Origin of the sequence: Micromonospora sp. A200 (assembly GCF_029893845.1) — a bacterium.
Lineage (GTDB): Bacteria > Actinomycetota > Actinomycetes > Mycobacteriales > Micromonosporaceae > Micromonospora > Micromonospora purpureochromogenes.
Window position 1 is genome coordinate 1 of sequence record NZ_JARXXY010000040.1, and the last position, 55,049, is coordinate 55,049.

The following is a 55,049-nucleotide window of genomic DNA, read 5'->3' on the forward strand; positions in this document are numbered from 1 at the left end:
ACGTCCTGTTCGCCATGCTCCGCGACAAGAACCCCTACCAACCCCGCCCCACAGCACCGATCGCCGCTTGACGAAACCCATAGGGACACCCCCCCGCCCCGCATCACCCCGGATGTCCGCGCACTCACCTGGAAAGAGTGGCTGTTCCGCCTCGGACAGCCACGCCTTCTCCGAAAGTGCGCCCAGGGGGTGGCGGAGGGTGGGATTGGCGGGGGTGGGGTTGGTAGGCGGGCCGGTTGACGGGTAACCGTCGCGGACCACGTCAGGGGCACGCCCAGAGGCCACCGCACGGGGGAGTGCAGCGCACATGGGCATTGGTAGCGGAATCTTTCTCATCGCGCTGGGCGCGATCATGACCTTCGCCATCCGGGCCAACGTCTGGTGGATCGACCTGCGCGCGGTCGGCTGGGTGTTCATCCTGGCCGGGCTGGCCGTACTGCTCACCACGCTCTGGTTCTGGCAGGACCGGCGCAAGCGGGCACGCACACTGATCGTGGAGGAGAACCGCCTGTCCCATCCGACCGCGATGATGCCGCCGCCGCCCGACCCGCCGCCGCCCACCGCGCCACCGTCCTGACCCGCCGCCCGCGCTGCCGTCCACGCGCTGCCTGCCCCGGAGGTGCGGTCCGGGGAAGACGTACCGGCTCAGCCGCGGGCGGTGTGGCGGTTCACGATCGCCGCGCCGCCCGGTGCCAGGTCCGCCCAGGGCGTCGCGGCCCGGTGCACCACCAAGTCGGTGGTCCGCAGCCCCTCGGGATCCGCTCGTTCCGGGTCGAGCAGCGCCGAGAGCAGCGAGATGCCGGGATTGTGGGCGATGAGCAGGACCGTCCGGGCCGTCGGCTCGGCCGCCCGGACCAGGGCGAGCAGATCCTGCGGCTGCGCCTCGTACGCGGTCGGCTCGTAACGCACCACGGGTGACGACCCCGCCGGTCCCCCTTCCGGCGGGGACCCCGTCATGCCCATCGCCACGTCGTGCCAGGTCTGTCGGGTACGCCGGGACGACGAACAGAGCACCACCTCGGGCAGCAGGCCGTGCCGGGCCAGCCAGGCTCCGGCGGCGGCCGAGTCGGCGTGCCCGCGCGCGGTCAGGCGGCGTTCGGCGTCCGGGGCGCCCCCGGCGGGTAGTTCGGCCTTGGCGTGCCGGAGCAGCACCAGGGTCCGTTCCTCGGCGTGGGCGTCCGTCATGCGCCCAGCTTGCCTGATTGGCGATCGGAGCGCCTGGGTAAGTCGATGTGTGCCGCACGCTCACCGATGGCCGCGGCGGTCGGATACGCCAGTGAACATGCCAAGGAGGCGACATCATGGGCATCGGTGCCAGCATTTTCCTCATCGCGCTGGGCGCGATCTTCGCGTTCGCCATCGACGCGAACCTGGGATGGCTCAACCTGAACGTCGTCGGCTGGGTGCTGATGCTCGCCGGCGTCGTCGGGCTCATCACCACCCTCTACTTCTGGAACTCCCGCCGCCGCACCGTGGTGGCCACCCCGGTGCGCGAGGACCGGGTGGTGGCCGACCGGGTCGTGCCGGTGCAGGACGACCGGGTGGTGCGGGAGGAGTACCGCGAGGTGCGCCGCCCCGGTTACCCGACCTGATCCCCGCGCGCAGACGTCGGGGCCCCGCAATGCTGTGGGGCCCCGCACCATGTCCGCCCGCCGGCGGGCGGGCTCTGGGCTCAGGCGAAGAGCGCGAAGTAGATGGCGATGTGGTGGCAGAGCGCGGCGAGCAGGGTGCAGGCGTGGAAGAACTCGTGGTGGCCGAAGACGGTGGGCCACGGGTTGGGCCGGCGCAGGGCGTAGCAGACCGCGCCGACGCTGTAGATCGCACCGCCGATGGCCAGCAGGACCAGCGCGGTCACCCCGCCCTCGTGCAGGATCTGCGGCAGCATCGCCACCGAGACCCAGCCGAGCGCCAGGTAGAGCGGCGCCGACACCCACCGGGGCGCGTGCGGCCAGACCAGCTTCAGCGTCACGCCGGCCAGCGCCCCGCCCCAGACCACGCTGAGCATGATGGTGGCCATCCGGCGGTCGAGCAGCAGCGCGCAGAACGGCGTGTAGGTGCCGGCGATGAACACGAAGATCATCGAATGGTCCAGCCGGCGCATGATCTGGTAGCCCCGCTCCGACCACACCCGCCGGTGGTAGAGGGCGCTGGTGCCGAAGAGCCCGCAGACGGTCAGGCTGTAGATCAGGCAGCTCACCAGGGGTGCCCAGCCCGGGCGGGTGGCCGCGATCGCGCACAGGACGATGCCGCAGGCGAGCGCGACGAAGAAGGCGTAGGTGTGCAGCCAGCCGCGCATCCGGGGCTTCCCGATGTCGACCGGCTTGAGCCGGAGCGGTGCGGAGGTGGTCACGGATACAGGTTACGGCACCGTAGGTTACCTGCGGGTAGTGCGTCTGGTCACCGCCGCGTCGCGCGGGCGCGGGCCCGTGGTCGTCGGATCGATCGGGGAGGATGGCGGGATGCGGATCCGACCCGTCGGCCGACACGCCCTCCTGCTCGACTGCGACGACCCCGGCCAGGTGGAGGCGTGGCGCGCCGAGCTGTGGCGTCGCCGCGACGGCGGTGAACTGACCGCCGTCGAGATCGTCCCGGCCGCCGCGACCGTCCTGCTCGACGGCGTACCGGACCCGGCGGCGGTCGCCGCGCGGATCGCCGGGTGGGCCCCCCGGCCGGTCGCCGCCCCGGCCGCCGTCGAGCAGGTCGAGGTCCCCACCGGGTACGACGGGGAGGACCTGCCCGTCGTCGCCGGGCACTGGGGCGTGACCGTGCCCGAGGTGGTGCGACGACTGCGGGAGACCCCGTTCCGGGTGGCGTTCTGCGGCTTCGCGCCCGGGTTCGCGTACCTGACCGGGCTACCGCCGGAGTGGGCGGTGCCCCGGCTGCCCAGCCCGCGTACCCGGGTGCCGGCCGGGTCGGTGGCACTCGCCGGGCCGTACGCGGGGATCTACCCGACCGCCTCGCCGGGCGGGTGGCTGCTGGTCGGGCGCACCGAGCTGACCCTGTTCGACGTGCACGCCGACCCGCCGGCCCGGCTCACCCCGGGCACCCGGGTCCGACTGGTGGCCGCGTGATCGAGGTACGCCGCGCCGGACCGCTCACCACCGTCCAGGACCTCGGCCGGCTTGGGTACGCGCATCTCGGCGTACCCCGGTCGGGGGCGCTGGACCCGGCGGCGCTGGCGCTGGCCAACCGCCTGGTCGGGAACCCGGTCTCCGCCGCCGGCCTGGAGATCACCCTGACCGGCTGTGAGCTGCGGCCGACCCGCGCCGTCACGGTCGCGGTGACCGGGGCAGACGCCGACGTCCGGGTGGGCCGGCGACCGGGTGACGTGGGCCGGCCGCTCGCGGTGCCGGCCGGCGCGGTGCTGCGGATCGGGCCGGCCCGCGACGGGCTGCGCAACTGGCTGGCGGTCAGCGGCGGGATCGCGGTCGAACCGGTGCTCGGCAGCCGCGCCACCGACACCCTCTCCGGCCTCGGCCCACCCCCGGTACGCGACGGCGACCGCCTCCCGCTCGGCCCGTGGCCCGGGCCGCCGCCACCGGTGGACGTGACCGTCGGCCGGCCCCCGACCGGCGAGCTGCGGCTGACGCTGCGCCCCGGGCCACGGGCCGACTGGTTCACCCCGGAAGCGCTCGACCGGCTCCTCTGCACGCCGTACACGGTCAGTCCGGTGGGCGACCGGGTCGGCGCGCGACTGACCGGCGCGCCGCTGCCCCGCGCGGTCGCCGGTGAACTGCCCAGCGAGGGGATCGTGCTCGGCGCGGTGCAGGTGCCGGCCGACGGCCAGCCGCTGGTCTTCCTGGCCGACCACCCCACCACCGGCGGGTACCCCGTCATCGGGGTGGTGGACGACGTGACCGCGCTCGCGCAGGCCCGGCCAGGGACTACGGTGAGGTTCCATGGACCTCAACGCTGACCTCGGCGAGGGATTCGGCATCTGGCGGCTCGGCGACGACGACGCGCTGCTGGACCTGGTCACCTCCGCCAACGTCGCCTGCGGCTTCCACGGCGGTGACCCGTCGACCATGCGGCGGGTCTGCGCTGCGGCGGCCGATCGCGGAGTGGCCATCGGCGCCCAGGTCGGCTACCGCGACCTCGCCGGCTTCGGTCGCCGGCGCATCGAGTACGCCTTCACCGAGCTCCGCGACGAGGCCACCTACCAGCTCGGCGCCCTGGAGGCGTTCTGCCGGCTGTTCCGCACCCGGGTCCGCTACCTCAAGCCGCACGGCGCGCTCTACCACGCGGCGGCCGTCGACGAGTCGCAGGCCGCCGCCCTGGTCGCCGCCGTCAGCGGGTACGACGACCAGCTGCCGATCCTCTGCGCGCCCGGCTCGAAGCTCGCCCAGCTCGCCGTCGGGGCGGGCCTGCGGGTGGTCGCCGAGGGCTTCGCCGACCGGGGCTACCTGCCCAACGGCTCGCTGGTGCCCCGCACCGCGCTCGGTGCGCTGGTCACCGACCCGGAGGAGGTGGCCGCCCGGGCCGTCCGGATGGCCACCGAGCGCACCGTCGTCGCCGTCGACGGCACCGTCATCCCGTGCGCGGTCGGCTCGATCTGCCTGCACGGTGACACCCCGGGCGCGGTCGCCTCGGCGGCCCTGGTGCGGGCCGCGCTGCTCGACGCGGGCGTCACCCCGAAGCCGTTCGTCTGACGTCCCGGCCCCGTGGTGACCGGATCCCGCCGCCGAGGCCACGGCCCGGGGCGGGCGAGCTGAGAACGCCGACGCTCAGGCGTCCAGGCCGCGCAGCACCAGCGGCAGCCGGGTCGCGCCGCCGTCGACCACCCGCACCGGTACGCCCCAGTCCTGCCGGGTCAGGTGGCAGGCGGCGTGCTCGACGTCCTTGTCGCAGGTCGCCGCCTGGGCGGTCACCTGCAGCACCCCGCCGGCCACCGCTGCGTCGATCACCAGCCGACGGGACAGGTCGGTGGTGGTGCCGGCCCCCTCGACCAGCAGCTCCGGCGGGGAGGCGGAGACCACCAGCCGGGTCGACGGGCCGTACGTCTCGTCCAGCTTCTGCCCCGGCGCGGGCGAGAAGATCACGTCGAGGGTCAGCTCGCCGGCCGCCACGTCCGTCGGCTTGCGCTCCACCTGGTGCCGGGGGCCGTCCACCGTGCTCGCCCCGGCCGCCGTGAGCGTGCCCGGCGCCAGTCGGGTCAGCCGGTGCGCGGACGACTCGACCACCAGCACGTCACCGTCGGCGGTGAGCACCACGTCGCTCGGCTCGGCCAGGCCGTCGGCCACCGTGGCGACCTGGTCGGTCGCCGGGTCGAAGCGGCGCACCGCGCCGTTGTAGGTGTCGGCGATCAGCACCGAGCCGTCCGGCAGCGCGCACACCCCGAGCGGGTGCTGGAGCAGCGCCCGGTCGGCCGGGCCGTCCACGTGGCCGAAGTCGAAGAGTCCCTGCCCCACGGCGGTGGCCAGCACGCCGTTCTCGACGTAGCGGAGCGCGCTGGTCTCGCTGTCGGCCACCCAGAGCCGGGTGCCGTCGGCCGAGACGGAGAGCCCGGAGGGCTGCGCCATCCACACGTCCGGCAACGGACCGTCCCGCAGTGCCTCCACGGTGGTGCCGGCGTACATGCCGGCGGTGCGGCGGATCGGGTCGAACCACCAGAGCTGGTGGATGCCGGCCATCGCGATGACGACCTTGTCGTCGTACCAGGCCAGGTCCCAGGGGGAGGAGAGGTCGACCGAGAGCGCGTCGTGCGCGTGGTCGTCGACCGAGGAACGCCACTGCCGGCCGGTGCCGGCGACCGTCACCACCTCGCCGGTCGCCAGCCGTACACCGCGCAGCAGGTGGTTGACGGTGTCCGCGACCACCAGGTCGTAACCGGCCACCTCGGCGACGTGCGCGGGGAGCAGGCAGAGCCCCTGCGGCTCGGCGAAGCTGGCCGCGCCGACCGGCCCGTCGGCCCGGCCCCGCTCGCCGGAACCGATCCGCCGGACCAGGCTCTCACCGTCGGGGGCCAGCTCGGCCAGGGAGTGCCGGGCCGAGTCCGAGACCAGCAGGTTGCCACCGTCGAGCACCACGGCCTTGCCGGGGAAGCGCAGGGTGGTCTCCGGCTCCGCCGGCGGGACGTACGGGCCGTCGCCCCGGTGCAGGGTGCCCTTCGCCGTGTGGGTGGCGACCAGGTCGTCGACCAGGCGGGTCAGCCCCTCGGCGTGGCCCTCGCCGGCCATGGTGGCCACCACGTACCCCTCAGGGTCGACGACGGCCAGGGTCGGCCAGGCCTTCGCCGCGTACTGGTCCCACATGTCCAGCTCGGGGTCGTCCAGCACCGGGTGGTGCACCCCGTACCGCTCGACGGCGGCGGCCAGCGCGTCCGGGTCCTTCTCGTGCTCGAACTTCGGCGAGTGCACGCCGATCACGACGAGCACGTCGGCGTACTTCTCCTCCAGCGGGCGCAGCTCGTCGAGCACGTGCAGGCAGTTGATGCAGCAGAAGGTCCAAAAGTCCAGGACGGTAATACGACCTCGAAGGTCGGCCAAACGGAGGACCTTGCCGCCCGTGTTAAGCCATGCTCGGCCTCGCAGCTCAGGGGCGCGTACGCGTGCACTCATGACGTCATCGTGCCTTACGAAGGGCCGCCATCCTGCACGACGGGGCGGCGCGAGAGGCGTACGCGACACGGCCTCGCCGAGGGCGAGCACGGCCGACGCAGTGCGATACCGCCCTCCCTCGCGGCGGTAGACCTCCGGCGGTCCGACCGGGGACGAGAGGTCGCCGACGCCGACGAGGGCCGAGTGCTCTCGGTTGCGGCGCTCGCCGACAGCCTCGACGCGCCGCACGGTCACGGCGAGGGCCGAGGCCCGGACAACGACGGCCGGATAGGCGTCGTCGCCGACGATGATCGTCGCGGGCGTGCCGACGATCGGCGGGGCGGCGAGCGGCGCGGGGCCCGGAGCGGTGAAACGGCGGCCGACGGGGGCGCCGGTGACGGCAAGGGACATAAACCGCACCGTAGTCAAGGAGGTGGGACACCCGCGGCCCCCGATGAGCGGGGCAAAGGGCCTAGAAACGGTCGAGGACCTGCAACCTGGGCGATACCCGGGCGTGGGGCGAACGGGCGCGAAAGGTGCTCTGGTGAGGGGTAGAACGACGCGTGTCGACGCAACGTAGGCCCGCGGCGGGGCCTCGCTGGTCGACGAGTCAGGTGCGCCGACGGCGGCGGCTGGTCGGCGCGGGCCGGCAGGCCGGGCGCGTCGCGGGCGGGGCCTCGCCGAACTGCTCGGCGACCCAGGCGGCGAGGGCGTTCACGAGGTCGGACGGAATGCGGGGCGGCGTGCGCATGGCGTGCTCCACTGTGGGGACAGAGAGGTCGTCAGCGTACGCCAGAGGCCCGCCCCACGTAGGGAACGGGCCTCGCGTCGCGCAGTGGCTAGTCGGCCGGTCGAAAGATGGCGCAGGGCTCGGGGCCCTCGTCGAGTGCGAGCAGGCGCGCGGCGTGCTCGATCAGGCGCAGCAGGTCGGCCCGGCCGAGCGTCACCTCGGTCGCTTCGCGGCCCTCGACGCTGAGCAGGAATTGACCCCCATCGTCCGGCGAGGCGGTGAGGTGAACCGTGCCCCCATCCTGCGTCTGCACCTCGAGCCAATTGCGAGGCGGCGGGGACACGGCACCGGCCCGCTCGGCGGCGATCTCACTGTCGTGGATGGCGACCACCTCGCGAATCTTCGCCCTGAGCCGATCATCAATGGGCGCGGTCATCTCCGCTTCCTCGACGCGGATCAAGGAGTCGCCATCGGCGGCTGTGCGGGGCGCGTGGAAGAAACCTCGCTCGCGGTCGTAGCAGACCACGGAGTCCTCTTCGCGCAAGCGGCGCAGCCAGTTGTTGACCATCCCGCGTTTGCGCGGTTCGGCGGCGTCGGGGCCGTCGGCGGCCTCGCGGGAGAGCAGCCTAAGTACCTGGGCGTCAAGGGCGAAGGTGTGCTCGCGCTTCACCGTCCAGGGCAGAAGATCGCGATGCCTCGGCTGAGGCTTAGTCGCGCGGGCCTGCCTCAAACGGTTATAAACGGCCTGCTCGGAAACGCCGTAGGTTTTGGCGATTTCGGCGTAGGTGGCACCTTGGCGGCGCAGTTGCACGAGCACGTCGTTATCAGGGAGCAAGCGAGGGGCGGGCAATTTGTTTAAACGCTCCTTCACGCTTTCATCAGCAGCAGGGGATGAAGCGTAAGCGACGCGCCGAGGCCACCTGCAACGTCCCGCGCGCGGCCCGCTTGGTTACAGGCCGTTACTGTTGAACTTCGCCGAGAGTCTCTGAACCTGACAGACCTCCGACGCCTTCCCAGCGGTCCCTGACCTGAGGCGGTAGGGAGTGATCCGCCGGGGGTATCGGCCGCGGCAGTCACTCGACGTGAGTGGCCGGGAGCCGCCTTATTCCGTTGGGCGTGAGGCGTGAGGCTCAGTGCGCGACGATCGCGCGGGCGGCGTCGAGATACCTGCGTGCGGTGCGAGGCGAGCGGCCGATTTCGGCGGCGACCTCGTCGAGGGTGGCCGAGGGGTTCGCGGCGAGTAGGGCGAAGACCTTCTCGGTCGTCTTGTCGAGTACGGCGGCGGGGCGCGAGGTCGTGCCGTCGGCCCAGGTGATGAGCAGCCGCTCGGCAGGCTTGAATCGCACGCCCCGTGTGGCGGCTCGGGACGCGGTGACCTGAGCGACGGCGAGGCCGAGCAGGCCGCGCCGCTCGCGCTCGGGCAGCCCGAAGAACGCGGGCACGCTCTGCGCGAGGTCGAGCAGCGGCGAGATATCGGCGTCGGGCATAGGGACACGGGCGAGGGCCTGCTCGGTGGCGGCGACCTGCTCGCGCAGGCGTGGCAATTCCTCGGCGGCCTCCTGCTCGGTGATCGTGCCCGCGATAGCGAGGCGGCGCACGCGGGCGAGTTCGGCGCGGGCGAGGTCGAGGGCATCCTGCGCGGCGTCGCGGGCGGCGATGTCGTCGGGGGCGACGCGGGCGACCCAGGCATCGGCGACGGCCTCAAGCAGCGGGTCACCGGGCTCGAGGGTCGCGACGCGCGAGAGGAACGCGACCGATATGGCGTCGTCGGTCTCGACGGTCGGTGCGGTGAATCCGGCGCAGTCGCGGCCGTTGCCGTACCGACCGCAGCGGTAGACCTTCTTGCCGGCGGCCCCGCTCTGCGCGGTCCGGCCGTCGCACTCGGCGCAGCGCAGCAGGTCGGCGAGCAGCGCGCCCGAGCGGCGGTCGCCGCGTCGGAGGAATCGCCCGCTCTCGGTGATGGTCGCCGAGCGGTCGTCGAGGGCGCGCAGAATGCGGGCACGCTCGCCCGGCGTGATGACGCCCTCGCCGACGCTGACGGTCTGCCCGTGCTCGTCGCGGTAAGGCACGGCGATGTGTTGCCATCGGCCCTCCGGGGTGCGCTCGCGCGTCGACTGCAGGCCCGACCAGCCGGGCGACCGCACGAGGGTGGAGATGGTGCCAACGCCCCATGATTTGCCGCGGGGCGACGGCACGCCGTCGTCGTTGAGGCGCTTCGTAACGGCCCAGATCGTCTCGCCCGCGAGCAACTCATCGGCGATGCGTCGGGCGGTCGCGATGGTCTCGGGATCGTGCGCGAGGTGCCCGTCGACGACGCGCAGCCCGAACGGCGGCGGCCCGCCCAGCCATCGGCCCTCGGCCCGGCGAAAGCGCTTCGCGCGACTTACGCGGCGAGAGAGGTTCTCGACCTCTTCGCGGGCGAGTTCGGCTCTGATGATGTGCTCGAGGCGGCGGCGAGAGTCGCCAGTGTCGGTGCCGTCGCAGCCGACCACACGGCGAGATCCGTCGGCGTGCTCGTCGAGAATGCGGCCGATCTCGACGGCCCCGCGACGGTCGGCGCGGTCGAGCGCCCAGACGAGCAGGGTACGGAAGCGGTCGCCCGCGCGCAGGTCGGTGAGGCCCCGCATCCATTCCGGGCGGGCCTTCGTCGAGTAGCGGGACGCGCCCGTGCCTTCACGCTCCACGTAGACCTCGACGACGTGCAGACCGAGGCGGGCCGCGAGGTGGCGCACTTCGGCCTCCTGCTCGGCGAGCGAGCGGCCGTTGCGGGCGTCGCCGTCGGCGTTCTTGTGCGACCGGCGCAGGTAGAGGGCGCAGCAGCGCGAGGGGTCTAGCGGTTCGTGGGGGTGGGTCATTCGGGGGAGCGTACCCCGAGGTCGTTAGACCGTGTGGAACGTTCCGAAGTCCAGCAGGACGTGTCGATCTCGCCACAGCGGATACGACGGCGGGGCCACGGATCACCGTGGCCCCGCCGTCGAAACGTGCTACTTGGTGGCCGGCTTGAGGCAGAGCACCCGGTCGGCGCCGGTGCCCGGCAGCACCACGTGCGGCTGCGCCGGGTCGGCGCACTTCTCCTTCGCGTCGACCTTGGAGACCACGGTGAACGCGTTCGGCTCCCCGCATTCCGCCGGGGACGCGCCGTTGCCGGACTGCTTGACGCAGGAGCCGACGGCCGGATTGAACGGGGCGGGCTCCTCCTCGCCGCCGATCTTGCCCAGCAGGCTGAGCAGGCCGAGCGGGACGGCCAGGATCAGCACCGCCGTGATCAGCACCATGGCCAGCACCCGGCCATTGCGGACCTTCGGCGCTGGCTGCTCGACTTTCGGCGCCGCGTCCGGCTTGAACGAGTCGAAGCGTCCCTGCTCGGGCTCCGGGTCCTGGTGCCAGGCGCCCGGACCGGGCTGGTTGGCCGGCGGGAAGGGCTGGCCGGCGGGCGGGAACTGCTGACCCGCGGGCGGGAACTGCGGCCCGGCCGGCGGGAACTGCGGCCCCGCCTGCGGGAACGGCGCCGTGCCGCCGCCGTGGGCCGGGTCGTGGGCCGGGTGGCCGTAACCGGGGACCGCACCGGCGGCCGGACCGCCGGCCGGGCCGGCGCCGAACGGCTCGGCCGGGTGGTCGCCGGGACCGTGCGGGCGCGTCCCGTTCATCGGCCGGTTGTTGCTGGCCGGGTCCGCGAAGGCCGGGATGGCGCCCGGGAACGCCGGCGGCGCGGCGGGCGAGGTGGGCGGCGCGGACGAGGGAGCCTCGGGGCCGAAGCCGGGCTGGCCGGACGGCCGCTCCGGCTCGTCGAAGCGCCGCCGGTCCTGGTCCTCGTACCGCTGCTGGCCGTCGTACCGCTGGCCGTCGAAGGACTGCTGGTCGGCGAAGGACTGCTGGTCGGCGAAGGACTGCTGGTCGGCGAAGCGGGGCGGGGAGTCGTGCTCGGCCTGCTGGCCGTCGTACTCCCCGACCGGCTCGTCCACCGGCTCCGGGCGGGCGGGCCGGCCGTACACCCGGGGCTGCGGGGCACCCGTGGCACCCGGCCGCAGGGCCTGGTCGGTCGGGGGCATCACTCGGCTGGCCAGCGGTACCGACGCGCTGGCCGACGCCCGCCCGGCGGCGGACTCGTCGGCAACCGGCACGGCGGCGCGCCCAGCCCCGTCGGCCTCCGGCGAGGTACGCGGCCCGGGCACCACCGGCCCGGCCGGCGACTGCGGCTCCTCGCCGGGACCCCAGCCCGACCGTTCCGGCTCGTACGCCGATGGCGCGTCCGCGCGCCCGGCCGGTTCGAAGGAGGACTGGTCGGCGGCTCCACCGAACTGGGCCGGCGGGGCGTAGTCGGTCGGCGGCACGGCGGCCAGGCTGGCGCCCGGCACCCGCTGCTCCTGCGGCGGCAGGGGCACCGCGTTGGCCGGCGAGATGCCGGGTGCCGGCGCCGGCTGGTAGATCGGGGCCTCGTCGGCGCGCTGGGGCTCCCAGGCGTCCTCGGCCGGTCGCTGCGCGGGCGGGGCCTCGGCGCGGCCCCAGGCCTCCTCGGCCGCCCACGGCTCGGCGTCCGGCACCGCCGGACGGTCGGCACCGGCCCGCTGCGGCGGATTGTCGGCGTCCGCCCCCCAGGCCGGCGGGCTGCCCGGGACCGTGACGGACGCGGTCGCCCGGGCCGGCTGCTCCGGGGGCGTCCAGCCGCCCGACTCGGGTCGGTCGTCCTGTCCGGGCACGGCCGCCGCGCCCCAGGAACCGGCATTATGGGTCGACTCCTCCGCGGCGGGCCAGTCGGCGCCCGGCCGCTGCTCCTCGCGGGCCGGTGCGGCACCGCCCCAACCGTCGGCGGCCTGCTGCTCCGCGCGGGCCTCCCAGTGGGCTGGTGCCGGTGCGCCGGCGGCGTCCCACGACTGCGGCGACCGCTCGTCCGCCTGCGGGGCGTTGTTCCACCCGCCGGAGCCGGCGGCGTTGTCCGGGGTGGCGGTGTTCCAGCCACCGGAGCGGGCGGCGTCGTCCTGGCCGCCGGTGTTCCACCCGCCCGAGTGGGCCGGGTCGTCCTGCGGCGTGCGGGCGGCGTTCCAGCCGCCGGAGCGCGCCGGGTCGTCCTCGGTGGACCATGCGTCGGCCGCCGGGGTGTCGTGCTGCGGCACCTGCGCGGCGCCGCGCGCGCCGGTGTCGGGCTGCGCCCACCCGGGCACGGCCTGTTCCGGCTGCTGCTGCGGCGGCACGGGCACGGAGGCGCGGCCGGCGGATCGGGGTGCCTCGTCCTGGGTGGACGCTGCGTTCCACCCGCCGGAGCGGACGGCGTCGTCCTGTGGCGGCTGGGTCTCGCCACCCCAGCCGTCGGCCTGCTCCTGGGGCGCGGCTGCGCCGTTCCAGCCGGTGGACTGCTCGTGCTGCTCGGCGCCGACGTGTCGACCGCCCGAAGTGGACGCCTCGTGGGACGCGGCCCCGCCGGCGTTCCAGCCGCCGTTGCCCGCGGCGTCCTGGTCCTGGCCGGGCGTGCCGGCGTTCCAGCCGCCGGAGCGGGCCGGGTCGTCCTGGGCCGGGGTGTTCCAGCCGCCGGAGTGGGCCGGCTCGTCGTGCTGCGGCGCGGCGGCCCAGCCGTTGGCGGCCTGGTCCTGCTGCCCGGCGTTCCAGCCGCCGGAGGCGGCCGGGTCGGCGGAGGCGGGCCAGGCGTCGTTCGGCTGGGGCACCCGGGCGGCGCCACGGGCGCCGGAGTCGGGCTGCGCCCACGCCGGGGCGGCCTGCTCGGGCTGCGCCCAGGCGGGCTGTGCCGGCTCGCCCGGCCCGGCGGGCTGGCCGGGTACGGAGGCCGCGGCCCAGGCGGCGGCGGGCTGGTCGGACTGGGCGGCCCAGGCGGGCTGCGGCGCGGCCCACTGGCCGGGCTGCGCCGGCTCGCCCTGCTGCGGCACCTGCGCGGCGCCCCACGCCGGGGGCTGGTCCTGCGCGGCGGCCCAGGCCGGGGCGGCCTGATCCGGTCGGCCGGCCGGTGGTGGCGGCGCCCAGCCCAGGTCCGGGGCGGCGGGGTTGCCGTACCCGGTGTCCTGCTGCGTCTGCCGGTCGCCGTACGGCGCCGGTCCACCGGCGCCCGGCGGCACCTGGTCCGGCTCCTGGCCGGGGCGGTGCTGGCCCTCGGACGTCATGGGTGCGCCTCCTCCATCACATGTCGGCCGCCGATGCCGTCCGGGACCGGGCGGCGGGCCGCCGGTGTCGCCGGCGGATCGGCCGTGCGGGCTCCCCGCACCGTATCCGGTGACCGCGCGGGGCGTCCGGGGAGCACCGGGCCGTCACTCCGCGTCGCCGGGCGGTGGCGATCGGCTCTCATCCGGCTCGATCGGCGTCCCGGGTCGGCGGGTGGCGACCGTGCCCCACCGTACCGGGCGTCCGGTCGAGGTGGAATCCCGGTCTCAGCGGCCCGGAAACGCCGATGACCCCGGAAACGCCGATGACCCGCCCGGGTGCCCCGGGCGGGTCATCGATCTGGAGGAGGTGAGGAAAGTCGGTGCCGCGTCAGCTCATGTGGCGCTGGGCGATCGCGAGGATCTCCTCACGCACCGCGGGCGAGTTGGCGGAACGAAGCGCGTGCTCGATCGCGCGGGCGCGGCGGGTGGCGTCGCGGTGGGTGCGGATGCGCTCGATCATGCTCATGGTGTCTCTCTCCTCCGACTATTCGGTTGTCAGCCCCTGATGTCTCTATTGAAGCGCAAGACGCCGCCAACTTCCATCGATTGTTAGGTGAGCTGAGACACCTGCCTACGATTCGAAGGCCACGCGGGGCTACCGCCGAACTTTCCTTCGTGCAATGGCAACGGCCGGTGTGCCGGGCGTTCACCCTGGGCACACCGGCCGTGGCTGGTGTCGTGGACGGTCAGGTCCAGGCGAGCAGCGCCGCCTCGGGGTCGGCCAGGAAGTCCCCGATGTCGCGGAGGAACTTCGAGCCCAGCTCACCGTCGATGATCCGGTGGTCGAACGACAGGCCCAGCGTGGTGACCTGGCGCGGCTTCACCTTGCCCTTGTGCACCCACGGCATCTCGCGGACCGCGCCGAAGGCCAGGATCGCCGACTCGCCCGGGGGCAGGATCGGCGTACCGGTGTCCACGCCGAAGACCCCCACGTTGGTGATCGTCAGCGTGCCGCCCGACATGTCGGCAGGCGAGGTCTTCCCCGCCTTGGCCGTCTGCACCAGGTCGGTCATCGCGTCCGCCAGCTCGCGCAGCGACAGCCGGCCGGCGTCCTTGATGTTCGGCACGATCAGGCCGCGCTCGGTGGCCGCCGCGATGCCCAGGTTGACGTAGTCCTTGACCACGATCTCGTCGCCGGCCCAGGTCGAGTTGACCATCGGGTGACGCTTGACGGCCAGCAGCACCGCCTTGGCGACCAGCAGCAGCGGCGAGACCCGCACGTCGCGCCACTCCCGCCGCTCGCGCAGCCGGTCCAGCGCCTTCATCGCCCGGGTCACGTCGACGGTGAGGAACTCCGTCACGTGCGGGGCGGTGAACGCCGAGCGGGACATGTTCTCGGCGGTGAGCTTGCGTACCCCCTTGACCGGGATGCGCTGCTCGCGGTCCGCGCCGAAGCTCGCGGCCGCCGTGGCCGGGGCCGTCACCGTCAGCGGCTCGGTCGCCGCCGGGGTCCCGCTCGCCGCCCGCTGTACGTCCTCCCGGGTGATCGAGCCCAGCGGGCCCGAGCCGGTCAGCGTGGCGAGATCGACGCCGAGGTCCTTGGCGAGCTTGCGCACCGGCGGCTTGGCCAGCACCAACCCGCCGGCCCGCCCGTTGCCGTTCGCGCCCGGCGCCGGCGACACCGGAGCGGCCGGCGTGACCGGAGCGGGCGCCACCGGAGCGGGCGCCACCGGAGCCGGCGCGGCCTGGACCGGCGCGGCCGACGCCTGGGCCGGCACCCCGCCCTTGCGCGGGCGGCGCTTGGCCGCCGTGGTGCGCGGGCCGTAGCCGACCAGCACGGCGGTACGCCCACCCGGGGCGGGACCGCCGATCAGGCCCGGCTCGACCGCGCCCTCGGTCGGGGCCACCTCGACGGCGGCCAGCGAGGCCGCCGACGGGGTGGGCAGCGCGGCGGCCGGCGCACCGGTCGTCGACTCCTCGATCGGCCCGGCGCCCGGGTCGGTGTCGATCGCGATGATCGGCGTGCCGACCTCGACCGTGGTGCCCTCCGGGTGGAAGATCGCCTGCACCTGGCCGGCCCACTTCGCCGGGATCTCGACAGCCGCCTTGGCCGTCTCCACCTCGACGATCGGCTGGTTCAGCTCGATGACGTCGCCCACCTTGACCAGCCAGGCGAGGATCTCGCCCTCGGTCAGGCCCTCGCCCAGGTCGGGGAGGTTGAACTCCTTGATCCGTGACATGCCGCTCACCAGCCGAAGGTGCGGTCGACGGCGTCGAGCACCCGGTCGAGGTCGGGCAGGTACTCCTCCTCCACCCGGCTGGCCGGGTAGGGGGTGTCGAAGCCGGTGACGCGCAGCACCGGGGACTCCAGGGAGTAGAAGCACTCCTCGGTGATCCGGGCGGCGATCTCCGAGCCCAGGCCCAGGTTGCCCGGGGCCTCGTGCACGACCACGCAGCGGCCGGTGCGCCGGACCGACTCGTACGCGGCGGTCAGATCCAGCGGGGAGAGCGTGCGCAGGTCGATGACCTCCAGCTGCCGGCCGTCCTCGGCGGCGGCGGTGGCCGCGTCCAGGCAGGTCCGCACCATCGGGCCGTACGCCAGCACGGTGGCGTCGGTGCCGGCCCGCGCCACCCGGGCGGAGTGCAGCGGGTACGCGTCCGCGAGCGGGGCGTCCAGGTCGACCGGGCCCTTCTCCCAGTAGCGCCGCTTGGGCTCCAGGAAGACGATCGGGTCGTCCGAGGCGATCGCCTGCTGGATCATCGAGTACGCGTCCTGCGGGTTGGCGCAGGTGACGACCTTCAGACCGGCGGTGTGGGCGAAGTACGCCTCGGGCGACTCGGAGTGGTGCTCGACCGCGCCGATGCCGCCGCCGTAGGGGATCCGGATGACCATCGGGATCCGGACCTTGCCCTGCGAGCGGTAGTGCATCTTCGCCACCTGCGACACGATCTGGTCGTACGCGGGGTAGACGAAGCCGTCGAACTGGATCTCGCAGACCGGGCGGAAGCCGCGGATGGCGAGGCCGACCGCGGTGCCGATGATGCCGGACTCGGCCAGCGGGGTGTCGATCACCCGCTGGTCGCCGAAGTCCTTCTGGAGCCCGTCGGTGATCCGGAAGACGCCGCCGAGCTTGCCGACGTCCTCGCCCATGATGACGACCTTCGGGTCGTTCTCCAGGGCCTTGCGCAGACCGGTGTTGAGGGCCTTGCCGAGGGTGAGCGTCTCCGTGGCCATCAGTGGGCGCTCCCCTCGAACGACTCCATGTACTTGCTGAACTTCGCCCGCTGCTCGTCGAGCTCGGGGGACCCGGTGGGGTAGACGTGGTCGAACATCGACACCGGCTCGGGGTTGGGCATGGTGAGCACCCGCTCGCGCAGGTGCACCGACTCGGCGCGGGCCTGCTCGTCGACCGAGGCGAAGAAGTCCGCGTCGGCGATCTGCTGGTTGGTCAGGAACGCCTTCATCCGGGCGATCGGGTCCTTGGCCTGCCAGGCCTCGACCTCGCTGGCGATCCGGTAGCGGGTCGGGTCGTCGGATGTGGTGTGCGCCCCCATCCGGTAGGTGTAGGCCTCGATCAGGCTGGGGCCCTGGCCGAGCCGGGCGTTGTCCAGCGCATGCCGGGTCACCGCGTACGAGGCGAGCACGTCGTTGCCGTCCACCCGGACGCCGGGGAAGCCGAAGCCACCCGCGCGCTGGTAGAGCGGGACGCGGGTCTGCCGCTCCAGCGGCTCGGAGATGGCGTACTGGTTGTTCTGGCAGAAGAAGACCAGCGGCGCGTTGAAGACGCTGGCCCAGACGAACGCCTCGTTGACGTCGCCCTGGCTGGTGGCGCCGTCGCCGAAGTAGGCGATCACCGCCTCGCCGTCGTCGGTGCCGGTCTTGCCGTCCATGGCGACACCCATGGCGTACCCGGTCGCGTGCAGGGTCTGCGCCCCGATCACGATCGTGTACATGTTGAACTTGAACTCGTTCGGGTCCCAGCCGCCCTGGTCGACGCCGCGGAACAGGCCGAGCGGCATGATCGGGTCGATGCCCCGGCAGTAGAGGACGCCGTGCTCCCGGTAGGTCGGGAAGGCCATGTCCTGGGTACGTAGCGCGCGCCCCGAACCGACCTGCGCGGCCTCCTGGCCGAGCAGGCTGGCCCAGAGGCCCAGTTCGCCCTGGCGCTGCAGCGCGGTGGCCTCGGCGTCGAGCTTGCGCACCAGCACGAGGTCGCGGTAGAGCCCGCGGTACTCCTCGTCGGTGAAGTCGACGCGGTACTCGGTCCCGTCCGGGCCGATCGCGCTCTCGATCCGCTCACCGGTGGGGGTGAGCAGCTGTACGAGTTCCGGCTCGCCCGCCGCGGCGGTGCGCTTGGACCGGGGTGCGGCCCGCCGGCCGCGGCTGGTGACCCCGGGGTCGCCCTTTGCCATCCGTCTCTCCCTGTCGTGTCTGCGTCGGCGCCGGGGGTGACCCGTCCGCGCAACTCGTACGCCGGCCCGGCCGGTGCCGGGCTGGTTCCTGGCGGCCGCGCCTAGCCCCGGTGAGGGTTGCCGCGCGGCGGTGAGCCGGATTCGGGGAGGAACCCGGTTCGGGAGCCGGCGCCGAACCGCGCCTGCCGCGGGGTGCGCGGAGGCCGGCTGCGTTGCCGTCGTGCCTGAATGATTGCAGAGGAGGTGAGCGGTCCCACAGTATGGCCTCCCCCACCGGTCCCGTTCCGTCGTCTTCGCGACGCATCGACGTATTTGTCCCTTGGAAGATTCATGGCGACGGACATTTTGTGTGTCGACACGCTGTGGTCCCTGGTGAACTGAGCGTCACTGGTCCAAGCTGACCTGGGTGCCGGCAGGGCGTTTCAAGCCGTATGTCCGTTTAGAAAGCCGCCGGTGCCCGGTTGCTCAAAAATCGACGAGGGAGTTCTGCGGTGTCCGAGTCAGGTGACGGTCCTCCCGCCCCCATGCTCGGCCGGCACCGCGACGGTGGCGGCTACCGGCGGATGATCGGCGCGCACCGCGCCCCCGGACCGGCCGGCCCCGGCCGCGGCTACCTCTTCACCGTGGCCCTGCTCGCCGGCACGGCGTCCATGCCGATCCTCGCCGCCTTCAGCACCGGCTCCGCCACCGTCGGCAGCAGCGCGCTCCCTGACGGGAGCACCCCGTTCCTGCCCACCCCCTCCGACGGCCCGGTGGTGGTCCCGCTGCCGGCCACCGGCCAGCCCGCGCCGCCGTCCGCCGGGCCCGGGGACCTGCCGGCCGCCGTCCCCGCCGCGGTCAGGTTGATCCCGCTGGGACCGCCGCTGCCCGCGCTGCCCGCGGCCGCGCCGGCGGCACCGGCCGCTCCCGGCTCGGCCCAGCGCCCGCTGCCGCCGCCCCCGCCCCCGTCCTCCCGGCCCACCCCGCCCGCACCGGGCCGGACCGCCGCACCGACCCCCGCACCCCGCCCCACGCCGGCCGGCTCGCCGACCCCCGGGCCCACCCCGACCGCCGACCCGAGCAGCACCTTCTCCGAGTCGCCGCCGGACCCGACGCCCACCGTCAGCACGGAGCCCACCGCCACCGGCTCGCCCGAGCCGTCGCCCGACCCCGAGCCGTCGCCCGACCCCGAGCCGTCGCCCGACCCCGAGCCCACCGTGGCCCCCACCCGTACCCCGCCGTCGCCCCCGTCGCCGGCCGCCGGGCCGCGCCCCGGCGCCACCGCCGCCACCACCACCGGCGCCACCGGCGCCACCGCCGCCACCACCACCGGCGGCCCGCGTCGGCGTCCGGCCGCCCGCCCGCCGGTCCGACCGCCGTCGCCCACCGCCCGTCCGCCGAAGTTCCCGGCGGCCACCCCGAGCCCGGCCCCGCAGCGCCCGGCGGCACCCGCGCCGACCAGCCACGACGCCCCCGACCTGGACGGTACGGTGACGGGCGACGCCAGCTGACCGGGCCGTACGCCCGCCGCCGGCGCCACCGGCCCGCGGCGGGGCCGGACGGGACGGATCGGGGACGGGGAGCTGAACGGGATCGACGGGGGCGGCGACGAGGGTGGACTCCGCCGGGTCGTCGTACCGCCCGGAGCCCTGACCCGGCTGGCCCGGCTGGTGACCGAGGTGACCGCCCCCGCCGTCCTGGTCACCCTGCTGACCGTCGCGGTCGGCTGGCACGGCGGCGGTGGCGCGCACGGGCTGGGCTGGGCGCTGCTCGCCTCGGTCTTCGCCAGCGGCATCCCGTTCGCGTACATCCTCGGCGGAGTGCGGCGCGGTCGCCTGACCGACCACCACGTGGGCGTCCGCGACCAGCGACGCGTACCCCTGCTCTTCGGTCTGGCCTCGGCCACCGCCGGCCTGGCGCTGCTCGCGGCGCTCGGCGCCCCCCGGTCGGTGCTCGCTCTGGTCGCCGCCGGGGTGGTCGGCCTGGTGGTGGCGGTGACCGTCAGCCACTGGTGGAAGATGTCGATCCACACCGCGGTGGCCGCGGGCGCGGTGGTCGTGCTGGCGCTGACCTTCGGCCCCCGGATGCTCGCCGCCGCGCCGCTGCCGGCCCTGGCCGGCTGGTCCCGGGTACGGCTGCGCGACCACACCGTCGCGCAGGTGGTCGTCGGGGGCGTGGTCGGCGGTCTGGTCGCCGGCCTGGTCTACGCCACGCTGCGCTGAGCGCGGCGTGACCGGTCAGGGGGTGTCGTCGCCGAGGCGCTGGCGGTTGGCCTCGATCCAGGCGTCCAGCGCGGCCGGGTCGTCCGGGTCCACCCCGTCCGCCATCAGCTGCGCCACCGCGGCGGTGGCCGGGCTGCGCCGCTCACCCGTGCTGTAGAGCCGGGCGAACTCCGGCACCAGCTCCTCGATCGCCTCGTCGGTCCGGGTGACGGCCTGCTCCGGCAGGCCGCGCCGATGTCCCGCGAACGCCGTCCAGGCGCGCAGCACCCGGGGCAGCATCGCCGCGTCGTCCATGTCCAGCACGGCCCGGCGGTGCACCCAGTCCAGCAGGAACAGCCCCGCCACCGCCGGGCTCCAGCGCAGCGGGTCGGCGTCCGGGAAGCTCGCCGCGTGGTCGAAGAGCAGGCCCAGGCAGAAGTGCAGCGAGGCCAGTTCCGCGTCGCCGTCCAGGGTGTGCAGGCCGGCGCGGGCCGCCTCCGGCGACGCCAGGAAGGTCCGCACCAGCTCGGTGCGCTCCTCCCCGGTGAGCGGCTCGGCGTCCCAGGTCAGCGTGTCCGCCGGCGCGCCGGGCAGCACCGCCAGCCGGGCGCCGACCAGGGCGCGGTCGGTGGCGAGCGAACCCTCGCCGGGCAGGTCACCGAGGTCGTCGGTGACCGTCAGGTGCCGGCTCACCTCGCCGTGCATCCGGGCCGGGTCCTCCTCGCGGAACCAGGTCAGGTCGTCCGTGGCGCACATCTGCCGGACCTGTTCGAGAATCCGCTCGGCGGGACCGCCCACGAAGACGTCCTTGGTGATCCCGATGTTGTGGTCGACGAGCGCCACCAGCGCGTGCTCCGGACCGCCCGTCGCGTCGTCGTAGGCGAAGGTGGCGAGGTAGGAGGTCTGGTCGCCGTACACGTCGCCGTACGACCAGGCGCCGGTGAGGTGCACCCGGCCGAGCTGGCCGGACCAGGCCGGGGCCTGGGTGCCGGGGCGGACCTTCGCCGCGCCCTCCGCGTCCGGCACCAGCGCGGCGAAGACCGACCGGATGGTGGTCGCGGCGGCGGTCCGGCGGCGCGCGGTGGCGGCCAGGAAGCCGGAGACGAACTCCCGTACCGCCCGCTCCCGGTCGGTCTCGGCGATCGCGTAGACGCTGCCCAGCAGGGCGGCGCCGAGCATCTCGGCGTCGAGGGCGGTGTCCAGCCTCGTCACGTCGCGGGCGGCGTGCAGCACCGCGTCGTAGGGGGTCTGTGGCGTGGCCATGGTCCGACCCTACGCCGCGACGGCCGCGGGGACACCCGTGCCGAGGGCGGGCCTCACCGGGCCGCGTCGCGCAGCGCGTCCCTGGCCTGCCCGTACCGGTCGAGGACGGCCCGTACCGGGCTGAGGACGTACGTGTCGCCGACGTCGGCCACCGCGGCGGTGAGGCGCTTCTCGGCCCGTTGCCGGGCCCGCCGGGCCGCCCAGCGGATCACCGGCCGGGTCACCGCGGCCACCAGCAGCCCGGCGAGCAGGCCGCCGAGCAGCAGCAGGGTCGGCAGCGGCACCTCGCCCACCCGGGGGTACTCCAGGGCGGGCAGCCCGAGCGCCCGCAGCGCGTAGCCGAGCAGCAGCCAGCCGAGCCCGGCCAGCGCGGCGAGGGTGACCAGCCACTGGACGCCACCGACGAGCCGCCACCAGAGCGGCCGGCGGTCCATGCCCAGGTCGGTGCCGGCGATCGCCCGGTCCAGCGCGTCCGGCAGATCGTCGAGGCGGGACCGGGCGGCCGTGGTGACCGCGTCCGGCCAGGGCGCGGGAAGGTCGGCCCCGGAGCGGTCGCCGACCGCGCGGATGGCCAGCCCGAGGGCGGACCGCTGGGCGGCGGTCGGGTCGGGCACCGAGGTCGCGGCGACCAGGCTCTCCGCCGGCTGGTCGGCCCCGGCGGCCGGACCGGGCAGGTGCAGCCGGCGCAGCGGATCCGGTCGCAGCCGGCGCCAGCCCCGGACGACCGGCCAGCCGGTCGTGCCGCCGGCCCGGTGCCGGTACGCCCCCTGGACGGCGTCGGCCACCGCCGGCACCCCGGCCGCGCCGGCCAGGGCCCGGTCCAGCGAGCGGACCGTGTCCTCGTCGGGGGCGTCGCGGGGGACGTCCGTGACCACCAGCTCACCCAGCCCCGCCACGACGGCGTCCATGTCGCCGGAGAGCCGGCGCAGCGACGCCTGACGCTCGGCGACCGCCCGCTCCAGCGCCTCCCGTAGCCCCGTCAAGCCGCCTTCGTGGACCGCCGTGGTGGCCAGCAGCGGCACGCCGTCCAGCCCGTCGGCGTCGAGCAGCCGGCGCAGGTCGTCGAGGACCCGGGGCAGCTCGGTCGCCGACAGCCGGTCGGCCTGGTTGAGCACGACCAGGGTCACGTCTCGGTGCCGGTGGAACTCGCGCAGGTAGCTGGTGTGGATCACCCGGTCGGCGTACTTCTGCGGGTCGACCACCCAGACCACCAGGTCGACCAGGCCGAGCAGCCGGTCCACCTCCAGCCGGTGGGACCGCTGCACCGAGTCGAAGTCGGGCAGGTCGAGCAGGACCAGACCGTGCAGGCCGGTCTCGTCGTCGGCGTCCAGCGCGCTCTCCCGGACGAACCGGTGCCGGGGCAGCACGCCGACCCAGTCGAGCAGCCGGCCGGCGCCGTCGAGCGGGCCCCAGACGCAGGCGTGCGCCACGCCGGTGGTCGGGCGGCGCACGCCGACCGGGGAGAGGTCCAGCCGGGCCAGCGCGTTGAACAGGCTGGACTTGCCGCTGCCGGTGGCGCCGGCGAGCGCCACCACGGTGTGGTCGCGGGAGAGCGCCAGCCGGGTGCCGGCCCGCTCGACCAGGGTGTGCGCGGTGACCAGGCGGGAGTCCGGCACCTGGCCGTCCACGGCGATCAGGAAGCGGCGTACCGCGTCGAGGCGGGACACCAGGTCGTCGGCGTCCACCCGCTGCTCGCCCCGGAACGCCTCGCGCATCCGGCCGACGATGCCCGTCATCGGCGGTCACCGCCCGGCGCGGGCAGGCCGTCGCCGTCGCCGTCGGCCAGGCCGCTACGGTGCCGGGCCACCTCGACCCGGGACGCGGCCCGGCGCAGCTCGGCCCCGGCGTCCGCGCCGGGCCGGGCCTCGTCGGTGCGCGTCAGGTAGCGCGCCGCCTCCTCGTCCAGCAGCGCCCGGACCCGGTCCAGCAGGTCGGCCCGGGCCTTGTTGGCGAGGGTACGCACGGCCTGGTCGCCGAAGATCGCCTGGAGCACGGTCTGCGCGGCGACGGTGGTGCCGGCCCCGGTGGCGACCTCCAGGCCGGTCGGGATGAACGCGGTCGAGGCGAAGACGGCGATCATGACGGCGAGGCCGGTGGCGTTGACCGCGTACGCGGCGGTGCGGGCCACGAAGCGCCGGTCGCCCCCCTCGGCCTTGACCAGCTCCAGCACCCCGCGCTGCCAGTCCCGGACCAGGCGTTCGGCGCGCTCGGAGAGGTCGTCGGAGGGGTGGGCCAGCTCCGGTTCGAGCAGCGCCGCCCCGGCCGGGTGCGCCTTCCAGGCGGTGTACGCGTGCTCGGCCGCCTCGGAGGAGACCCCGCGCAGCAGGGTGACCAGTTGGGACTCGATGGCGTTGCGCAGCTCGGTGGCGGGCGTGGCGGGGCGTCCGCTCATCGCGGCGACCACCCGGTCGCGCAGCCGGCCGATCCGCGCCTCCAGCGTCCGGAAGAACTCGCCGGTGCCGACGAACTCCTGCCACCGGGCCAGCACCTCGCCGCGGAGCAGCCGGCCGTCCTTGAGCCCCTCCTCCACCGTGCGATGCGCACCCCGGTACGCGGCCCGGACCCGCTCGTCGAGCGCGTCGGCGGCGGCGACCTGCTCGTCGGCCGCCTCGGCCAGCGCCTCGACGGTCGGGTGCAGCGAGGCGAGCGCGCCGTCCAGCGTCTGCCGGACCACCGCGGCCCGGGCCTCGGCGTCGGCGGCCAGCCGGGAGAACCAGGCGCTCAGCGGCGCGGTGACCTTGTTCGGCAGCAGGCCCTGGCCGTCGACCCAGGTCTCGGGCAGGACGAACAGCGGCGCGGCGCCGAGATCCTGCGCGGCGAGCATCTCCGACAGGTGGGCGGCGATCTCGTCGGCGGCCTCCGGCGGCACCCGGTCGAGCACCATGGCGATGGCCGCGCCCCGGGCCCGGGCGCTGCGCAGCAGCTCCCACGGGACGGCGTCGGCGTACCGGGCGGCGGTGGTGACGAAGAGCCAGAGGTCGGCGGCGGCCAGCAGTTGGCCGGCGAGGGCCCGGTTGGCGTCGACCACCGAGTCGATGTCGGGGGCGTCGAGGAAGGCCAGCCCGGCGGGGAGCGCGGGTGCGGTGACCAGGTGCAGGGCGCGCGGGTCCTCGCTCGGCTGGGTGGTGCGGGTGAGGCCGGGCAGCAGCTCCCCCTGGCGGAACCAGGCGGAGTCGGCCGGGTTGCAGACCAGCACCGGGGAGCGGGTGGTCGGGCGGAGCACCCCGGCGGCGCTCACCCGGGCCTGCACCAGGCTGTTGACCAGCGTCGACTTGCCGGCGCCGGTGGAGCCGCCGACCACCACCAGCAGCGGCGCGTCGAGCCGGGCCAGCCGGGGCAGCAGGTAGTCGTCGAGCTGGTCGGCCAGGGCCGAGGCGGTACGCCGGGCCGGCTCGGCCGACGGCAGGGTCAGCGGGAAGCGGGCGGCGTCGATCGCGGCCCGCAGCCCGGTCAGCGCGGCCGGGAGGCCGTCGGCGGTGGTGCCGGGGGCAGCCTCGGCGGCGTCCGGCGACCCGGCGCGGGCGGCGACGGGGGGCGCGCCGGACCGGGTGGCGGGATCGCCTTTGGTCGTCACCGCTAAAGCGTGCCCGACCGATGCAAGGGAAGACAACCGGACGGTAATAACGGTCGGGTTGCGTCGGGTCGGCTCAACCCCGACTTGCGGATTGCCGGCGGCATGGCACTATTGAGTCAAGTTCACTCAACTTGTGGTGCGGTCGCTGCGGGCGGCCCGCCGGGCAGGCCCGTGACCTGCCTCAACGTTACGAAGCGAGGAAGCGAAGATGGCACGTGCGGTCGGTATCGACCTCGGCACGACGAACTCCTGCGTCAGCGTTCTCGAGGGCGGTGAGCCCACCGTCATCGCCAACGCTGAGGGCTCGCGGACGACCCCGTCGATCGTCGCGTTCGCCCGCAACGGCGAGGTGCTCGTCGGTGAGGTCGCGAAGCGCCAGGCGGTGACCAACCCCGACCGGACCATCCGGTCGGTCAAGCGGGAGATCGGCACCAACTGGTCCGTCGACATCGACGGCAAGAAGTACACCCCGCAGGAGATCTCGGCGCGGACGCTGATGAAGCTCAAGCGGGACGCCGAGGCGTACCTGGGCGAGCAGATCACCGACGCGGTGATCACCGTCCCCGCCTACTTCAACGACGGTCAGCGCCAGGCCACCAAGGAGGCCGGTGAGATCGCCGGCTTCAACGTGCTGCGGATCGTCAACGAGCCGACCGCGGCCGCCCTGGCGTACGGGCTGGACAAGGGCTCCAAGGAGCAGACCGTCCTGGTCTTCGACCTCGGCGGTGGCACCTTCGACGTGTCGCTGCTGGAGCTGGCCGAGGGCGTCATCGAGGTCAAGTCGACCAGCGGCGACAACCACCTCGGTGGCGACGACTGGGACCAGCGCATCATCGACCACCTGGTGAAGACCTTCCGTGGCGAGCACGGCATCGACCTGGGCCAGGACAAGATGGCCCTGCAGCGGCTCCGTGAGGCCGCCGAGAAGGCCAAGATCGAGCTGTCCGCCGCCACCACCACCAACATCAACCTGCCGTACATCACCGCCGGCTCCGCCGGCCCGCTGCACCTGGACGTGACGCTCAGCCGCGCCGAGTTCCAGCGGATGACGCAGGACCTGCTGGACCGCTGCAAGGGCCCGTTCGAGCAGGCCGTGAAGGACGCCGGGATCAAGATCTCCGACGTCGAGCACGTGATCCTCGTCGGCGGTTCGACCCGGATGCCCGCCGTGACCGACCTGGTCAAGCAGCTCACCGGCCGCGACCCGAACAAGGGCGTCAACCCGGACGAGGTCGTCGCCGTCGGCGCCGCCCTGCAGGCCGGTGTGCTCAAGGGTGAGGTCAAGGACGTCCTGCTGCTCGACGTGACCCCGCTGAGCCTGGGCATCGAGACCAAGGGCGGCATCTTCACCAAGCTGATCGAGCGCAACACCACCATCCCGACCAAGCGCTCCGAGGTCTTCACCACGGCGGACGACAACCAGCCGTCGGTGCTGATCCAGGTGTTCCAGGGTGAGCGGGAGATCGCGGCCTACAACAAGAAGCTCGGCACCTTCGAGCTGACCGGCCTCCCGCCGGCGCCGCGCGGCGTGCCGCAGATCGAGGTCGCCTTCGACATCGACGCCAACGGCATCGTCAACGTCCACGCCAAGGACCTCGGCACCGGCAAGGAACAGAAGATGACGATCACCGGCGGCTCCTCGCTGCCGAAGGACGACATCGAGCGGATGCGCCGGGACGCCGAGGAGCACGCGGAGGAGGACAAGCGCCGCCGCGACGACGCCGAGACCCGCAACGTGGCCGAGGCGCTCCAGTGGCAGACCGAGAAGTTCCTCGCCGAGAGCGGCGACAAGCTGCCCAGCGAGAACCGCGACCAGATCAACGAGGCCCTCGGCGAGCTGCGCGGTGCGCTCGGCGGCCAGGACATCGAGAAGATCAAGGCGGCGCACGAGCGGCTGGCGCAGGTCTCCCAGCAGGCCGGTTCGCTGCTCTACTCGCAGCAGGCCGAGCAGGGTGAGCAGCCGGGCGCGGCCGGCGCGGGTGCCGGTGCCGCCGGCGGCCCGCAGGCCGGTGGTGCCGACGACGTGGTCGACGCGGAGATCGTGGACGAGGACAAGAAGTGACGGTCCGTCCCCGATCCGGACTCACGGTAGAGAGAACGAGGTAGTCGCATGACGGAGAAGCCACGAGCCGCCGACCCGGGAGCCACCGGGTCGGTGCCGGGTGGCTCCGCGCCCGCCGAGCAGGCCGCCGGCGACGGGCCGCGGGTCGTCATCCGCAACAACCGCAAGATCGGCAAGACCGGGGAGGCGCCCGCCGCCGCCGACGCCGGGGCGGACGTCCCGGCCGAGGGCCTGGTGGAGGAGGCCGAGGTCGTCGTCGACGAGATCGAGGTCGAGACGGTCGACGGTCCGGTCCCGGCCGGTCCGCCCGTGGTGGACGCCCCCGCGCAGCCGGCCGCCGGCGGCGTGGTGGGTGCCACGCTCGGCGCCGAGCTGGAGGCCCTCCGGGCCGAGCTCGACGAGCGGACCCGGGACCTGCAGCGGGTGTCGGCGGAGTACGCCAACTACCGCAAGCGGGTGGACCGCGACCGCGGTCTGGTCCAGGAGCAGGCGACCGGCTCGGTGCTCGCCGCGCTGCTGCCGATCCTGGACGACCTGGACCGGGCCCGCGAGCACGGCGACCTGGTCGGGCCGTTCGGCACGGTGGCCGAGCAGCTCACCACCGCGCTGGGCAAGTTCGGGCTGACCCCGTTCGGGGAGCAGGGCGACCCGTTCGACCCGACCCGGCACGAGGCGGTCGCGCACCAGACCTCGGCCGACGTGGACGAGCCGACCTGCGTCCAGGTGATGCGCCGGGGCTACCAGCTCGGGGAGCGGCTGCTGCGGCCCGCACTGGTCGCGGTCGCCGACCCGGAATAGTGCGGAACCATCCGGTCGCCCCGCCCGCCGTACGACGGCGGGTGGGGCGGCCGGGCCACATCAGGCGGAAGGGGGTGGACCGGTGAGTTCCAAGGACTGGATCGAGAAGGACTACTACGCCGCGCTCGGCGTGCAGAAGTCCGCCTCCTCGGACGAGATCAAGAAGGCGTACCGGAAGCTGGCCCGGGAGTCGCATCCGGACCACAACCCGGGTGACCCGAAGGCCGAGGAGCGGTTCAAGACCGTCTCCGAGGCGTACGCGGTGCTCGGCGACGAGGCCAAGCGCCGCGAGTACGACGAGATGCGTTCGCTGTTCGGCTCGGGCGCGTTCCGGCGCGGCGCCCGGGGGGCCGGGCAGCCCGGCGGGGTGCCGTTCGACGTCTCCGACCTCTTCGGCGGCGGTGGCGGCGGTGGCGCCGGTGGCGCCGACACCCGGTTCGGCGGGGGTGGCTTCACCGACCTGTTCAGCTCGATCTTCTCCGGCGGTGGCGGGGCCGGTGGCCCGGCTCGTCCCCGCGGCCCGGCCCGCGGCCGGGACGTGGAGACCGAAGTGGCGCTCGACTTCGACGACGCGGTACGTGGGGTGACCGTCCCGCTGACGCTGCGCGCGCCGGGAGTCTGCGACACCTGCCACGGCGACGGCGCGAAGCCGGGCACCCGGCCGAAGGCCTGCCCGGTCTGCCACGGCGCCGGGGTGACCACCCGCAACCAGGGGTCGTTCAGCTTCTCCGAGCCGTGCCGCACCTGCCAGGGCGTGGGCACCGTCGTCGAGGAGAAGTGCCCGGAGTGCCAGGGCACCGGCGGGGTGACCAAGACCCGCACGCTGAACGTCCGCTTCCCCGCCGGGGTGGCCGACGGCCAGCGGATCAGGCTGGCCGGGCGCGGCGAGCCGGGTGAGCGGGGCGGCCCGGCCGGTGACCTCTTCGTGCAGGTCAAGGTCCGCCCGGACGAGCTGTTCGGGCGTACCGGGGACGATCTCACCCTGACCGTGCCGATCACCTTCGCCGAGGCGGTGCTCGGCACCGACCTGCGGGTGCCCACCCTCGACGGCGCGGTGACCCTGCGGGTGCCGCCGGGTACGCCGTCCGGGCGGGTGCTGCGCGCTCGGGGCAAGGGCGTGGTGCGGCGCGACGGTCGGGCCGGTGACCTGCTGGTCACGCTGGACGTGGTGGTGCCGGCGGTGGTGTCGGACGAGGCGCGGGCGGCGCTGGAGTCGTTCGCCGAGCAGACTCCGCCGGCGGCTCGGGAACATCTCGACGCGCGGGTGCGTCGGGTCGGTTGACCGGTGGATCGGGTGCGGAGGTGAGCGGGATGTCGGGCGATTTCGTCGGTTCGGGTGACCCTGCCTACGAGGCCAAGGTGCTGATGATCTCGGTCGCGGCGCGGATGGCGGGGATGCACCCCCAGACCCTGCGCCAGTACGACCGGCTGGGCCTGGTGCAGGCCGGCCGGGCGGCCGGCGGTGGGCGTCGCTACAGCGTCCGTGACGTGGTGCTGCTGCGCGAGGTGCAGCGGCTCAGCCAGGACGACGGCATCAACCTGGCCGGCGTGAAGCGGATCATCGGCTTGGAGCGGCTGCTGGAGCAGGCGCAGCAGCGGGTGGCCCGGCTGGAGGCCGAGCTGGACGCCGCGTACCGGCGGATCGCCGAGCTGGAGTCGCTGGGCGGTTTCCCGCGCGGCGACCTGGTGCCCACCAACCGCACGTCGACGGCGCTGGTCGTCTGGCGTCCCCGCCGTACACCGGACCGCTGAACCTCCGGCCCCGCCCGGCTGATGGCCGGGCGCGGCCGTCCCCGCCCCGGTCCGGGTCCCTCGCGCGACCCGGACGCGGGCCCGCTGATCGGCGCCGGGGCGTTTCACCGCTGCCAGTTCGCGTTTCTCCGGCGTGGCTCGGACCGGTTGGGTTAGCCTCAGAACCAGGTCCAACCAACTCAATCCGGACTCCGATGGCAGGGGGAGCCATGGCGGAATCGGCAAAGAAGGTTGCCCAGCAGACGGAGGGCCGGCTCGACAAGGTGGCCGAGAACGTCCGGCAGGGGTTCGACCGGGTGACCAAGGGTCGCTTCAACGACGAGATCAAGAACGGCCGGTTCAGCGACCAGGTCGACCACGGCATCGACCAGGGGCGCGTCGAAGCCAGACGCCGGAAGCAGGGTGGATCGGAACGCTGACGATCCGCCGACGTGCGGGCCGGGACCCACGGGGGGTCCCGGCCCGTTCGCCTGGTCGAGGAAGAGTTGTCACGGACCGCCGGCGTCGCGCCGGCCGCGGGTGTCAGCCGATCCGGCGGTTCTCCCGGACCAGGCCGCCCTCGCACCAGTCGTGGTAGACGAAGAGGTCCTGCCGGGCCAGCAGCACCCGGCTGTTGTGCGCCCAGTTGCGCATCAGCTCGTCGCCCTCCCGCTCGGCCTGCTCGACCAGCTTGCGGAAGCGGCGCTTCGGGTGTGCGCGGAAGTTCGTCCGGATGCCGTCCGCCGCGTAGATGTAGAGGCAGTGCAGGGCGAACCGGCGGGCCGGACAGGCCGGGTCCATCGCCAGGTCGAAGAGGGTGAGCACCAGGTGGTCGCCGGCGACCAGCAGGTCCCAGTCGGGCGGCATCGAGGCCAGCGGCACCGAGTCTGGGTGATAGGCCCACGCCCGCAACTCCGTCGGCGACGGGTCGACGGGGTTGGCGAAGCCGTGGAACGTCGGATCCTGCACGCTCACCGGCAACCTTCCGCTTACGCCCGCGGGGCGCACCCGGCCACCCGCGGACCCCTGGCTCGTTGGGGCAGAACGGTAACCGTCGCCGGTGGGCTGGCGGAAGAGCTTGTCGGGAGCAATTCGACAACGGCCGGACCGGCCGGGTCAGCCGTACGGCCGACCCGGCCGGGGCACGCTCAGTCGGTGGTCGGCACCGGTTCGGGCCGGCGAATCGCGGCCCGCCGCCGCAGCCAGACCTTGAACCAGCTCAGGTCGGGCAGCCGCGCCAGCATCGGCCCGGTCACCACCGTGATCAGCACGTACGCCGTGGCGAGCGCCGCCAGCCGGGGCTCGACGGTGCCGGCGGCGACGGCCAGCCCGGCGATGACGATGGAGAACTCACCGCGCGGCATCAGCGCGAAGCCGGCCCGCCAGCGACCGGGCTCGGCGATGCCCGCCCGGCGGGCCGCCAGGTAGCCGGTGAGCAGCTTCGTCCCCATGGTCACCACGGCCAGGGCGAGCGCCGGCAGCAGCACCGGCGGCATGTCCCGGGGGTCGGTGACCAGGCCGAAGAAGACGAAGAAGACCGCCGCGAAGAGGTCCCGCAGCGGGGAGAGCAGCTGGGTCGCGTGGTGCGCCACCGGCCCGGAGAGCGCGATGCCGACCAGGAACGCGCCCACCGCCGCCGACACCTGGAGCTTGGCCGCCACGCCGGCGACCAGCAGGGTCAGCCCGAGTACGCCGAGCAGCAGCGCCTCCGGGTCCTTGGCGGACAGCGCCGAGGAGATGAGGTGGCCGTACCGGATGGCCACCACCAGGACGACGACCACGGTGAGCACCGCGATGCCGAGGGCGATGCCGCCCTTGACCAGCCCGACGCCGGCCAGCAGCGCGGTGACCAGCGGCAGGTAGAGCGCCATGGCCAGGTCCTCGATGACCAGCACGGAGAGGATCACCGGGGTCTCCCGGTTACCGACCCGGCCCAGGTCGCCGAGGACCTTGGCGATCACGCCGGAGGACGAGATCCAGGTGATGCCGCCGAGCACCACGGCGGCCACCCAGCCCCAGCCGAGCAGCAGCGCGAACGCGAAGCCGGGCAGCGCGTTGAGCAGCGCGTCGATCAGCCCGGCCGGCGCGGCGGAGCGCAGGTTCCCGACCAGCTCGTTGGCGCTGTACTCCAGGCCGAGCATGACCAGCAGCAGGATGACGCCGATCTCCGCGCCGACGGCGAAGAACTCCTCGCTGGCGTTGAGCGGCAGCAGGCCGCCGTGGCCGAAGCCCAGGCCGGCGAGGAGGTAGAGGGGGATCGGGGAGACCCCGAACCGCCGGCTGAGCCGGCCCAGGAGTCCGAGGAGCAGCAGCAGCGCGCCGACCTCGACGAGCAGTGTGGTGGTTTCGTGCATCCGCCTCAGCCGTCCGGGTCACTGTCGGCGAGGATGGCGGTCACTCCGTCGAGACCCTGGCGGGTACCGACCACGACCACCACGTCACCGGCCGCGAAGCGGAAGGTGGGATCGGGCGAGACGTTCACCTCGCCCTGGCGGAGCACCGCCACGATCGAGGCGCTGGTGCGGGTGCGTGCCTTGGTGTCGCCCAGCCGCTTGTTGACGTACTTCGAGCCCGCCGGAATGGCGATCTGCTCGGTGAGCAGCCCGGCCGCCTGCTCGCGTAGGCCGGAGAGCTGGCCGAGCATCAGCGACGCGCCGAGGATGTCGGCGAGCGCCTCCGCCTCGTCGTCGGTGAGTGGGATGTCCGCCTGGCAGGCGTCCGGATCGTCCGGGTCGTACAGGACGAGGTCACGGCGGCCGTTGCGGTGGGAGACCACCCCCAGCCGGCGACCGGATTCCGTGACCAGGTCGTGACGCACACCGATTCCTGGTAGGGCAGTCTGTTCGACACGTACTCGCACCCGGGCAAGGCTACCCTGCGGAGGAGGCGCCCATGATCGATCGAGTGCTCCGCCCGGTGGTCGCCCTGCTGGCCGTCCCGGCGCTGGTGGCGTGCTCGGCGATCGGGGACATCCGCCGCGATCCGCCGTCCCGGTCCGTCGCGCCGTCGCCGACGGCCGCGCCCGTGCCGGCACCGCCGCCGTCCGCCGGCTTCGACGAGGTACGCGCCGGCCGGGTGGCCGTCGCCGAGCGGTACGACGACCCGTTCGTGGAGTTCTCCGACGCCGCGCACGGCTGGGCGCTCTTCGCCAGCTGCGACGGTGGCCCGCCGGACCGGAACTGCCCGGCGCTGCTCTTCTCCACCCTGGACGGTGGCCGCTCCTGGCTGACGGTGCGCCACCCGCGTCCGGTGGCCGACAACCAGCAGCTCTACACCGCGCCGGGACTGGTGACGCTGCTGGCCGAGCCGCACGGCTGGTACACCTCGACCGACGGCGGTGCGAGCTTCGTGCGGACCGACGGGGAGCCGCCGGCCTGGCGGGCCGCGCAGGGGCGGTTCCAGGTGATCGAGGCGACCGGCCGGGTGGGCGAGTGGGACGGTGCTGGGCTGCGCCCGCTGGCCGCCCAGCCGCCCGTGCCGGGGTTGAACACCGTCGCGTCCTCCGCCAACCTGCTGGTGGCGGCGGGGGTGGGCGACGAGGGCCCGTACACGGCGGTCTCCACGGACCGGGGTCGGAGCTGGCAGCGGACCCCGGTGCCGGCGCCCGCCGGCACGGTTGCCGTCCTGCGGGCGAAGGTCGCCCCGGACAGTCAGGTCTGGCTGGTGGGTGAGCGCCCGGACCGGATGGACTTCCCGGCGCTCTGGCGGTGGCAGGGGCGGTGGGAGTCCGTCCCGGCGCAGTCCTACCCCTCCCGGATCGGGTCGGTCGCCCCGATCGGCGCCGGGCGGGTCGCGGTGACCGGCCCGTACGGCGCCGGCGCGGTGATCGACGGCCGGTACACCCCGGTCGCCTGGCCGGTCGGCCCGGAGCACTACCTGACCACCCTCGACGACGGCACCGTCTTCGCCCGCGGGCCGGCGGACGTGGTGCTGGGCACCGGCGTGGGCACGGACCGGCGGTGGGTGCGGGTGACCGTCGAGGGCGACTGACGGGCGAGCGTTCCGCACCGGTCGGCCCGGCGAGCGGACGACGCGGCCCGGCCGGGGATCCCCGACCGGGCGCACCTGCCGCCGGCTCAGCGGAGCGCGGCGAAGAACTCCCGGAGGTCGGCGACCAGCACGTCGGTCGCCTCGTGTGCGGCGTAGTGGCCGCCCACGTCGCCGCGCCCCGCCACGTCGGCCTGGTACGCCGTCCAGCGCACGATGTTCCCGTGGTCCCGCTCGGCGAAGCGGCGGATCGACTGGAAGTCGCCGGGGAACATCGCCAGCCCGGTCGGGCTCGTCGTCGGCCCGCTCGGGTGCTCGGTGGTGTGCGCGTCCTCCCAGTAGAACCGCATCGACGAGGCCGCCGTGCCGGTGAACCAGTAGATCGCCACGTTGGCGAGCACGAAGTCGGGGTCCAGGCTCCGGTCGAAGAGCTGACCGTTCCAGGCGAGCAGGCCGACCGGCGAATCGGCCAGCGCGAACGCCAGGGTCTGCGGCTGCTGGCTCTGCACCTGGTTGAAGGAGAACTTGTTCTCGAAGAACCAGGTCAGGTGGGCGAGCGCCGCCTGGTCGGCCTCGGAGAGCCCCTGGAAATCGCTCGGGTCCCCGGACGGGAACGAGAAGAGTTGGGTGACGTGGACGCCGAGCACGTGCTCGGGGTCGATGCGGCCGATCTCCGGCGAAATCATCGAGCCGGCGTCGTTGCCGACCGCGCCGTAGCGGTCGTAACCGAGCCGGGCCATCAGCTCCGCCCAGGCCCGCGCGGTGCGGTACCGGTTCCAGCCGGCGCTGCGGGTCGGCCCGGAGAAGCCGAAGCCCGGCAGCGACGGGATGACCAGGTGGAACGCCGGCGCCGTGGGGTCGGTGGGCTCGGTGAGCGGGCCGATCACGTCCAGGTACTCCACCACCGAGCCGGGCCAGCCGTGGGTGAGCACGAGCGGGGTGGCGTCGGTGCGGGACGACCGGACGTGCAGGAAGTGGATGTCCTCGCCGTCGATCTCGGTGACGAACTGCGGGTGGGCGTTCAGCCGCGCCTCCACGGCCCGCCAGTCGAACTTCTCCAGCCAGTACGTCACCAGCTCGCGGACCCGGTCGGTGGTCGTGCCGTAGGCGTCGCCGACGCCCGGGAGCTCCCCTGGCCAGACGGCCCGGCGGAGCCGGCCGGCGAGGTCGTCGAGGGCGGTCTGCGGGATGTCGACGCGGAACGGGCGGATGGCGGTGTCGGACATGCGCTGCTCCTCAGAACGGAATGTTTCGTTCCGCTAGACCATAGCAGAGCGGAATGATCCGTTCCACTGGTATCCTCGGGCCATGCCGAACCCGACCGACACCCCGCCGCTCGCCGGGCGGCGCGCACAGGCGGCGCGCAACGACGCGGTGATCCTGGCGGCTGCCCGCGCGGTCTTCCTCGCCGACCCGAAGGCCCCGATCGCCGCGGTCGCCGAGCGCGCCGGCGTGGGGATCAGCGCCCTCTACCGGCGGTACGCCGGCAAGGAGGACCTGTTGCGCAAGCTCTGCCATGACGGCCTGCGGCGGTTCATCGAGGCGGCCGAGGAGGCGGCCGGCGACCCGGACGACTGGTCCGCCTTCGCCGGCTTCCTGGAGCGCGTCGTCGATGCCGACGTGCACTCGCTGACCGTGCACCTGGCCGGTACCTTCACCCCGACGCCCGAGATGGGTCGGGACGCGGCGCGGGCCAACGAGCTCACCGCGGCGCTGGTGGAGCGGGCGCGGGGTGCCGGGCGGCTCCGGCCCGACGTGGTGGTGCAGGACGTCGGGCTGCTGCTGGAGGGGTGCGCGGCGATCCGCGTACCCGATCCGGAGCGGACCCGGCAGCTGCGCCGGCGGCAGCTCGCGCTGCTGCTGGCCGGCCTCGCCGTCACCGATCCCCCGCTGCCGGGGCCGCCGCCCGCCGCCGGGGAGTTCGACTGGCGGTGGCGGCGATCCGAGTGACCCGGGTCACACACCTGGAGTTGAGCGGAATAGGCTCAACTCTGGTTTCGTCCTTACTGGTGGACACGCCGATCCAGGGGAGCCCATGAACACGGAACGCCTCACCACCAAGAGCCGCGAGACCATCACCGGTGCCGTCGCGCTGGCGAACCAGCGCGGTCACGCCACCGTGGAGCCCTGGCACCTGCTGCTGGCCCTGCTGGACACCGACGGCTCGACCGCCGCCGGCCTGCTGCGCGCCGTCGGGGCCGACCCCGCCGAGCTGCGCCGGGTCGCCCAGCGCTCGGTCGACGCGCTGCCCGCCGCCCGGGGCTCCAGCATCGCCGAGCCCACCCTGGCCCGCGAGTTCGTCAACGCCATCGGCGCCGCCGAGCAGATCGCCCGGCCGCTCGGCGACGAGTACACCTCCACCGAGCACCTGCTCGCCGGCCTGGCCCGGGTGGGTGGCGCGGTCTCCGGCGCGCTGAAGGGCGTCGGGGCCACCGAGGAGAACCTGGTGGCCGCCTTCCCGACCGTCCGGGGCGGCGACCGTCGGGTCACCACCGCCGACCCCGAGCAGACATACCAGGCCCTCGCCAAGTACGGCGTCGACCTGACCGCCAGCGCCCGGGACGGCAAGATCGACCCGGTCATCGGCCGGGACTCGGAGATCCGCCGGGTGATCCAGGTGCTGTCCCGCCGGACCAAGAACAACCCGGTGCTCATCGGCGAGCCGGGCGTCGGCAAGACGGCGATCGTCGAGGGGCTGGCCCAGCGGATCGTCGCCGGCGACGTGCCGGAGTCACTGCGCGACAAGAAGCTGGTCTCGCTCGACCTCGGCGCGATGGTCGCCGGCGCGCAGTACCGGGGCCAGTTCGAGGAGCGGCTGAAGTCCGTCCTCGAGGAGATCAAGAACTCGAACGGCCAGGTCATCACCTTCCTCGACGAGCTGCACACCGTCGTCGGCGCAGGCAAGGGCGAGGGCTCGATGGACGCCGGCAACATGCTCAAGCCGATGCTCGCCCGTGGCGAGCTGCGGATGGTCGGCGCGACCACGCTGGACGAGTACCGCGAGCACATCGAGAAGGACCCGGCGCTGGAGCGCCGCTTCCAGCCGGTGCTGGTCGGCGAGCCGACCATCGAGGACACCATCGGCATCCTGCGCGGCCTCAAGGAGCGCTACGAGGTGCACCACGGCGTACGGATCACCGACGCCGCGCTGGTCGCCGCCGCCGCCCTCTCCGACCGCTACATCACCGACCGGTTCCTGCCGGACAAGGCGATCGACCTGGTCGACGAGTCGGCCTCCCGGCTCCGCATGGAGATCGACTCCCGCCCGGTGGAGGTCGACGAGATCGAGCGGGCCGTACGCCGGCTGGAGATCGAGGAGATGGCCCTGGCCAAGGAGCCCGACGCCGCCTCCGCCGAGCGGCTGGAGCGGCTGCGCAAGGAGCTGGCCGACAAGCGCGAGCAGCTCACCGCGCTGTCGGAGCGCTGGCAGACGGAGAAGAGCCACATCACCAAGCTCTCCACCGCCAAGGAGGAGCTGGAGCGGCTCGGCGGCGAGGCCGAGCGGGCCGAACGCGACGGTGAGCTGGAACGCGCCGCCGAGCTGCGCTACGGCCGTATCCCGGCGCTCAAGACCGAGCTGAAGCAGGCCGAGGAGGAGCTGGCCCGGCTCCAGGCCGACGGCGCCATGCTCAAGGAGGAGGTCGGCGCGGACGACATCGCCGCGGTGGTCGCCGCCTGGACCGGCATCCCCGCCGGCCGGCTGCTGGAGGGGGAGACCGCCAAGCTGCTCCGGATGGAGGAGTCGCTGGCCTCCCGGGTGGTCGGCCAGGCCGAGGCGGTGGGCGCGGTCTCCGACGCCGTCCGCCGGGCCCGGGCCGGCGTCGCCGACCCGGACCGCCCGACCGGCAGCTTCCTCTTCCTCGGCCCGACCGGTGTCGGCAAGACCGAGCTGGCCAAGGCGCTCGCCGAGTTCCTCTTCGACGACGAGCGGGCCATGGTCCGCATCGACATGAGCGAGTACGGCGAGAAGCACTCCGTCGCCCGCCTGGTCGGCGCCCCGCCCGGGTACATCGGCTACGAGGAGGGTGGCCAGCTCACCGAGGCGGTGCGCCGCCGGCCGTACTCGGTGATCCTGCTCGACGAGGTGGAGAAGGCCCACCCGGACGTCTTCGACATCCTGCTCCAGGTGCTCGACGACGGCCGGCTCACCGACGGCCAGGGCCGCACGGTGGACTTCCGCAACGCGATCCTGATCCTCACCTCCAACCTCGGGTCGTCGGTGATCAGCGACCTGACGCTGGCCGAGGAGCAGCGCCGCGAGGGGGTCCTCGCCGTGGTCCGGTCGCACTTCAAGCCGGAGTTCCTCAACCGCCTCGACGACATCGTGGTCTTCGCCGCGCTGCGCGGTGACGACCTGCGCTCCATCGTCGACATCCAGCTCAACCGGATGCGAAAGCGTCTCGCCGACCGTCGGTTGGCACTGGACATCACCGACGCCGCCCGTGGGTGGCTCGCCGAGCACGGCTATGACCCGATCTACGGCGCGCGCCCGCTGCGCCGCCTGGTCCAGACCGCCATCGGCGACCAGCTCGCCAAGGCCCTGCTGGCCGGGCAGATCCGCGACGGCGACACCGTCCGGGTCGACCTCGCCGACACCAAGGACGCCCTGACGGTCACCCCGGCCTGACCCACCCGCACCCAGGACGACGGGCCCGCCTCCCGGCGGGCCCGTCCCCGCACCCGACCAGCCCCGCACGCCCCCGGTGATCAAGAGGTTTGCGTCGGCGGCACCGCTCCTGCTGACGCAAACCTCTTGATCAAGAGGGTGGGGGTTGGCGGGACGGGGAAAGGATGGGGGCATGTTCGGGATCGGGAAGAGCAGGGACCGGGAGCTGGACGCCGCCGTCAAGGAGCTCGCCGGGGCGGACACGCTCGCGTTCGGCGGGGTGGGCATCGCGGGCACGCTGCTGCCGGTGACGGAGGCGTACCGGCGGGTCGAGGAGGCCCTCCACGCGCACCTGGACGAGGCGCGGGACAAGGTCGACTGGCTGCTCCGGCACGGGTCGCCCGCCGGGAAGGCGTACGCGGCGACCCTGCTGGAGCGGGTCGACCCGGCGGCGGCCCGGGACGCCTGGGCGTCGCTGCGCGACGACAAGGGCGAGTTCACCACCTTCACCGGCTGCGTGATGGGCAACGCCAGCCTGCCCGGGTACGCCACCGAAAGGCTGGCCGGACGGTAGGCCGGAGTCCGGCCGAACGGGGCTGCGGCGCCCGGTCGGTGCCCCGTAGCTTCCCCGCATGACTCAGGACGCCGGCGCGCCGGCCCGCCCACCCCGCCCCACCGCCGTCACCGTCGCCTCCTGGATGCAGATCGCCGCCGCCGTCGTGCTGCTCGCCCTGCTCGGCCTGGTGATCTGGCAGGCGATCGAGTGGAACGGCGAGATCGACCGCGCGGCGCGGCTGGTGCCCGACGCCGATCCGGACGAGGTCTCCGGCGAACGGTTCGGCAACATCGTCATGTCCTGCGTGCTCGGGGTGCCCGCGCTGCTGCTCGCCGCCGGGCTCCTCGCCACCGCGCGCGGCGTCCGTCGGGGCAGCAACGTCGCCCGGATCCTGGTCTTCGTGGTCGGCGGCCTGCAACTGCTGGCCACCTGCGCGCAGGGCGGATTGTCGGTCCTGTTCATCCCCTTCCTCTTCGCCCTCGGCGGCCCCGAGGAGGACTGGGACTCCGACATGCCGGCCGAGTTCATGCCGGAGGAGTCGGGGTTCATGCGGGAGCTCTACGGCGACGGGTCCGATCCGACCGGCGACGTCCTCTTCGGCGCCGGCAGCCTGGGGACGCTGCTGGTCGTCGGCCTCACCCTCACCGCGGTGGTGCTGCTGGCGCTGCCGTCGGTGCACCGCTGGTTCGTGCCGCGCGCCGCCGAGCAGGCCCGCCCGGCACCGCTCAACCCGCTCAACCCGCCCGCCTTCCTGCTGCCGCCCGGTTACATGCTCTGCCCCGACCCGCGTGCGCACGGCCTGCCGCCGCAGCTGACGCCGGCCGCGCCCATGCCGGCCGCACCCGCCCAGCCCGCTCCCGCCACCCCGCCGCAGCCCGCACCGGAGGCACCGCCGGCATCGGACGCGCCGGACGCCGGACCGAAGCCGGGGAGCTGACCTGGGCGGCGGGTCCACCCTCCGCCACGCCGGACGCTGAGTGACTGGCCGCTCACTCAAGATGGACGTGTTTCCCCAGGTGCGCGGGGTTGTTACCGTCTCCGCCGACGGTGGGGAGGCGGTCGGGGTGGACGGTTCGGTGGCGTACCTGGTGGCGGCGGTGGGGTGTCTGGTCGGGGTCGCCGGGGTGGTGATCGCTGTGGTCGCCCTCGCCCGGCAGCGAAAGAGGACGCGGCCGGCGGCACCGGGCGACCCGTTCCGGGACACCGACGCGGACGCGCTCCGGGGTGACCCGCGCAAGCTCAAGCCCGGCGACATCGTCGAGATCCGGCAGGTGTCGTACGCGATCCGTGGCTCGGTGCACCTGGTCGAGGGCGCCTGGAGCTGGGCCGAGCACCTGCTGGACGACGCCGGTGGAGCCAAGCGCTGGCTCTCCGTCGAGGAGGACCCGGACGTGGAACTGGTGCTCTGGACCGCCGAACCGGGCGCCACCGTCACGCCGGGTGCGCCCACCCTCGACTTCGCCGGCCGCCGCTACTCCTGGGAGGAGTCCGGGCAGGCCCGGTACTCGGCCACCGGCACCACCGGCCTCGACCCGACCGGCACCGTCCGCTACCACGACTACCGGGCGCAGGGCGGGGCCCGGCTCGCCTTCGAGGCGTACGGGGAGGCCGGCTGGGAGGTGGCGGTGGGCGAGCCGCTGCACCGCTCCGAGGTGATGGTCTACCCGCAGGCCGGCCCGGACAAGGTGGCTTGAGCGTGCTGGTCAGCATCGACACCCCGTACGTCGACACCAGCGCCGCCGACCTCGGCCTGGCTCTCGGCGACCCCGAGCTGCCGGCCCTGGCCGTCCGCGAGGTCGACCTGCCCGGCGGCGTCCGGCTGCGGCTGCGCCTGCTCGGCGCCTCGCACCAGGTCGTCCTGCCCACCCCGAGCGGTGGGCTCACCGAGACGGTGGCCTGCCTGCCGGGTCGGCCACCGCACCTGCCCGGCACGCTGCACGACGAACCGAACGGCTACCGGTTCACCGCCACGGTGCTCCGGCCGCCCGCCGGTGAACTGCGCGCCCGCGTCGCCGCGCTCCGCGCCGAACTGACCGACGACCCGTACGCGCTGGTCGGGGTCTTCCCCGGCGACCCGGACGCGGTCACCGCGCTGGCTGTACGGCCCGATCGGCCGGACGGGTCGGTCGGCTGGCGCACCTGGCACGCGTATCCCCAGACCAACGAGCTGGTCCTGACCGAGACGGTGGTGGCACTGCGATGACGTACCGGCGCTGGTTCGTGGTGGGAGTGGCCTTCGCGGTCATCGGCGCACTGGTCGCCGCCTTCGCGATCTTCTACGGCAACTTCTCGCCCCGCGGTTACGTCGAGGACCGGTACACCCGGGCGACCAGCCGGGACGTCGGCGGCGAGGCGATCGCGTACACCTCGAACAAAACCCCGAGCCAGGTGGCGCAGGACGTGACGAACGCCTGGCAGCCGGCCGACCAGTACGTCGACGGCAGCGGCGTCTACCTGCGCTACGACGACGACTCGGTGGTGATCCTGCCGATCGCCACCGGCTCGGTGATCCTCCTCGAAAGCCTTCGCACCGCCTACCCGCGCTACCACTCCACGGTGGGCAACCACTGGGGCTGGGGCCGGGGCAGCACCGTCCGGGGCGGCGGCCCCGGCAGCGGCAAGTAGCCCGACCCGAACGACACCCCTGGAGTCCCCTGTGCAGACCCTGGTCACCGATCTGCTGGTCACGCTCGCCTACGGCGTGGTCGGCGTCGTCCTGATGGCCGTCGGCTACGTCCTGGTCGACGTGGCCACTCCCGGCAAGCTCCACGAGCTGATCTGGACCGAGCGCAACCGCAACGCCGCGCTGCTGCTCGCCTCGAACCTCGCCGGCGTGGGCGTCATCGTGGTCGCCGCGATCGCCGCCAGCGCCGACGACTTCGTCCTCGGCCTGGTCGGCGCCGCCGCGTACGGGATCCTGGGCCTGGTCATCATGGCCGCGGCGTTCCTCCTGCTCGACGCGGCGACCCCGGGCCGGCTCGGCGAGATCCTGGTCGACCCGGAGCCGCACCCCGCGGTCTGGGTCTCCGCCGTCGTCCACCTCGCCACCGGCGCGATCATCGCCGCCGCGATCAGCTGATGACCGCCGCGAAGCGGCCAGGCGCCGCCGGGCGCCCGGCGACCACCGGCGCGAAGAGCCCAGCGAAGAGCGCCGAGATTCCGGTGTGGAAGCAGGCCCTGATCTGGGTGGGCCTGCTGGGCACTGTCGCCGCCTGCACCGTCGGGGCGATCGTCAACGGCGACGACGGGTCCGACACCGTGCCGCCGCCGACCGCCCAGGAGCGCGGCGACACCGTGCCGCTCCTCCAGCGGTCCACGGCCAGCCAGGGCGTCTGCTACGGCTGGGAGCTGAAGGACTACTTCGGCTACGGCGACCCGGTCAGCGTCGGCTCCAACCTCGGCGACGGCGTGGCGGTCGAGGACAACCCGGCCTGCCCGCGCTGGCTGCAGGTGAGCGTCCGGATCTACTACCCGTCGGAGAGCAGCGAGAGCGACGACAACGCCTACGTCGACGTCAACGGATCCAGCGACTTCTCCGCGGCGGAACTGCTGCGCATCGCGAACGGCCTGGGGCGGCTCGGGGTCACCGAGAAGGTCTTCATCGACGATCCGGGCTGGGCCGTCACCCGGGCCGCCGTGATGCTGCCGCTGCTCGCCGTCGAGGCGGGGGCGGTCGAGCCGGCCGCCACGCCGGCCGCGGCCACGACGGAACCGTCGCCGCTGCCCGACCCCGGCAGCGACCTGTGGCGGGACCGCTGGGGCTACCTGCTCGCCGCCGGTGGCCTGCTGCTGGTCACCGGCCTGCTGGTCACCGTCGGAGTCGTGCAGCGCCGCCGGCAGCGCCGGGGAGGCGGGCCCGCGAAGCGCCCCGGGGCGGAGACGGCGGCGACGCGTACCCAGGAGCGGGCGTGACCACCGACGCGCCGGCCGCCCCAGCGCGCTGGCGGGCGGCCCGGGCGGCGGTCCTGCTCGCGGTCTTCGTCTGCGCGGCCTGCGGCCTGGTCTACGAGCTGGCCCTGGTCGCGCTCGGCAGCTACCTGATCGGCGACGCGGTCGGGCAGGCCTCGATCGTGCTCGGCGTGATGGTCTTCGCGATGGGCGTCGGCGCGCTCGCCGCGAAGCCGTTGCAGTCCCGGGCCGCCGCCGCGTTCGCCGTGGTCGAGCTGACCCTGGCGCTGCTCGGCGGCCTCTCGGTGCTCGGCCTCTACGCCGCGTTCGCCTGGCTGGACCTCTACGGCCCGGCGCTGGTCGGCACCGCGTTCGTGCTCGGCCTGCTGATCGGCGCGGAGATCCCGCTGCTGATGGTCATGCTGCAACGCATCCGCGAGCAGTCCGCCGGCAGCGCCGTGGCCGACCTGTTCGCCGCCGACTACGTCGGGGCGCTGCTCGGCGGGCTGGCCTTCCCGTTCCTGTTGATACCGGTCTTCGGCCAGCTCAAGGGCGCGCTGGTGGTCGGCGCCGTGAACGCGGTGGCCGGCCTCGCGCTGGTCTGCACGGTGTTCCGGGCAGAGCTGAGCCGCCGGGCGCGGGTCGCGCTCGCCGCCGGCTCCGTCGTGGTCGCCCTCTGCCTGGGGTACGCCTGGATCACCGCCGCCGACTTCGAGCTGACCGCCCGGCAGCAGCTCTACCGGGATCCGGTGGTGCACGCCGAGCGCAGCCGCTACCAGGAGATCGTGCTCACCCGGTCGGTGCGGGAGGTCGGGCACGCCGACGCCGACCTGCGCCTCTACCTCAACGGCGACCTGCAGTTCAGCTCGGTCGACGAGTACCGCTACCACGAGGCACTGGTGCATCCCGCCATGCGCGGCCCGCGCGGCGAGGTGCTGGTGCTCGGGGCCGGCGACGGGCTCGCCGTCCGGGAGATCCTGCGCTACCCGGACGTCCGCCGGGTGACCGTGGTCGACCTCGATCCGGCGGTGGTGGCGCTGGCTCGCGCCGAGCCGCAGCTGCGCCGGCTCAACAGCGACGCGTTCACCGACCCCCGGGTCCGGGTGGTCAACACCGACGCGTTCGGCTGGCTGCGTACCGTCACGGAACGGTTCGACGTGGTGGTGGCCGACCTGCCCGACCCGGACGAGACCGCCACCGCGAAGCTCTACACCGTCGAGTTCTACGCGCTGATCCGGTCGGCGCTCGCCGAGGGCGGCCGGCTGGTGGTGCAGTCCGGGTCGCCGTACTTCGCGCCCCGGTCGTACTGGTCGATCGAGGCGTCGGTACGCGAGGCCGGCTTCGCCACCGTGCCGTACCACGTGGATGTGCCCTCCTTCGGCGACTGGGGTTTCCTGCTCGCCACCGCCGGGGTGGCCCCGCCCGCGCTGGAGTTGCCGGCGGACGCGCCGCCGCTGCGTTTCCTGGACCCGTCGGTGCTGCGGGCGGCGGCCGCCTTCCCCGCCGACCGGGCCCGCCTGGACGTTCCCGCGTCCACGTTGCTCCAGCCCAGGGTGCTGGAGTACGCCCGCGCGGAGTGGCGCGGCTACTGACCCCGTCGCCGGCCGCCGGCTATTTGGTGCGCGCGCGGCTGGGCCGGAGTGGATACGGTGTGGGCGCGATCTAGGGGAAGGAGAATCGTGGTCGATTCCCAGCACACACCGGCCCGCGTCCGGCCGGCCGTGGTGACGATTTCCAGCTATCTGCTGATTCTGTTCGCGCTCATCCAGGTGATCAACCTGATCATCGCGCTCACCACCATCGGCACCATTCGCGAGGTGATGGACGAGGCCTACCGCGGCACCTCCGCCAACGGGGTGCAGGGGGTGGCGGACTTCGCCGTCGCGTTCAGCCTGGGCGGCGCCATCGTGGGGCTGCTGCTGGCCATCGTGCTCGCCGTGCTCGGCCTGTTCAACAACCGGGGCGTGAACGGCACCCGGATCACCACCTGGGTGCTCGGCGGCCTGATGTTCTGCTGCTGCGGCCTCGGCACGGCCAGCAACGCCGCCGGTGGCCTCACCGCCGGCGGTGGCGGGCCGAGCGACGGTGACGTCCCGAGCGCGGAGGAGGTGCAGCGCCGGCTGCAGGAGGCCCTGCCGTCCTGGTACGGCCCGGTCACCACGCTGCTCGCGGTGATCGGCCTGCTCGCCCTGCTGACCGCGCTGATCCTGCTCGCGCTCCCCAAGGCGAACGAGTTCTTCCGCAAGCCGCAGCAGGTCTGGGAGCCGCCGGTCCCCGGCGCCGCCTACCCCGGCCAGCCGAGCTACCCGGCGACCCCCGGCTACCCGGCCACCCCGGGCTACCCGCAGGCGGGCTACCCGCCCGCGCAGCCGGGCCAGCCCTCGGCCCCCGGCCAGCCCGGTTACCCGCCGGCCCCCGACTACCCGGCCGCGCCGGACCAGCCGCCGGCCGCCTCGCCGTGGCAGCCGCCGTCGGCCCCGTCCTCGCCCTCGTCGGACGCGCCCGCCGCGCCGCCGGCCGGCCAGCCGGAACAGGGTGGACCGGCGCAGGGACAGGACCGGCCGGGCGGGGACGTCCCGCCGTCCGACCCGACCCGCCCGACCGGCAGCTGACGGGCGAGTAGGAGCGACGCAGACGATTCCCTCCGAGTAGGTTGCAAGCCGACGCCTACCGGAGGGAATCGTCGTGTCGTACCCGGATCAGGCCCCGGCGCGTCGGCCCGCCGCCGTCACGCTGGCCGCGGCGGTGCTCGGGCTGATGGCCCTCGCCGCCGGGGCGTACGCCGTCGCGGCGCTGCTCGCCCTCGGCGGCACGGTGGACCGGCTCCGGTCGGCCGCCGCCGGTACGACCGCGGGCCCCGACGACGTCGACGGCGTGGTCACCCTGCTGCGGGTCACCACGATCCTCTCGGCGGTGCTCACCGTCCTGGTCGGCCTGCTGCTGGTCGGTCTCGCCGCCGGGTTGCTCGCCGGCGGCCGGGGCGCCCGGGTGGCCACCTGGGTGGTCGCCGGGCTGGGGCTGCTCTGCGGCTGCTGCGGCCTGGCCGCGCTGGTCGGTCAGCGGGCCGGCCCGCTGCGGACCGACGAGCAGAGCACCGCCGAGCTGCTGGGCCTGCTCGGCGACGCCTACCCGTCCTGGTGGCTCCCGCTGAACGCGGCCCTTTCGGTGGGCCAGGTGCTCGGCTACCTTGTGGTGGCCGTGCTGCTGGCGCTGCCCGCGGCGAACGGCTGGTTCGGCCGCGCCCGGCCGACGCCGCCGCCACCGGCGCCGCTCCCGTACGGCCCGTACCCACCCCCGCAGGCTCCGCCGCCGTCCCGCTGAGGAGCGCCCGTGACGTCCGAGACCCCGGCCACCGAGCGACGGGCGCTGGTCACCGGCGCCACCGCCGGCATCGGTGAGGCGTTCGCCCGCCGGCTCGCCGCCGACGGGTGGCAGCTGGTGCTGGTGGCCCGGGACGCCACCCGGCTCGCCGAGGTGGCCGCCGACCTGACCACCCGGCACGGTCACCGGGTGGAGACGCTCTCCGCCGATCTGTCCACCGACGACGGATGCGCGGCGGTGGAACGGCGGCTGACCGACGCCACCGCCCCCGTCGGGCTGCTCGTCAACAACGCCGGGCTCAGCCTCAACCAGCCGTTCCTGCGGTCCACCGTCGCCGACGAGACGCGGTTGCTGCGGCTCAACGTGCACGCCGTCATGCGGCTCACCCTGGCCGCCCTCGGTCCGATGACGGATCGACGAAACGGGATAGTGATAAATGTCTCTTCCGTCGCCGGTTTCGGCCCGGTGATGCCCGGTTCGACGTATCCGGCGAGCAAGGCGTGGGTGACGAGCTTCAGCGAATCCGTCGACCTGTCGGTGCGCCCGCTCGGCGTACGGGTGATGGCGCTCTGCCCCGGTTACACCGCCACCGGCTACCACGAGCGCAACGGCATCGACATGTCCGGCACGCCCCGTTGGATGTGGCTGCGGGCCGACGACGTGGTCGACGGTGCCCTGCGTGACCTGGGTAAAGGCAAGCAGATCAGCATTCCGGACTGGAAGTACAAGCTCGCCGTGGCCGGCCTGCGGCACGCGCCGCGGCGGCTGCTGCGGATGGCCTACCGGGACCGCCGGGGGCGGGTCGAGCCGACCGACGGCTGACCCGGCGATGCCCCGGCCGCTGCCGTCCCGATGGTGCCGGCAGGGTACGGGATTCCAGCCTGGTCGCACAGCGTAGCCGTCCATCGCCACCCATCGGTCGCCCACGAGGCTGACCCGGGTGGACCCCACATCCGGCGTACAGACTCGCGCAGTACCCTCTATCGCCATGGGGCACCGCGACGACCTGCGTAAATTCATTTCCGACCTGGCTGTGGTCCACGGCCGGGTGGTGCTCTCCTCGGGCCGCGAAGCGGACTGGTACGTCGATCTGCGTCGCGTCACGCTGCATCACCAGGCTGCACCGCTGGTCGGTCGGGTGATGCGCGAGCTGACCGCGGACTGGGACTATGAGGCTGTCGGCGGGTTGACCCTCGGCGCGGATCCGATCGCGGTGTCGATGCTGCACGCCGCGGCGGAGACCGATCGACCGTTGGACGCGTTCGTGGTTCGCAAGGCGGGAAAGGCGCACGGTCTGCAACGGCGGATCGAGGGGCCTGAAGTGGCCGGTCGGCGGGTACTTGCCGTGGAGGACACCTCGACGACGGGCGGCAGCGTGTTGACCGCCGTCGAGGCGCTGCGCGAGGCCGGGGCGGAGGTCGTTGGTGTGGCGGTTATTGTTGATCGAGGAGCCGGGGACGCCGTACGTGCCGCCGGACTGCCGTATCGGGCGGCCTATACGTTGGCTGACCTCGGCCTTGTGGCGTAAAAATTTGCCGATTCGGATCTGCTGATATGCAGGCGGATCGATGCTGCTGGTGGAAGGATGGAATACGTGGGAACTGCGTTGGCTGAAATGACCATGCCTCAGATCTCGCCGCTTGCCGGCGAGCCGATCGAACGTGCCGATGCCGAGCGGCTGGCGGGGGTCCTCAAGGCCCTTGCCGACCCCGCCCGGCTCCGGCTGCTCAGCCTGATCCAGTCGGCCCCCGAGGGCGAGGCGTGCGTCTGTGACCTGACGGCGCCGCTCGGCCTCTCGCAGCCGACGGTCAGCCACCACCTGCGTATCCTCACCGAGGCCGGCTTGCTGGAGCGGGAGAAGCGCGGTGTGTGGGCCTACTACCGGCTGGTGCCGGCCGCGATCGCCACGATCGCGGATCTGCTGACCCCGCCGCGCAAGCGGGCCACCAAGAAGGCCCGCTGACCCGGTGTCCGCGCGTCGTCCCCGACCGGGGCGACGTCCGGTGACGTACCAGGGGTGGCGTCATCGGGTGGTGACTCCTGCCTGTCACCAGCCAGCTCGCTGATCCGTCCACCGGATTCTGACGGTGGCACGAACGGCCGGTCCCTTCCGGGGCCGGCCGTTCGTCGTGGGCGAGGGTCAGCGGCCCTGGCCGTGGTCCGGGTAACGCCGCTCGCCCTGCGGTGGCTGCTGCCGGTACGGGTGCTGCTGCGGCGGCTGGTCGTGGTGCAGGTGGTGCTCGATGGTGTCGCGGACCGCGTCGGCTGCACCGGCCGCGCTGGCCGCTGCCACCACCGCGACGGCCTCGCCGCGCTTGCGGGCCTTCCGGTCCCGCAGGAACTCGAAGAAGATCGGCAGCACCGAGATCAGGATGATCAGCGCGACCACCGGCAGGATGTACCGGTCGATCTTGTCGCCGATCGCGCTGTAGATCTGCTCGGCGAGCAGGTAGCCGATCAGCAGGATGCCGTCCACCCAGAGGATGGCGCCGACCACGTTCCAGAGGAAGAACTGCCGGGCCGGCATGCCGAGCGTGCCCGCCACCGGGTTGAGGAACGTCCGCACGATCGGGATGAACCGGGCCAGCACCACGGCCTTCGCCGGGCCGAACTTCTGGAAGTAGTGCTCCGCCTTCTCCACGTACTCCTTCTTGAAGAGGCGGGAGTTGGGTCGGTCGAACATCCGCCGGCCGTACCGGGAGCCGAGCCAGTGCCCGAGCTGGGCGCCGACGATCGCGCAGATCGGCCCGCCGATCAGCAGCCCGATCAGGGAGAGCCGGGTGCCGTCGCCGAAGATCGCGTCCGCCACCGGTGACGCCGCGACGCCCGCCAGGAACAGCAGCGAGTCACCCGGGAAGAAGAAGCCGACCAGCAAACCGGTCTCGGCGAAGAGGATGACCCAGACGCCGATCAGCCCGAAGGTCTGCAACAGCTCCTTGGGGTCGAGCGGATTCAACGCGACCGTCTCGATGACTACCCGGCTCTTCTCACCTGTGTCCACGGCCACACAGGCTACCTGCCCCTCACCCCACTCCGCCCCACCCCTCCCGCCCCCTCCCTCGCCGGCACTTTCCCGGAAAGCGTGGCCATGGCGCGCGAAATGGCCACGCTTTCTCCGAAAGTGCGCGGGTCTCGGGGATGGGGGCGGGTCAGAGGCGGGGGTCGACGGGTTCGGATTCGCAGGCCAGGATGGCGAAGACGAGTTCGTGGCGGCGCCAGAGGGGGGCGTTGTCGGCGAACGCGTCGAGGGCGGCGAGGCCGAGGGCGTGCTCGCGCAGGGCCAGGCCCCGCTTGCGGCCCAGCGAACGGCGGCGCAGCGCGGCGAGCTGATCGGGGGCGGTGTAACCCGGGCCGTAGATGATCCGCAGGTACTCCCGGCCCCGGCACTTGATCCCCGGCTGGAGCAGCGAGCCGCGCGCCGACCGGGCGGCCAGCCCGGCGTACGGCTTGACCACCATGCCCTCGCCCCCGGCCGACGTCAGCTCCAGCCACCAGTCGGTGGCCGCTGCCACCGCAGCGGCGTCGGCGAGGTCGACCACCTGCCGCCGAGTCGGGGTGAAGAACTCCGGGTCGGCCGCGCAGAGCCGGTCGGCCAGGTCGAGGTGCCAGCCGTGGTCCCGGTCGGCGAAGCTGACGCCCGCACCCGCCAGCACCGCGAACGGCGCCAGGGTCACCCCGCGCAATCCGTCGGTCGGCGCCACGTACGCCCGGTAGGCCGTCGAATAGCCGTCGACCTCGGCGTGGCGGGCCGCCATCCGCTCCCGCAGCCCGTCCACCGGCAGCCCCCGGGTCGCGGCGGCGTCCAGCGTGGCGAGCACCGCCGGCAGCGCCGCCCGGCCGGCCGCGCCGACGCTGGCGTACTGCTCGCGGATCAGCCCGCTCGCCTTCGCCGACCAGGGCAGCAGCTCGCAGTCGAGCAGCAGCGCGTCGGTGCCCAGCTCGGCCCAGAGGCCGGCGGCGGTCACCGCCACGCGTACCCGGGCGAGCAACTGCTCGTCGAGCGGCACGCCGAAGAACGGCCGGCCGGTGCGGGTGTGCACCACGCCGCCGCCGAACGGCCCACCGGTGGGCTCCCGCTCCACCAGCACCACCGCCCGTGAGCCCATGTGCTTCTCCTCGCAGACCACCCGGTCCACGCCCGCCGCCCGGTAGTCCTCGAACGCCTGCGCCGGGTGCTCCAGGAAGCCCTCGACCGTCGAGGTCGAGCAGGGCGCCATGGTCGGCGGCAACCAGACCAGCCGGCCCGGGTCGACCGCGAACCGGCTCATCACCTCCAGCGCGGCGGCGGCGTTCTCCGCCGGCACGGTCAGCGTCCCGTACGCGTGCTCGAGGTGCCGGCGGCCGGTGACGTCCGTCAGGTCCAGCACCGTGTCCGGTCGGGCCGGGGTGCTGACCAGCGGGCGGACCGGGGCGTACCACTCCTTGACCGCCGGGACGGCGACCAGTTCCTTCTCCGGGTAGCGCAGGGCGGTGAGCCGGCCGCCGAAGACGCAGCCGGTGTCGAGGCAGATGGTGTTGTTCACCCACTCCGGCTCCGGGGTCGGCGTGTGGCCGTACACGACCATGGCCGAGCCCCGGTAGTCGCGGGCCCACGGGTAGCGCACCGGCAGGCCGTACTCGTCGGTCTCCCCGGTGGTCTCCCCGAAGAGCGCGAACGCGCGGACCCGGCCGGACGCGCGGCCCTGGTAGGCCTCCTTCAGGCCGGCGTGCGCGACCACCAGCCGGCCGCCGTCCAGCACGAAGTGGCTGACCAGGCCGTCGACGAAGGCGACGACCTCCGCGACGAACTCCGCCGGCTCGGCCGCCAGCTGGGCCATCGTCTCGGCCAGGCCGTGGGTGAGCCGCACGTCCCGGCCGCGCAGCTTGCGCAGCAGCTTCTGCTCGTGGTTGCCCGGCACGCAGATCGCGTGCCCGGCCGCCACCATCCCCATCACCAGGCGGAGCACCCCGGGGGAGTCCGGGCCGCGGTCCACCAGGTCACCCACGAAGACCGCGGTACGACCAGCCGGGTGCACCGCGTCCACCGCGCGGCCCGCGTCATCGCGGCGCAGCGACCAGCCGAGCCGGAGCAGCAGCGCCTCCAGCTCCTCCCGGCAGCCGTGCACGTCACCGACGATGTCGAACGGCCCGGTGAGCTCCCGCCGGTCGTTGAAGAGCTTCTCGTACCGGATCTCCGCGGCCTCGATCTCCTCGACGCCGCGCAGCACGTGCACCTTGCGGAAGCCCTCCCGGGCCAGCAGCCCGTACGTCCGGCGCAGGTCCCGCTGCATCCGGGTCAGCACCTGCCGGCCGAAGGTCCGGTCGGCCCGCCCCTGGGTCCGCTCCCAGGCCAGGGCCTCCGGTACGTCCAGCACGATCGCCACCGGCAGCACGTCGTGCTCCCGGGCCACCCGGACCAGCGCGGCCCGGGCGTGCGACTGGAGGTTGGTCGCGTCGACCACCGTCAACCGGCCCCGACGCAGCCGGGTGGCGGCGATGTGGTGCAGCGCCTCGAACGCGTCGGCGGAGGCGGACTGGTCGTTCTCGTCGTCGGCGACCATCGCCCGGAACATGTCCGAGGAGAGCACCTGGCTGGGCAGGAAGTGCCGGCGGGCGAAGGTCGACTTGCCCGATCCCGAGACGCCGACCAGCGCCACCAGGGCCAGCTCGGGGATGTCGAGGGTGGTCATCGGCGCTCCTCCTTCCGCTCGGTCGTGGTGTCTTCGATCGTGGTGTTTTCGGTCGTGGTGAGGACGGCCAGCTGGGTGGGGGCGCCCACCTCGGGGTCCTCCTCCCCGACGCCGCCGATCGTGGCGCTGTAGCCGTACGTCGCGGCCACCCGCCCGACCCAGGCGGCGAACTCGGCGCGGGTCCACTCGAAGCGGTGGTCGGCGTGCCGGAACCGCCCTGCCGGTAGCCCCTCGTAGCGGACGTTGTACTCGACGTTCGGCGTGGTCACCACCACGGTGCCCGGCCGGGCGTGGCCCAGCACCGCGTCCTCCAGCGCCGGTAGCCGGGGCGGGTCGAGATGCTCGATCACCTCCATCAGCACCGCCGCGTCGTAGCCGCGCAGCCGGTCGTCCCGGTAGGTGAGGGCGGACTGCCAGAGCCGGATCCGGTCGCGCTGCCGCTCCGGCAGCCGGTCCAGGCGCAGCCGGCGGGCGGCCAGCGTCAGCGCGTGGCTGGAGACGTCGGTGCCGACCACCTCCGTGTATCGCCGGTCGGCGACCAGGGCGGTGAGCAGCGCGCCACCACCGCAGCCGAGGTCGAGCACCCGGCTCGCGCCGCTGGCCGCCAGGGCGGCGAGCACCGCGTCGCGCCGCCGTGCCGCCAGCGACGCCCGCCCCGGTCCGGCCGCGTCCGTCGTCCGGGCCGCTCCGCCTTCGTGTCCCGCTGCGCCGGCCTCGCTCTGTGGGGTGCCGGCGTCGGGTCCGGCCACGCCGGCCACGGGTCCCGGGTCGGCCGGGGACTCGTCGATGCTGTCGTCGGGCAGGGGCTCGTCGGCGAGGCGCAGCTCGGTCAGCCGGGCCAGCGCCTGCCCGGCCAGCGCCCGGCGGTGGGCCAGGTAGCGACGGGTGATCAGGGCCCGCTCCGGGTGGTCGGCCAGCCAGCCCGCGCCGGCGCGGAGCAGCTTGTCGATCTCGTCCGGCGCCACCCAGTAGTGCTTCGCGTCGTCGAGCACGGGCAGCAGGACGTACAGGTGGTTGAGGGCGTCGGCGACCCGGAGGGTGCCGGTCAGGACGAGGTCGACGTACCGGCTGTCACCCCAGTCGGGGTGCTGCTCGTCCAGGGGGATCGGGGTGGCGGTGACCGTCCAGCCCAGCGGGGCGAAGAGCCGCCCGGCGACATCGGCGCCACGACGGCAGCGCAGCACCGGCACCCGTACCTCCAGCGGGATCGCGGTGCCGGCCAGTTCCGGGCGGTCCCGGGACTCGCCGCGCAGCGCCGACCGGAACACCGTGGACAGGGCCGAGGCGAGCAGGCTGGACGCGGCGTACGCCCGGTCGTTGACGTACTGCCCGAGGGTGAAGCTCTCCGGGGTGCGGGCCTGCTTCCGGCCGCCACGCCGCCCCACGCCGAGCCGCTGCGGGTCGACCTCGACCAGCAGGGCGGCGGTGCACCGGTCCTCGTTCGCTTCGGGGTAGAAGACGTGCGCGGTGCCCGCCGGCAGTTCGAACGACTGGACCCGGGCAGGGTGCTTGACCAGCAGGTACCCGAGGTCGGTCGCCGGCCGGTGGGTGGTGGTCAGGGTGAGCAGCACGCCGCTCATGGTCTCAGGGGTTTCGATCTTGCGTCGCCCTCTTTTTGTGCGTGGGGTTTCCGGGGGAACCCCACCCGCTCCGGGCGGTCAGGCTTGATCCCTGCGCGGGCGGGGCTCCCCCGGAAACCCGACGGGGCTGAGCGGCGTGCGTCAGCGCGGGGTGCGGCTGGCGTGCTGCTTCTGGTTGCGGGATCTGAATCGTGTCGGCGCTGTTCGGTGGACGTGCTGGGTGGGGGACAGGTTGGCCGGCGGTTCGGCCTTGGCGGGGGGACGGCGACGCCCCGCCGACCTGGGGTCGACGGGGCGCCGGGGTGGTGCGGGGTGGGTCAGGCGACGAAGCGGGTCCGGCGGCGGCGGGCCACCACGTAGCCGCCGACGCCGGCGGCGAGCAGCAGGCCGCCGATGCCGGCGACCAGCGCGGTGGACTCACCGGTGATCGGCAGCGTGCCGCCGTCACCGCCACCGTTGCCGCCGGTCGCGTTCACCAGCAGCTTCGCGGTGTCGTTGGCCGGCTTGATGTCCTCGGTGAAGCCCTCGCACTCGCACTTGGCGTTGATCGTCACGGTGCCGGTGGCGTTCGGCACGACCTTGTCGATCCGCAGGCCGAACTCGACGGTCTGCTCCTCGCCCGCGGCGATGTAGAGGTCCGGCCAGCACCGGTACGCCTTCTCGCCTGGCTTGCCGGCGTTCTCCCAGTCTTCCTGCTTGCCGTCGAACGGCACGCAGACCTCCGGCACCTCGACCGCGGTGGTGCCGGTCGGCACGGTGACGTCGATCTTCGTGACCGGGCTGCCGGAACGGTTGAAGTCCAGCGACGCCGGGCCGTTGTTCCGAACGCCGACGGTGGCGTTCACGACCTCGCCGGCCTTGCCGGTGACCGAGTCGCCGATGGCGGCCAGGTCCACGCCGTTCTTGCCGGTGACCGAGACCTCCATGCCGGACCAGTTGTTGTCCGGGTTGGTGTCGGCCTGGAAACCGCTGAGGGCGCCCGCCTTGGTCAGGGTGAGGTTGCCCCCGTTACCCGGCTTGCCGACCGAGATGCCCAGGTTGTCGAGGTACGCCGCAAAGTCCTCGAACTCGGCCACGGTCATCCAGTTGTGGTAGCCGTACTCCTTGCCCGGGGCGTAGGTGTCCTTGCCCAGGGTGTAGTTCACCGCCGAGGTCCAGTTCTCGCCCGGCGCCGCGGTGAGGCTGTCGAAGCGGCAGGTACGCAGCTCGTCGCCCTCGTAGGTGCAGTTGTTGAACTTCTCGCTCGGGCGGATGGCCCGGTCGTGGTCGAAGATGACCACGGCACCCTTGGCGGTGGTCGTTCCCACGTTGCGGACCGTCAGCGGCGTGGTGAAGGTGCCGCCCGGCGCCGCTGACCGCTTCACCTCGGTGCGGCCGGCCAGGTCCACGCCTTCGCCGACCCGCACCTTGGCGGTGTGGGTGGCCGAGGTGGCGCCCTCCGCGCCGACGGTCACCTTCAGCTCGCCGGTGTCGCCGTCCTTGGCGTCGCCGGTCGGTGCGAGCACCACGCTGAAGTAGCCGCCGATGCCCCAGTCGTCCAGACCGACCTCGAACGGGTCGGTGCAGACCAGGACGTTCTCCTCCGGCGAGGCGCAGTCCCCGCTCGGCGTGCCCTCGGGCTTGACCGTCACCTTGCCGGCGAGGTCGCGGTAGTCGTAGCGCACGCTCAGGCCGTGCAGGACGACCGGCTCGGAGCTGTACAGGATGGGCGAGTCGATCTTGCCCTCGGAGCCGACGGCCAGGGTCGTGTCGGCGAAGTAGAGGCCGAGGTCGACGGCCGACTCCTCGGCCGAGGCGGGGGTGGCAGCGGCGGCGACGATCGCGCCGGCCACGCCCAGCCCGGCGAGCCAGCGCCGGGTCGAGTGCGTGAGCATGGGGGGTTCCTCCCGTGAGGTGGTGCGGAAGAGTCGGTGGACGCGTCCGGTGTCACCGGTCGCGCCCGACGGCGCGGCCCCCCCCCCCGGGGGGGGGGGGGGGGCGCCGGGGGGGGGGGGGGGCGCCGCCCCCCCGGGGGGGGCGGCGGGGGCCCCCCCGGGCCCCCGCCCCCGGGGCGCCCCGCCGCGCCCCCC

50 protein-coding genes are annotated in these 55,049 nt (G+C 73.9%); 28 read left to right on the forward strand and 22 right to left on the reverse strand.

Features of this window, described 5'->3' with window-relative positions:
* Window positions 1-307 precede the first annotated feature (307 nt).
* The gene (locus tag M2302_RS27940) at window positions 308-577 is read left to right on the forward strand and encodes a DUF6458 family protein (RefSeq protein WP_067300694.1); all 270 of its coding nucleotides are present in this window, start codon (window positions 308-310) and stop codon (window positions 575-577) included.
* A 68-nt stretch (window positions 578-645) separates the two neighbouring features.
* Here M2302_RS27940 and M2302_RS27945 read toward each other — a convergent pair whose 3' ends face one another.
* Window positions 646-1,185 carry a histidine phosphatase family protein gene (locus M2302_RS27945; RefSeq protein WP_280840807.1) on the reverse strand — a complete coding sequence of 180 codons (540 nt, stop codon included), beginning with the start codon at window positions 1,183-1,185 and terminating at the stop codon, window positions 646-648.
* A gap of 116 nt (window positions 1,186-1,301) precedes the next feature.
* On the opposite strand from M2302_RS27945, the gene M2302_RS27950 reads away from it, so the two are divergent.
* Window positions 1,302-1,592: a DUF6458 family protein gene (locus M2302_RS27950; RefSeq protein ID WP_280840808.1), complete on the forward strand. Its 291-nt coding sequence runs from the start codon at window positions 1,302-1,304 to the stop codon at window positions 1,590-1,592.
* A gap of 80 nt (window positions 1,593-1,672) precedes the next feature.
* Here M2302_RS27950 and M2302_RS27955 read toward each other — a convergent pair whose 3' ends face one another.
* The gene (locus tag M2302_RS27955; protein ID WP_280840809.1) at window positions 1,673-2,350 is read right to left on the reverse strand and encodes a hemolysin III family protein; all 678 of its coding nucleotides are present in this window, start codon (window positions 2,348-2,350) and stop codon (window positions 1,673-1,675) included.
* Window positions 2,351-2,459: 109 nt separating this feature from the next.
* Here M2302_RS27955 and M2302_RS27960 point away from each other — a divergent pair, with 109 nt between their 5' ends.
* Genes M2302_RS27960 through M2302_RS27970 form a run of 3 tightly spaced genes read left to right on the forward strand, consistent with a single transcriptional unit; the run spans window position 2,460 to window position 4,649 of the window.
* Window positions 2,460-3,071 (forward strand): allophanate hydrolase subunit 1, encoded by a 612-nt coding sequence (locus M2302_RS27960; RefSeq protein WP_280840810.1) that lies wholly within the window; start codon window positions 2,460-2,462, stop codon window positions 3,069-3,071.
* Window positions 3,068-3,916, forward strand: a complete 849-nt coding sequence (locus M2302_RS27965) for a biotin-dependent carboxyltransferase family protein (protein WP_280840811.1) — start codon at window positions 3,068-3,070, stop codon at window positions 3,914-3,916. The genes M2302_RS27960 and M2302_RS27965 overlap by 4 nt, the downstream gene beginning before the upstream one ends.
* A complete protein-coding gene (locus M2302_RS27970; RefSeq protein ID WP_280840812.1) occupies window positions 3,900-4,649 on the forward strand; it encodes a 5-oxoprolinase subunit PxpA in 750 nt (249 codons plus the stop codon). Before M2302_RS27965 ends, M2302_RS27970 begins: the two co-directional genes overlap by 17 nt.
* 75 nt (window positions 4,650-4,724) lie before the next feature.
* On the opposite strand, the gene M2302_RS27975 is transcribed toward M2302_RS27970, so the two are convergent.
* The 9 genes from M2302_RS27975 to pdhA all read right to left on the reverse strand — a co-directional run bounded on the left by M2302_RS27975 (window position 4,725) and on the right by pdhA (window position 17,765).
* Window positions 4,725-6,557 (reverse strand): NHL domain-containing thioredoxin family protein, encoded by a 1,833-nt coding sequence (locus M2302_RS27975; RefSeq protein ID WP_280840813.1) that lies wholly within the window; start codon window positions 6,555-6,557, stop codon window positions 4,725-4,727.
* A gap of 589 nt (window positions 6,558-7,146) precedes the next feature.
* Window positions 7,147-7,287, reverse strand: a complete 141-nt coding sequence (locus M2302_RS27980; protein WP_280840814.1) for a hypothetical protein — start codon at window positions 7,285-7,287, stop codon at window positions 7,147-7,149.
* Between the two features lie 88 nt (window positions 7,288-7,375).
* Entirely contained in the window at window positions 7,376-8,083 is a 708-nt protein-coding gene (locus M2302_RS27985) for a helix-turn-helix domain-containing protein (protein WP_280840815.1), read from the reverse strand.
* A 313-nt stretch (window positions 8,084-8,396) separates the two neighbouring features.
* The gene (locus M2302_RS27990) at window positions 8,397-10,121 is read right to left on the reverse strand and encodes a recombinase family protein (protein WP_280840816.1); all 1,725 of its coding nucleotides are present in this window, start codon (window positions 10,119-10,121) and stop codon (window positions 8,397-8,399) included.
* Window positions 10,122-10,250: 129 nt separating this feature from the next.
* Entirely contained in the window at window positions 10,251-13,373 is a 3,123-nt protein-coding gene (locus M2302_RS27995) for a hypothetical protein (RefSeq protein WP_280840817.1), read from the reverse strand.
* Between the two features lie 367 nt (window positions 13,374-13,740).
* The gene (locus M2302_RS28000; protein WP_170285382.1) at window positions 13,741-13,878 is read right to left on the reverse strand and encodes a hypothetical protein; all 138 of its coding nucleotides are present in this window, start codon (window positions 13,876-13,878) and stop codon (window positions 13,741-13,743) included.
* A 220-nt stretch (window positions 13,879-14,098) separates the two neighbouring features.
* Entirely contained in the window at window positions 14,099-15,592 is a 1,494-nt protein-coding gene (locus M2302_RS28005; RefSeq protein WP_280840844.1) for a dihydrolipoamide acetyltransferase family protein, read from the reverse strand.
* Window positions 15,593-15,597: 5 nt separating this feature from the next.
* Complete coding sequence (locus tag M2302_RS28010; RefSeq protein WP_088959543.1) at window positions 15,598-16,587, reverse strand: alpha-ketoacid dehydrogenase subunit beta; 990 nt, start codon at window positions 16,585-16,587, stop codon at window positions 15,598-15,600.
* Window positions 16,587-17,765 carry a pyruvate dehydrogenase (acetyl-transferring) E1 component subunit alpha gene (gene pdhA, locus M2302_RS28015; RefSeq protein ID WP_280840818.1) on the reverse strand — a complete coding sequence of 393 codons (1,179 nt, stop codon included), beginning with the start codon at window positions 17,763-17,765 and terminating at the stop codon, window positions 16,587-16,589. Before pdhA ends, M2302_RS28010 begins: the two co-directional genes overlap by 1 nt.
* Window positions 17,766-18,256: 491 nt before the next feature.
* Here pdhA and M2302_RS28020 point away from each other — a divergent pair, with 491 nt between their 5' ends.
* Window positions 18,257-19,255: a hypothetical protein gene (locus tag M2302_RS28020; RefSeq protein WP_280840819.1), complete on the forward strand. Its 999-nt coding sequence runs from the start codon at window positions 18,257-18,259 to the stop codon at window positions 19,253-19,255.
* A gap of 168 nt (window positions 19,256-19,423) precedes the next feature.
* Complete coding sequence (locus M2302_RS28025; RefSeq protein ID WP_280840820.1) at window positions 19,424-19,966, forward strand: phosphatase PAP2 family protein; 543 nt, start codon at window positions 19,424-19,426, stop codon at window positions 19,964-19,966.
* Between the two features lie 15 nt (window positions 19,967-19,981).
* On the opposite strand, the gene M2302_RS28030 is transcribed toward M2302_RS28025, so the two are convergent.
* From M2302_RS28030 to M2302_RS28040, 3 genes are read right to left on the reverse strand one after another with little or no spacing between them, the layout of a single operon-like run.
* Entirely contained in the window at window positions 19,982-21,208 is a 1,227-nt protein-coding gene (locus M2302_RS28030; protein ID WP_280840821.1) for a hypothetical protein, read from the reverse strand.
* Between the two features lie 53 nt (window positions 21,209-21,261).
* A complete protein-coding gene (locus M2302_RS28035; protein WP_280840822.1) occupies window positions 21,262-22,944 on the reverse strand; it encodes a GTPase in 1,683 nt (560 codons plus the stop codon).
* Window positions 22,941-24,782: an ABC transporter gene (locus M2302_RS28040; RefSeq protein ID WP_280840823.1), complete on the reverse strand. Its 1,842-nt coding sequence runs from the start codon at window positions 24,780-24,782 to the stop codon at window positions 22,941-22,943. The genes M2302_RS28035 and M2302_RS28040 overlap by 4 nt, the downstream gene beginning before the upstream one ends.
* 208 nt (window positions 24,783-24,990) lie before the next feature.
* On the opposite strand from M2302_RS28040, the gene dnaK reads away from it, so the two are divergent.
* From dnaK to M2302_RS28065, 5 genes are all read left to right on the forward strand, one after another.
* A complete protein-coding gene (dnaK, locus tag M2302_RS28045; RefSeq protein WP_280840824.1) occupies window positions 24,991-26,844 on the forward strand; it encodes a molecular chaperone DnaK in 1,854 nt (617 codons plus the stop codon).
* 48 nt (window positions 26,845-26,892) lie between these two features.
* On the forward strand, window positions 26,893-27,642 hold the full coding sequence (gene grpE, locus M2302_RS28050; protein WP_280840825.1) for a nucleotide exchange factor GrpE: 750 nt from the start codon (window positions 26,893-26,895) through the stop codon (window positions 27,640-27,642).
* A gap of 82 nt (window positions 27,643-27,724) precedes the next feature.
* The gene (gene dnaJ / locus M2302_RS28055; RefSeq protein WP_280840826.1) at window positions 27,725-28,924 is read left to right on the forward strand and encodes a molecular chaperone DnaJ; all 1,200 of its coding nucleotides are present in this window, start codon (window positions 27,725-27,727) and stop codon (window positions 28,922-28,924) included.
* A 29-nt stretch (window positions 28,925-28,953) separates the two neighbouring features.
* Window positions 28,954-29,394, forward strand: a complete 441-nt coding sequence (locus M2302_RS28060) for a MerR family transcriptional regulator (RefSeq protein WP_088959533.1) — start codon at window positions 28,954-28,956, stop codon at window positions 29,392-29,394.
* Window positions 29,395-29,603: 209 nt separating this feature from the next.
* Complete coding sequence (locus M2302_RS28065; RefSeq protein WP_280840827.1) at window positions 29,604-29,813, forward strand: hypothetical protein; 210 nt, start codon at window positions 29,604-29,606, stop codon at window positions 29,811-29,813.
* Between the two features lie 103 nt (window positions 29,814-29,916).
* Here M2302_RS28065 and M2302_RS28070 read toward each other — a convergent pair whose 3' ends face one another.
* The 3 genes from M2302_RS28070 to M2302_RS28080 all read right to left on the reverse strand — a co-directional run bounded on the left by M2302_RS28070 (window position 29,917) and on the right by M2302_RS28080 (window position 32,233).
* Window positions 29,917-30,348: a hypothetical protein gene (locus M2302_RS28070; protein WP_210777139.1), complete on the reverse strand. Its 432-nt coding sequence runs from the start codon at window positions 30,346-30,348 to the stop codon at window positions 29,917-29,919.
* 173 nt (window positions 30,349-30,521) lie between these two features.
* A complete protein-coding gene (locus M2302_RS28075) occupies window positions 30,522-31,727 on the reverse strand; it encodes a cation:proton antiporter (protein WP_280840828.1) in 1,206 nt (401 codons plus the stop codon).
* Between the two features lie 5 nt (window positions 31,728-31,732).
* Window positions 31,733-32,233 (reverse strand): cation:proton antiporter regulatory subunit, encoded by a 501-nt coding sequence (locus tag M2302_RS28080; RefSeq protein ID WP_238448977.1) that lies wholly within the window; start codon window positions 32,231-32,233, stop codon window positions 31,733-31,735.
* A gap of 32 nt (window positions 32,234-32,265) precedes the next feature.
* Between M2302_RS28080 and M2302_RS28085 the strand changes: the two genes are divergently transcribed.
* Entirely contained in the window at window positions 32,266-33,363 is a 1,098-nt protein-coding gene (locus M2302_RS28085) for a hypothetical protein (RefSeq protein ID WP_280840829.1), read from the forward strand.
* A gap of 86 nt (window positions 33,364-33,449) precedes the next feature.
* Here the strand turns inward: M2302_RS28085 and M2302_RS28090 are convergent, their stop codons facing one another.
* Window positions 33,450-34,586 (reverse strand): epoxide hydrolase, encoded by a 1,137-nt coding sequence (locus M2302_RS28090; protein WP_280840830.1) that lies wholly within the window; start codon window positions 34,584-34,586, stop codon window positions 33,450-33,452.
* Between the two features lie 82 nt (window positions 34,587-34,668).
* Here M2302_RS28090 and M2302_RS28095 point away from each other — a divergent pair, with 82 nt between their 5' ends.
* The 15 genes from M2302_RS28095 to M2302_RS28165 all read left to right on the forward strand — a co-directional run bounded on the left by M2302_RS28095 (window position 34,669) and on the right by M2302_RS28165 (window position 47,694).
* On the forward strand, window positions 34,669-35,310 hold the full coding sequence (locus tag M2302_RS28095; protein ID WP_280840831.1) for a helix-turn-helix domain-containing protein: 642 nt from the start codon (window positions 34,669-34,671) through the stop codon (window positions 35,308-35,310).
* 85 nt (window positions 35,311-35,395) lie between these two features.
* Window positions 35,396-37,987 (forward strand): ATP-dependent chaperone ClpB, encoded by a 2,592-nt coding sequence (clpB, locus tag M2302_RS28100; RefSeq protein ID WP_280840832.1) that lies wholly within the window; start codon window positions 35,396-35,398, stop codon window positions 37,985-37,987.
* A 172-nt stretch (window positions 37,988-38,159) separates the two neighbouring features.
* Window positions 38,160-38,540, forward strand: a complete 381-nt coding sequence (locus M2302_RS28105) for a hypothetical protein (RefSeq protein ID WP_280840833.1) — start codon at window positions 38,160-38,162, stop codon at window positions 38,538-38,540.
* A 58-nt stretch (window positions 38,541-38,598) separates the two neighbouring features.
* Window positions 38,599-39,459: a hypothetical protein gene (locus M2302_RS28110; protein ID WP_280840834.1), complete on the forward strand. Its 861-nt coding sequence runs from the start codon at window positions 38,599-38,601 to the stop codon at window positions 39,457-39,459.
* A 127-nt stretch (window positions 39,460-39,586) separates the two neighbouring features.
* A complete protein-coding gene (locus tag M2302_RS28115; protein ID WP_280840845.1) occupies window positions 39,587-40,216 on the forward strand; it encodes a DUF4178 domain-containing protein in 630 nt (209 codons plus the stop codon).
* A 2-nt stretch (window positions 40,217-40,218) separates the two neighbouring features.
* Window positions 40,219-40,725, forward strand: coding sequence for a DUF2617 family protein (locus tag M2302_RS28120; protein ID WP_280840835.1), 507 nt, complete (start codon window positions 40,219-40,221; stop codon window positions 40,723-40,725).
* Window positions 40,722-41,147 carry a DUF4247 domain-containing protein gene (locus tag M2302_RS28125; RefSeq protein WP_210777131.1) on the forward strand — a complete coding sequence of 142 codons (426 nt, stop codon included), beginning with the start codon at window positions 40,722-40,724 and terminating at the stop codon, window positions 41,145-41,147. The genes M2302_RS28120 and M2302_RS28125 overlap by 4 nt, the downstream gene beginning before the upstream one ends.
* A gap of 31 nt (window positions 41,148-41,178) precedes the next feature.
* Entirely contained in the window at window positions 41,179-41,601 is a 423-nt protein-coding gene (locus M2302_RS28130) for a DUF350 domain-containing protein (protein ID WP_210777130.1), read from the forward strand.
* Complete coding sequence (locus tag M2302_RS28135; protein ID WP_280840836.1) at window positions 41,601-42,434, forward strand: hypothetical protein; 834 nt, start codon at window positions 41,601-41,603, stop codon at window positions 42,432-42,434. The genes M2302_RS28130 and M2302_RS28135 overlap by 1 nt, the downstream gene beginning before the upstream one ends.
* Window positions 42,431-44,002 carry a polyamine aminopropyltransferase gene (locus M2302_RS28140; RefSeq protein WP_280840837.1) on the forward strand — a complete coding sequence of 524 codons (1,572 nt, stop codon included), beginning with the start codon at window positions 42,431-42,433 and terminating at the stop codon, window positions 44,000-44,002. Before M2302_RS28135 ends, M2302_RS28140 begins: the two co-directional genes overlap by 4 nt.
* 87 nt (window positions 44,003-44,089) lie before the next feature.
* Window positions 44,090-45,022 carry a hypothetical protein gene (locus M2302_RS28145; protein ID WP_280840838.1) on the forward strand — a complete coding sequence of 311 codons (933 nt, stop codon included), beginning with the start codon at window positions 44,090-44,092 and terminating at the stop codon, window positions 45,020-45,022.
* Window positions 45,023-45,095: 73 nt separating this feature from the next.
* Entirely contained in the window at window positions 45,096-45,731 is a 636-nt protein-coding gene (locus tag M2302_RS28150; RefSeq protein WP_280840839.1) for a hypothetical protein, read from the forward strand.
* 9 nt (window positions 45,732-45,740) lie between these two features.
* Window positions 45,741-46,553 (forward strand): SDR family oxidoreductase, encoded by an 813-nt coding sequence (locus M2302_RS28155; protein ID WP_280840840.1) that lies wholly within the window; start codon window positions 45,741-45,743, stop codon window positions 46,551-46,553.
* A gap of 166 nt (window positions 46,554-46,719) precedes the next feature.
* Window positions 46,720-47,259, forward strand: a complete 540-nt coding sequence (gene pyrE / locus M2302_RS28160; protein ID WP_154940739.1) for an orotate phosphoribosyltransferase — start codon at window positions 46,720-46,722, stop codon at window positions 47,257-47,259.
* A gap of 57 nt (window positions 47,260-47,316) precedes the next feature.
* Entirely contained in the window at window positions 47,317-47,694 is a 378-nt protein-coding gene (locus M2302_RS28165; RefSeq protein WP_210777125.1) for a metalloregulator ArsR/SmtB family transcription factor, read from the forward strand.
* Window positions 47,695-47,871: 177 nt separating this feature from the next.
* Here M2302_RS28165 and M2302_RS28170 read toward each other — a convergent pair whose 3' ends face one another.
* From M2302_RS28170 to M2302_RS28185, 4 genes are all read right to left on the reverse strand, one after another.
* A complete protein-coding gene (locus tag M2302_RS28170; protein ID WP_280840841.1) occupies window positions 47,872-48,738 on the reverse strand; it encodes a DedA family protein in 867 nt (288 codons plus the stop codon).
* 142 nt (window positions 48,739-48,880) lie between these two features.
* Window positions 48,881-51,400, reverse strand: coding sequence for a polynucleotide kinase-phosphatase (locus M2302_RS28175; protein ID WP_280840842.1), 2,520 nt, complete (start codon window positions 51,398-51,400; stop codon window positions 48,881-48,883).
* Window positions 51,397-52,971 carry a 3' terminal RNA ribose 2'-O-methyltransferase Hen1 gene (locus M2302_RS28180; protein ID WP_280840846.1) on the reverse strand — a complete coding sequence of 525 codons (1,575 nt, stop codon included), beginning with the start codon at window positions 52,969-52,971 and terminating at the stop codon, window positions 51,397-51,399. Before M2302_RS28180 ends, M2302_RS28175 begins: the two co-directional genes overlap by 4 nt.
* Window positions 52,972-53,297: 326 nt before the next feature.
* The gene (locus M2302_RS28185; RefSeq protein ID WP_280840843.1) at window positions 53,298-54,854 is read right to left on the reverse strand and encodes an LPXTG cell wall anchor domain-containing protein; all 1,557 of its coding nucleotides are present in this window, start codon (window positions 54,852-54,854) and stop codon (window positions 53,298-53,300) included.
* Window positions 54,855-55,049: the final 195 nt, after the last annotated feature.

What these genes read in the sequence shown, in the direction of transcription:
- M2302_RS28010 (WP_088959543.1), bottom strand. Translation starts at nt 16,587, where the DNA reads ATGGCCACGGAGACGCTCACCCTCGGCAAGGCCCTCAACACCGGTCTG.
- M2302_RS28105 (WP_280840833.1), top strand. Translation starts at nt 38,160, where the DNA reads ATGTTCGGGATCGGGAAGAGCAGGGACCGGGAGCTGGACGCCGCCGTC.
- grpE (WP_280840825.1), top strand. Translation starts at nt 26,893, where the DNA reads ATGACGGAGAAGCCACGAGCCGCCGACCCGGGAGCCACCGGGTCGGTG.
- M2302_RS28125 (WP_210777131.1), top strand. Translation starts at nt 40,722, where the DNA reads ATGACGTACCGGCGCTGGTTCGTGGTGGGAGTGGCCTTCGCGGTCATC.
- M2302_RS28175 (WP_280840842.1), bottom strand. Translation starts at nt 51,400, where the DNA reads ATGACCACCCTCGACATCCCCGAGCTGGCCCTGGTGGCGCTGGTCGGC.
- M2302_RS28085 (WP_280840829.1), top strand. Translation starts at nt 32,266, where the DNA reads ATGATCGATCGAGTGCTCCGCCCGGTGGTCGCCCTGCTGGCCGTCCCG.
- M2302_RS27940 (WP_067300694.1), top strand. Translation starts at nt 308, where the DNA reads ATGGGCATTGGTAGCGGAATCTTTCTCATCGCGCTGGGCGCGATCATG.
- M2302_RS27995 (WP_280840817.1), bottom strand. Translation starts at nt 13,373, where the DNA reads ATGACGTCCGAGGGCCAGCACCGCCCCGGCCAGGAGCCGGACCAGGTG.
- M2302_RS28035 (WP_280840822.1), bottom strand. Translation starts at nt 22,944, where the DNA reads ATGACGGGCATCGTCGGCCGGATGCGCGAGGCGTTCCGGGGCGAGCAG.
- M2302_RS28135 (WP_280840836.1), top strand. Translation starts at nt 41,601, where the DNA reads ATGACCGCCGCGAAGCGGCCAGGCGCCGCCGGGCGCCCGGCGACCACC.
- pdhA (WP_280840818.1), bottom strand. Translation starts at nt 17,765, where the DNA reads ATGGCAAAGGGCGACCCCGGGGTCACCAGCCGCGGCCGGCGGGCCGCA.
- M2302_RS27960 (WP_280840810.1), top strand. Translation starts at nt 2,460, where the DNA reads ATGCGGATCCGACCCGTCGGCCGACACGCCCTCCTGCTCGACTGCGAC.
- pyrE (WP_154940739.1), top strand. Translation starts at nt 46,720, where the DNA reads ATGGGGCACCGCGACGACCTGCGTAAATTCATTTCCGACCTGGCTGTG.
- M2302_RS28030 (WP_280840821.1), bottom strand. Translation starts at nt 21,208, where the DNA reads ATGGCCACGCCACAGACCCCCTACGACGCGGTGCTGCACGCCGCCCGC.
- dnaK (WP_280840824.1), top strand. Translation starts at nt 24,991, where the DNA reads ATGGCACGTGCGGTCGGTATCGACCTCGGCACGACGAACTCCTGCGTC.
- M2302_RS28165 (WP_210777125.1), top strand. Translation starts at nt 47,317, where the DNA reads ATGGAATACGTGGGAACTGCGTTGGCTGAAATGACCATGCCTCAGATC.
- clpB (WP_280840832.1), top strand. Translation starts at nt 35,396, where the DNA reads ATGAACACGGAACGCCTCACCACCAAGAGCCGCGAGACCATCACCGGT.
- M2302_RS27945 (WP_280840807.1), bottom strand. Translation starts at nt 1,185, where the DNA reads ATGACGGACGCCCACGCCGAGGAACGGACCCTGGTGCTGCTCCGGCAC.
- M2302_RS28095 (WP_280840831.1), top strand. Translation starts at nt 34,669, where the DNA reads ATGCCGAACCCGACCGACACCCCGCCGCTCGCCGGGCGGCGCGCACAG.
- M2302_RS27990 (WP_280840816.1), bottom strand. Translation starts at nt 10,121, where the DNA reads ATGACCCACCCCCACGAACCGCTAGACCCCTCGCGCTGCTGCGCCCTC.
- M2302_RS28005 (WP_280840844.1), bottom strand. Translation starts at nt 15,592, where the DNA reads ATGTCACGGATCAAGGAGTTCAACCTCCCCGACCTGGGCGAGGGCCTG.
- M2302_RS27970 (WP_280840812.1), top strand. Translation starts at nt 3,900, where the DNA reads ATGGACCTCAACGCTGACCTCGGCGAGGGATTCGGCATCTGGCGGCTC.
- M2302_RS28060 (WP_088959533.1), top strand. Translation starts at nt 28,954, where the DNA reads ATGTCGGGCGATTTCGTCGGTTCGGGTGACCCTGCCTACGAGGCCAAG.
- M2302_RS28110 (WP_280840834.1), top strand. Translation starts at nt 38,599, where the DNA reads ATGACTCAGGACGCCGGCGCGCCGGCCCGCCCACCCCGCCCCACCGCC.
- M2302_RS28090 (WP_280840830.1), bottom strand. Translation starts at nt 34,586, where the DNA reads ATGTCCGACACCGCCATCCGCCCGTTCCGCGTCGACATCCCGCAGACC.
- M2302_RS28075 (WP_280840828.1), bottom strand. Translation starts at nt 31,727, where the DNA reads ATGCACGAAACCACCACACTGCTCGTCGAGGTCGGCGCGCTGCTGCTG.
- M2302_RS28185 (WP_280840843.1), bottom strand. Translation starts at nt 54,854, where the DNA reads ATGCTCACGCACTCGACCCGGCGCTGGCTCGCCGGGCTGGGCGTGGCC.
- M2302_RS27950 (WP_280840808.1), top strand. Translation starts at nt 1,302, where the DNA reads ATGGGCATCGGTGCCAGCATTTTCCTCATCGCGCTGGGCGCGATCTTC.
- M2302_RS27975 (WP_280840813.1), bottom strand. Translation starts at nt 6,557, where the DNA reads ATGAGTGCACGCGTACGCGCCCCTGAGCTGCGAGGCCGAGCATGGCTT.
- M2302_RS28065 (WP_280840827.1), top strand. Translation starts at nt 29,604, where the DNA reads ATGGCGGAATCGGCAAAGAAGGTTGCCCAGCAGACGGAGGGCCGGCTC.
- M2302_RS28000 (WP_170285382.1), bottom strand. Translation starts at nt 13,878, where the DNA reads ATGAGCATGATCGAGCGCATCCGCACCCACCGCGACGCCACCCGCCGC.
- M2302_RS27980 (WP_280840814.1), bottom strand. Translation starts at nt 7,287, where the DNA reads ATGCGCACGCCGCCCCGCATTCCGTCCGACCTCGTGAACGCCCTCGCC.